This is a genomic window from Paucilactobacillus vaccinostercus DSM 20634, from assembly GCF_001436295.1.
Lineage (GTDB): Bacteria > Bacillota > Bacilli > Lactobacillales > Lactobacillaceae > Paucilactobacillus > Paucilactobacillus vaccinostercus.
On the sequence record NZ_AYYY01000061.1, the window covers coordinates 248,229 to 305,899 of the forward strand.

Below are 57,671 nucleotides of genomic sequence, written 5' to 3' on the forward strand. Positions count from 1 at the left end.
TGATTTCGGCTATTAAAGTTCGGAGACATGAAGAGGCTGGGGGTTCCCCAGCCTCTTCTTTATCGTGTGATGGGCCACTATTCGGGTTGCACGTTGACGTTAATGTCTTCTTGGTAAACTTGAATCCATTTGAGGGTGGTGTTAGCTCGGGCAAGGCGCAATTCGAGTAGTTTATAAGCGTACCGATGACCGCGATGGGAATCGTTTAATAGCGCATGCATTTTGATGTTAATGTCGTTTACAATTTGATGCTGTTCGGCCTGGTATTCGTCTAGTAGTGCGAGTTGGCGACTGGGACTAACATATTGCATGACGTCCAGCTTAATCATAAAAAGATCCTCAGTATGGGCGTTTTCCGGAATGGGTTGTTCCATGAGCTGCTGAAATTGTTTCCGGCCAACTGGCAGAATTTCGTAAACCTTCTTACTATGAATCCCCTGTTCCTTAATCCCGATGTAGTCGGCACGTTGCATTTTATCTAATAGTGGGTAAAGGACGCCGTAGCTGATCTGACGGTGCAAACCTAGTGTGTTTTGGAGATGCGCACGGATTTGATAACCGCTCATAGGGTTGGCCAGTAATTGACCTAAAATAAAGAGTTCGTACATAATTCTCCCCCTGAAATGATGTTTAGCAGTATCGTATATCTAAAAGATACAAAAAGCAATTAAAAAATTTTAAAATAATCTAGGCTTTTAAAAATCGCAGTATGGCAATGATGAAAACGGTTTTAATGATTCTCATAATTACCGGGGATGCCCGTATAATGCAAAAAATTCTGGAATGAATTTGACCGTTTTTTACTATACTGTTAGAATAAATTAATCAGATTTTAATATTTAAAGATCAAAGCCCGAATACATAACTGCGAATTTTAGCTTCATTAAATGTTACACCTAGGGACTTTGCTTCTTACAGGAGGATATGTGTATGGCAAGTTTTAAGGAGAAGATTTTCCGGAAGGAAGATCCGAGTGTCTATGATACCAAAGACGCCCATTTGGTGCGTTCATTGCGGGTGCGTGATTTTCTCGCACTAGGAATTGGGACAATTGTTTCCACTTCTATTTTCACACTGCCAGGGGTTGTGGCCGCACAACATGCTGGTCCAGCCGTTGCTTTGTCATTCTTAGTTGCTGCGATCGTGGCTGGTTTGGTGGCCTTTGCGTACGCTGAAATGTCAGCCGCAATGCCATTTGCCGGTTCAGCTTATTCATGGATTAACGTTATTTTTGGTGAATTCTTCGGTTGGGTCGCTGGTTGGGCCCTTCTTGCCGAATACTTTATTGCCGTGGCCTTTGTTGGGTCTGGATTATCCGCCAACTTTAGAGGATTGATCGCGCCACTTGGGATTACCTTCCCTAAGACCCTTTCAAATGCCTTTGGCGTTGATGGTGGGGTTATCGATATCGTGGCCGCCATTGCGATTATTTTGGTCGCATTGCTCCTTTCACGTGGGGTTACCTCAGCTGCCCGGGTTGAAAACGTCTTGGTTGTGTTAAAGGTGCTCGCCGTTATTGTCTTCTTGATTGTCGGTGCTACTGCTATCAAGGCCAGCAACTACGTTCCATTTATTCCTAAGTATCATGAAACAAGTGCCGGTGCCTTTGGTGGCTGGCAAGGAATCTACGCAGGGGTTTCAGAAATCTTCTTGGCCTATATTGGATTTGATTCAATCGCTGCCAACTCCGCGGAAGCTAAAAATCCGCAAAAGACAATGCCACGTGGGATCTTAGGCTCATTGGTTGTGGCCGTGGTCTTGTTCGTCGGTGTTGCGCTTGTCTTGGTCGGCATGTTCAAGTACTCAGACTACGCTAACAACGCGGAACCTGTTGGTTGGGCCCTTCGTCAGAGTGGTCACGCCGTTGTTGCATCCGTTGTTCAAGCGATTGCCGTTGTCGGAATGTTTACTGCCTTGATCGGGATGACGTTGGCCGGTTCACGGTTGATCTATTCATTCGGTCGTGATGGGTTGCTTCCAAAATGGTTGGGTAAATTGGATGATAAGAAGCGTCCTAACCACGCTTTGACACTTTTGACAGTGATCGCCGTTGTGATTGGGTCTGTCTTCCCATTCGCCTTCTTGGCACAATTGATTTCTGCCGGAACTTTGATCGCCTTTATGTTCGTATCTCTTGGCGTTTATGGCCTCCGTCGTCGTGAAGGGAAAGATATTCAAAATCCAAGTTTCAAGATGCCATTTTACCCCGTATTACCAGCTTTGGGCTTTATTGGTTCATTGATGGTCTTCTGGGGCCTTGGTAACGATGCTAAAATCTATGCCGGCATTTGGTTCATTGTCGGTGTCATTATCTACTTTGCTTATGGTTCTCGTCATTCGTACTTGAATAAAAATAAAAAAGAAGGTAAGTAAAATGGGACAAACCGAAAACGAGCGACTTCTTGCACAGGAAACGCCGGCGTATTCGGATGCTGCGCGGGTCCAGTACTATAAAATTGTCATGAAAAGTGGCAAAGGGGCGACAATTACTGACGCTGATGATCGCACATATATCGATCTGTTGGCCAGTGCGTCGGCCACTAATACTGGGCACAGTCATCCCCATGTGGTGAAAGCCATTCAAGACCAGGCAGCAAAATTAATTGAATATACGCCAGCTTACTTCGCCAACGAACAGGGGGCCAAGCTGGCCCCTCGTTTGACGGCACTCGCCCCCATTAGTGGGGACGTGGAACTGGCCTGGGGCAACTCAGGTTCAGATGCCAACGATGCCATCATCAAGTATTCACGGGCCTATACGGGCCGACAATACGTGGTGAGTTTCACGGGTGCTTATCATGGTTCTACGTACGGATCAATGACCGTTTCCAGCGTTAGCTTGAACATGAGCCGCAAAATGGGCCCGATGTTACCCGGCGTGGTCAAGGTTCCGTATCCAGACCCGTGGCAACGACTGAAGGGGGAAAGCGAAGACGACTTTGTCGAGCGGATGTTTAACGCCTTTAAGTTACCGTTTGAAACGTATCTGCCAGCCGAAGAAACGGCGGTCATTTTGATCGAACCGATCCAAGGAGACGGCGGAATCGTCAAGGCCCCACAGGCCTACATGCAAAAGGTGTATGACTTTGCTCATGAACACGGTATTTTATTTGCCGTCGACGAAGTCAACCAAGGCATGGGGCGGACTGGTAAATGGTGGTCCATCGAAAACTTTGGCTTGGAACCCGACCTAATGTCGGTTGGAAAGTCATTGGCCTCCGGCTTGCCATTGAGTGCCGTGATGGGGCGTGCTGAAATCATGAACTCATTGGGCTCACCCGCTCACGTCTTCACGACGGCCGGGAACCCAGTGAGCTGCGCGTCGGCCAACGCCACGCTGGACGTGATCGAAGACGAGCACCTGCTTGAACGGTCCACGAAATTGGGCAAGCTCGCTGCTGACTTCTTCAATGCGGCCAAGCAACGGTATGCGTTCATTGGTGATGTTCGGATGTATGGTCTGGACGGCGGGATCGATATTATCGATCCTGCAACCGGAAAGGGTGATGATGAAGCGACCACGAAGTTGATCTACCGGGTCTTCGAACTGGGAGCCATTATTATCAGTTTACGGGGCAACGTGCTCCGCTTCCAACCACCGCTGATCATTACCGAAGCACAATTAAATCAAGCATTTAAGATTCTCGATCAAGCTTTTGCAGAGTTGAAGGCTGGCAAACTAAGCCTGCCTGATAACGCTAGTGAAATTGGTTGGGTTAAATAAAACAATTAAAATGCCGCGTTCTAATCCGATGGCTGGATTGGAGCGCGGTATTTTTGTTGTGATTGATGGGTGGATAAAGATCGAAAAGGGCCCATGTCAAAGAGTTTTGCTAGTCAAACTAGCCCGTTGTGGCCTATATTTAAGTCAGAAATGGGGAGGTGGGATTGGTGACAATTAGTGAGCAGTTACGACAGTTACGTCAGCAGCGACAGTGGAATCAAGATACTGTTGCTGAGCGGCTGCATGTTTCACGGCAAACAATTTCCAATTGGGAGAACGATCGTAGTTTACCGGATTTACAAAGTTTACTGTTGTTGGCGGACCTATATCACATTACTTTAGATGATCTCGTACGAGGGGAGTTGAATATGGTGGAATTTAAAAGAACGAAACACCGTTTACTGGGAGATACGTTGGGGACGGTGCTAGCGTTGAGCGTGTTTTTGTTGGCGTCTGTCTTGCAGGAAAGCAATCGGTGGTGGCTGATACTGGGGATACTGGCGTTAATCGTGCAAGGATACTTTGGTTTTCGGAGTCTCCAACTATCACGACGAAAAAACATCTACACTATGGCAGAAATTTTGAACTATCTCAAAACGGGCCAGATCAGGCCTTCCAATCATCGACGGACCCGCATTATTTTGGAAACCGTGGGTGCGCTACTGATTGGAGGCTTGACGGGTGGAATTTTCGCTTGGTTTTGGCTTTAATTTCCTGGGAAATAGTCCTTATTGTAGCTGTTTGATGAGTGCTTGATACTGGTTGTTCATCCACTGGACGTAAGTTTCGTTGGCTGGTTGAGTTTCGGTCACTTTCAGGACGGGAATGTGGTGCTTTTTAGCCATGTGAACGAAGTTAGTGACGGTCGTGCTGGTTACCTGCTTGTTATCGACAAAGAAGCGGATACGCCCCTTTTGAATGCCGGTTTGCATGGCTTCAATTGATTTAACGGAGGGGTCGGTGCCCTTCTCAATGGCATTTTCAAAACCGGGATTGGCGACCTTGAAGCCTATTTTTTGTAACGAATAGTCGAAGATCGGTTCACTGACATAGACTTGTTTGGTCGAACTCTTTTTAGCAATCTGCTGTAACTTAGTAATGTCGTTATCGATGGGTTTCATCGACCGCATATACTTTTGGGCGTTGGCTTCGAAGTATTTTTTGTTTTGTGGTTGCTGTTTGGCGAGTTGCTTGGCAAAGTAGGTCACAAATTTTTTCATCATTGTGGGATTATACCAAATATGAGGATTGACGCCCTTTTTGAGGCCCATCACACGTTCGCCAACCTTGATGTACTGGTGATCATCGGAATTATTGGCGAGTTTATCCATCCACGAATCATAGCCTAAACCGTTGGCGATGATGAAATCAGCACCGCTTACCTTTTTCGCGGTGTTGGTAGTGGGCTCGTAATCGTGAGGATCCATGGAAGGCTTATTAATAATAGAAGTGACGGTGCCCTTGTTACCGACGACCGCTTTAGCAGCCTCACCATAAAAATTAGTGGTGGCCACGATTTTTAATTTACCGTTTTGATGGGTGGCGGTCTGCTGACCGCATCCAGCCAGAACCATCATCAAAATGAGACTGAATAGGAGGGTGATACCACGTTTAAAAAGATGTGTGCGCATAAACTTTGGCCTCTATATCGTAATTATTATCATCTAACCATCGTAACTGATTTTGATGGAATTGTAAATTCAAGAAATTGTTAAACTTTCAGTTGACATAGTTTAAAATGTGCAGTAAATTAGCATTGTATTAAAAAATGATTAGAAAAGCGATGAAGAGCAGGAGTAGGTCAGGTTATCACGACGCAGAGAGTTTTCGGGTGGTGAGAGAAAACGGGTGATGACTGAGCGAAAGTAGGCTTGGAGCTGTAAATGCAATCTGAGTGTTTACTGGGTGCCCCCATTAACAAGGCCAACGACTCCACAGGTGTGGGCTCGTTAAGACTGGCGTTAGCTAGTAAAACCAAGGTGGTACCGTGTATCTCAAGAGATGCGCCCTTCGAAGATGAAAATCTTTGAGGGGCGCTTTTTGGATTCGCTAAAAAAAAGTCCAGATTAGGGTCGGCAATTGCCGCCACAGCACCAATCAATCAGCGCTTTTCGCAAGTTTACCGTGATCGTCAAGAAAGGAAGTTTTATCATGAGTCATTTATTAAACCAATATGCGAGTAACCGTCACTTAATTATGCCAGCCATCGGAGAAGGGATGGCCCTCCGGCTACTAAACCGCAATCAACTAGTCCCCATTTACTTATCGGCGACCTTGGCCACGCAAACGTTGCTCGGAGAAACCAATCAGGGATTACTGACGCTTTCCGAATATGCCAAATTTTTGCGTGACATGCGGTTAACAACGAATTTGCCGTTAATTGCCGACTTACAATCGGGGTTTGGCAACCCACTAAATACATATTATGCCGCCCAAGAGCTAGAGCGTTCCGGCGGGGACGTGTTGTTGCTGAATGATCAGCACTACCCAGCGCACAGTGAGGAACAGCCAGCAACAACGAATTTGGCGGATCTTCTTGGCAAACTACGAGCAGCTCGGGATGCCACCAGCGAAGGAACTGAAATTTGGGTTAAGCTCGAAGGCCTGTGGGAATACGGGCCCACGGATATTTTGAACCGAATGCAGGCCCTCACGAAGGCCGGCGCGGATGCAATCATTATTGATCACTGGCAAGCCGACCAGCTGACCACCATTGCGGCGCAGAAGCGGACGATCCCATTGCTGGCAACGTGGACACCAAGCTGTCAAATGGATGCCCAGATTGATGCCTGGCTGGACACTGGATTATTGATTAGAGAGGCCCAGCGGGCGCAACAAGAAGCCTTAGCCGCATTCATGGGAGGAATCGCTTATGCGCAAAAATGAGTTGATGAGAGAAACGTTCAAAAAAGCCGTGTTTGGGGACCAGATTATTAGAATGGTAGTCGCTCCCGACGCTTTAGCGGCCAAAATTGCGGAAGAAAACGGGGCGGATGCCGTGTTCGCGGCCGGCTATGCCACGAGCGCCTCAACGTTAGCGATGCCGGATCGGGGAATCGCGGACTTCGGTATGATGTTGGAACGGTGTCGTGAAATTATTAATGCCGTTAATATACCGGTGTTTGCGGATGCGGATACTGGCTATGGCGATCTTGAGAACGTTAAGCGAACGGTGCGCAGTTACGAAATGATCGGGGCAGCGGGCATTTTTTTAGAGGATCAGAAGTGGCCGAAGCGGTGTGGGCACATGGCTGGCAAAAGCGTGGAGGCGCCTGAGGTGTTAGAAGCTAAAATTGCTACGGCGGTCGCGACGCGTCAACACGATGATTTTCTGATTATGTCACGGACCGATGCCCGCGCGGTCTACGGGTTGGACGATGCGATTGCCCGTAGCCACCGGTATCAAGACGCGGGGGCCGATATGGTGTTCATTGAAGCCCCCCGCAATCGCGAGGAATTAGTCAGCATTCATGAAGCTTTCCCTACCACGCCGTTAATGGCCAACATGATTGAAGGGGGTGCCACGCCACTGACGCAGACGGCGGACCTGCAACGTCTCGGGTTCCGGATTGTGGTTTACCCAACGGCGATGACGTACGCGCAGACTTATGCGAACGAAGCCTTACTCCAAAGCCTGCAGGAAACCGGCACCACCCAGAAATTTGAAGACCGGATGGTGACATTCTCGCGGTTTAATCATTTTGTGGGCCTAGACGAAGTCAATGCGCGTGAGCAATGCTATACACCCGAAAAGATGAAACAATATCTCTAACTTCCATTAACTGAATTTCGTATTGATTGATCTTCCGTGATAAACCCGATATACTGGCATTTATGAGTTTATTTTAAAAGGGGGGCGCAATTGTGCGTAAAGTAACGAAACGAGCCATCTTGATCTTGGTGTTAAGCGAATTTTTGGTGTGTCTGGGGATTAGTCTGGTTATTCCAGTCATGCCCTTTATCAAAAATGAACTTCACTTAACCGCCACGGATATGGGAATTATGACATCGTTGTTTGCCTTTACACAGTTTGTGGCGTCGCCAATTATTGGGCGGGTGTCGGACCGCCTCGGCCGGAAGCCGGTACTGGTGATTGGGCTGTTCCTATACATGTTGTCGGAATTTCTATTCGCAATCACGAATTACCTCTGGATGTTTAACATTTCGCGGATTGTGGGTGGGCTATCGGCAGCGATGGTTGTGCCAACGGCGATGGCAATGGCGGCGGATATCACGACGCCATTGCAACGGGCCAAAGTTATCGGCTGGTTGTCGGCGGCCTTCAGTGGTGGGCTTATTTTAGGCCCCGGACTGGGGGGCCTGCTAGCTAAAATCGATTACAAGGCGCCGTTTTGGGTGGCCGGAGTAATGGGGCTGCTGAGCATGATTGCGATGGCGATGTTGTTACCGGCCGAAAAAGATCTGGTACACCATCATCAGCAAGATTCGGGGCAACTACCATCCAACTGGCGCGCAGATTTACGCAAAATTTTGACGCGTTCGGCCGTATTGCTCTTCATCATGATTTTAATTTCATCCTTCGGCCTGCAAGGATTTGAAAGCATTTATAGTATTTACGTCAACGAAGTCTTTCAGTTTAGTCTGAATGATATTGCAATTGTCCTGACATTCAACGGGATTATTTCCCTGTTCTTCCAAGTCGTGCTGTTTGACCGACTGGTGATTTGGCTGCAAGAAACGCGGCTAATTCGGTACTGCTTCTTCCTCGGCTTTGCGGGGACGGTTTGGATCATGATGGCACACTCGAAACTCGAGGTCATGATTGCGACCCTAATTGTCTTCACCGCCTTTGATCTACTACGCCCCGCAATTACGACGTTACTCACGAAGATGAGTCCCGACAATCAGGGATTACTGAACGGTCTGAACATGTCTTTGACCAGTGTCGGAAATGTCATTGGGCCAATTATTTCAGGGAGTCTGCTAGATTGGAACTATCACTATCCTTACATGGTGGTGGCCATCTTCTTGCTCCTCTCGTTTGCGACGACGTATAGCATTAAACAACGACGAAATTAAAAAACGATCCCAACAGGGATCGTTTTTTGTATACCCAATATGGGGCCGACTAGCCAAAGACGTGAATGATACGTTCAATGGCAGTCGTCATCTGCGCCGTTTGGGTGGCAAAGTTCAGTCGGAACCAGTGGGCGCCAGCTTCGCCGTATCGCGCACCATCGTTCAATTCTACTTTGGCCTCGTTAACCAACTTATCGGCGATGGTCGCGTCATCTAGGCCGGTGGCGGAAAAGTCGAGCCACATGAGGTAGGTAGCTTGCGGCCACATAGCGGTAATTTTACTCTGCTTGAAGAGGTTGAACGCAGCGTGCCGATTGTGGTCGAGGTAGGTCATCAGGTCATCGTGCCATTGCTCACCGTACGTTAAGGCCGCCGTGGTGGCACGGTAACCAAACGTTGAGACGGTATCATCACCAAATTCGCCACTGATGATGGCTTGAATTTGATCACGCATGGTCGCATCTTTAATCAGCATGTAAGCATTTTTGATGCCGGGCATGTTGAACGTCTTCGTTGCGGCGGTAAGGACGAGTCCGTATTGATCGGCCTCGGGTAAGGTTAGAAATGACGTAAATTCGCGAGGATTATAGACGAGATCTTGGTGAATTTCATCCGCAATGATGCGTGAATTGTAGTGCTTGGCGAGCTCGATGAGGTGGTTCAGGTCCTCTTTAGACCAGACGTGGCCGCTCGGATTTTGCGGGTTACAGATCACCATTAATGGAATCGGTTGGGAATGGAAGACCTTTTCGAGGGCCTCGAAATCAATATGGTACTGGCCATCTTCTTGCAAGCTGAGATCAAACGCCAAGAGGTTACGATGAGCCCCCTTAATGGCGGCGAAGAAGGGATTGTAGACGGGAGTAAATACCAGAACAGATTCTTCGGGCTGGCTCAACGCCCGGATGGCATATGAAAGTCCGGGCAGCACCCCTGTGAGGGGAATGATCTCGTCTTTTTGAAGGGCAATCTGTTGGTGGCGCTGCTGCCAATTAATGATGCTGTTAAAGTAGGCATCGTCGACGGCATCGTAGCCCAGCACGTGGGAGCGGGGGATGAGGTGGTCGAAGATGAAACTGGGCGTTTCGAAATCCATATCCGCAACGGTCATCGCGGTCACGTCATAGTGCTCGGGTTGGTTGGTAATTTGCCATTTAAAACTAGCCGATTGGGCCCGACTAGCGGATCGATCAAAATTAGTCATTTTTATCTGTCTCCTTATTTAGTAAACTGCTTTCATTGAGTATTTATCGTACTACAAAATGGGTGTAGATGCGAAAATTATTCCTCGAAAATCAAAAAACGGCGGTTATCCGAGGTAAGGGGATAACTGCCGTTTCAAATGGGGATAAATTAGAATTTAATGGTTTGGCCCACGTAAATGGTATAAGGACTTGAGATCCCATTTTTAGCAGCTAGGGTTGCCCAACTAAGTCCATGTTGAGCCGCAATCGCTGACAAGGAGTCACCGCTCTTAACCGTGTACGATGATCCCGAAGTGCTCGTCGAAGTCGACGTTTTGACACTACTTGATGATGAGCCGCTGAGCTTAATGGTTTGACCAACGTAGATCGCGTTGGTATTGCTAATGCCATTGGCACTGGCCAGCGCACTTACCGTGGTGCCATATTTCGATGCAATCGCTGAGAGGGTATCACCACTCTTGACGGTGTAAGCCCCACTCGTGCTGGTTGACGTGGTTGTGGTCTTACCAGTTGTCGTTGAGGACGTTGTACTGAGCTTCAGAGTTTGACCGACCAGCAACAGATTAGCGTTACTGAGCTTGTTGATTGAAGTTAAGGTTGCAACGCTCGTCCCATACTTCGACGCAATTGATGACAACGTGTCGCCACTCTTAACGGTGTAAGTCCCCGCATTAGAACTGGTTAACGTGTTAGTCGTTGTGGTTGAGGACGTCGTGGTGCTGCTCAACTTAATGGTTTGACCGACGTAAATTAAGTTGGGATTGCTGAGGTTGTTGATGAAAGTCAACGTGCTCGTCGAGGTCCCGAACTTGTTGGCGATGGATGATAATGAATCACCACTCTTAACGGTGTACGTCGCCGCCGTATTGGTGTTGGTCGTCGTGCTTGTCGTCGTTGACGTTGAAGTCGACGCCTTCAGTTGAAGCACTTGGCCCACCTGAATGAGGTTAGCGTTACTGATTTTGTTGAGCGACGTTAACTGACTGACCGTCGTATTGTGGCTGCTGGCAATGCCAGAGAGAGTATCGCCGCTCTTAACGGTGTAGGTCGTTGCACTGCTGCTTGACGTATTCGTCGAAGTCGATGTATTAGTGTTGGTCGTCGTTGGAGTGGTTGTTGATTTAACCAGTAATTGTTGGCCGACATAAATTTTATTAGGATTACTAATGTTATTCAGTGAGGCAAGCGTTGCCGCCGTTGTGCTGTAACTGGAGGCAATGCCGGAAAGGGTATCACCACTCTTAACAGTGTAGTAAGAAGAACTGCTGGATGAGCCAGTAGTGCCGGTGAACTTGCCGCCACTAGATGACAGGCTGGCTCCCGCAATTGCAATTTGATCTAGCTGCGTCAGGTTGTATGTTTGAATGATATTGTTCAATGAGCTGGCGTAGTGTGGATCAGTTGCGTAACCATCAGCTTGCAAGTCAGCAGTGACGGTGGCGTAGTTTGTGACGCCTAACAGGTTACGATACCGTGAGTTAGAGTATAGGAAGTTACCGTGATCAGCAACACTTTCTGAGTTGTTAGCATAGGCTCTAAATTGCGCGTAAACGGTAATGTAACGACCATTAACGTATTCTTTGGTCGGGTAATTAATGGAATTGCCGTTGTAGGTTCCCTTGATCCCGAAGAGATTGTGGGCCTGAGTTGAAAGAGATGATTTTCCCCAGCCACTTTCGAGAATGGCTTGGGCGACCGTGACGGATGGCAACACGCCATAATTATTCCAACCTTCAATCGCACCCGCTTGGACGCTTTCAATGAATGCTTGAAGCGTGGCGTTCGAACTAAATGTTGGTTGCGCGGCACTGACACTTGCAGCAACGGCAGTAATCGTTTGTGCTTGGCCGGTTTCGGCGTAGACTTGAGCGGCTGCAGATTTAGCCGCTGCAATTACCGTGGCATCTTCGGTCGCTAAGGCATAAACGGTCGCACTTGAGGCAGCCGAACTAGTGGCACTGGCGCTAGTCGCAGCACTTGCAACATCTGATTGTGCGCTTGTGGCTGACGAATCGGCAGCGCTACTGGGTTGTGAAGCAGTGCTCGTCGCTGATGAAGCGATAGTGGCTGAACTGGCGGTTGATTGGCTAGTTTGATTTGTTGCACTAGTGGCGTCACTTGTAGCGCTAGCAGAAGTACTGGTTGAACTTGCAACCTCGCTGGCAGCACTGGCGGTTTCACTGGTTGAACTGGTCAGTGCTGCAGTGGCGGCACTTAATGCAGCATCCGAAACGCTGGTTGCGGTATCACTTGCGGCACTTGAGTCACTCGTGGCACTCGAAGTAGCAACGGTCGTATCGCTCACGGCACTGGAATCAGCGGCACTGGCTACGGTAGACGTGCTAGCACTTAAAACAGCAACGTTACTGTTGTCGGTGGTGTCACTGGTAGTCGACTGAGTGATGTCTGCGGCATCTGATGTTGCTGCGGGGGCATCGTCGGCATGAGCGGCAATCCCAGTGGCCCCTAATCCGATAGAAAAAGCGGCAATACTAGCAAAGACCCACTTGCGGCCTTGTTTATACATTTTGTAATGAAGTTGGTGATCTGTATGATTAGACTGCATTCAATCTCTCTCCTTTTAATGGTAAATCAGCTTAAAATTTTAGCTTTCAATTGATAAGAAAAAATTGCGTTTATTAAGGAATAATTAAGAATTTCAATTAAGTCCTACGATAATCTAAAACGCCTACTGTGTCAACGGTTTGTACAATACAAACACTTGTTTTCATTAAAGTGCTTAAATTCCGTCGAGAGGGTCTTTTGCCCACTAAAAAACGGGAATTCCTGGGAATTCTCGTTTAATTTGTAACTTAATTGTAATAATAAGAATTAAGCGTTTTTCATGAATCTTCTTAGGGCACGAACTTCTTCGTCCGTTGGAGTTGCGGTCATTGCCTTAATGTTGTGGACGCGTTCTACCGAGACCTGACTGCCAAAAGCAACGTCGTTGTCGGCGAGGTGCTTTTTCTTTTCATATTCAATGATTTCTTCAGCTAACTTGCTCAAGTTGTTGTCCAATTCAACCACTCCTTATAAGATATTCTTAAAGTTTGTAAACCTCTGCCACCATTGTAACTTTTTTCGCTAAAATAATCACAGAAATTTCTGTTTTGAAGATTTTATGATGGATTTATGGCATAATTTAGGGAGACATATTAGAGATGGGAGTTAGTGTGATGTTAACAGGTTGGAATTGGATCGGAATCATACTATGGATTATTGCGATTGCGTACTTTGTTTTTGTGATTCACTTTATTCGGGTACGGCAATTAATGTTGATCGTTAAAACTAAAAAAGCATTTGCCTGGAAGAACTTTTTACAGTACGTCGGATTACTGGCAGTTTCGGTAGCAGCCTTTGCAATGATGGCTTATCTGAGCTTTTTCCGTAGTGTTGACTATACGAGTCATCAAGATGTGACGGTTAGCACGACGTACCGGCCACTTGTTTTGACATCGGTGGATAACGATTTTTATTATGCACAGGCACAGCGGCGGACAACGGGGAGCCGTCCCGTGATTTCATATTCGTACTGGGTTAAGGGAAATAAGTACACGGTAAGCGGGCATAATTCCGCGGTGGCCGTTGGCGCTAACCCAATGAGTATGTCGGCTTCGGCTTACCCATGGAGCAAAAAGCAACTTGCCAAGGAAGATAAAGAAAACGGTAAGGCATTCGCAGCCGAAATGACCATTCACTACAAAAAGAGCTTCATTAATGGTCTAGGGGTTCGAAGTGGGCGGGTAGCCGATCAATATACCTTGATTCGGGTACCGGCAGCCAGCTTTGTGGATCAAAAATAAGAAACCAACTGCGTGACACCAGTTAAATTTAAATTAGCTTAAGCAAGCGAGACAAAAACGATCAATTTTGTCTTGCTTGCTTTTTTTGACGGCAAAATTAACAAAAGATAAATAATTTTTGGCTAGAATTGCTAATGCCGATCGGCAGCATTTTTTCTATACTGATGATCAAGTTGTGAGGGACAGGCGGCTGATCAGTACCAATGAATTGACCGGAATTAGCGGGTAAAAGCCGAATTTTAACGGGCTGATGTTATATTTAATAACATATAGAAAGGGGTTTCGCAAACTTTTAGTGGATTTTTTTGAAAAATAGGTTAAAAAGCATTGACACACGATCCATATGATGTTAGATTTTATAACATCAAAGCAAAGGCGTGAGAAAAGGGAGAGGGATATATGAGTTTAGCTAGTACATCGTTCATGATTTTATCTAGTATTTTGGTATTATTTATGACCCCGGGGTTAGCGTTTTTCTATGGTGGTCTGGTATCGAAGCGCAACGTGGTTAACACGATGCTGTCTGTATTCTTTATTTGTGGGTTGGCCGTCTTGCTATGGTTTATGGTGGGCTACTCGTTATCGTTTAGTGGTGATCACTTTGGGGTGATTGGAAATCTCAAGATGGCCTTTCATCAACACTTTGATATGAGTGCAATGACGGCTACCACGACCAAAATTCCGGATGGTCTCTTTTCAATTTTTGAAATGATGTTTGCCATTATTACGCCAGCGCTGTTTGTGGGGGCGATCGTGGGCCGGATGAAATTTAACTTCCTTTTCATTTTCTTGATTATTTGGTCAATTTTAATTTATTATCCCATGGTGCACTTGGTTTGGAGTGCTGGTGGTATTTTTTACAAGATGGGCGCCTTGGATTTTGCGGGTGGAACGGTTGTTCATATTGATGCCGGAATTACAGCCCTAGTTTTGTCAATTTTCCTTGGTCATCGGGTGGACTACAAAGAACCGGAACACTATAACTTGCCATGGGTCATGTTAGGCACCACGATTCTCTGGATTGGCTGGTACGGCTTTAATGCTGGGAGTGCCTTTGGCGTTTCGGGTGTTGCGGTTCAGGCGACATTTACGACGACGATTGCGACAGCCAGCGCCATGATCACTTGGATGCTGATTGATATGGTACGGAAGGGCAAGCCTAGTTTAGTTGGTGTTTGTACCGGGACGCTGTGTGGGTTAGTTGCGATTACCCCAGCGTGTGGGTTTGTGACACTGACAGGTGCCTTTTGGATTGGGATTGCCGGAACCTGCGTGAGCTACTTCTTCGTGAACTTCCTGAAGCCGCGGCTCAAGGTTGACGATACGCTTGATGCGTTTGGTTGCCACGGAGTAAGCGGCATTGTCGGAAGCTTGGCAACGGGGCTCTTCGCAACGAAGTCGGTTAACTCGGCGGTTGCTCATAATGGTTTGTTTTACGGCGGGGGCTTTCACCAGTTCGGGGTTCAGTTAGCCGTTACCGCCTTTACGATCGTGTTTGTGGCGATCATGGTGAGTGTCATTGTTATGATCATGAAGGTCTTCGTACCAATGCGTGTTTCCGAGAAGGAAGAACGGCTGGGCTTGGATCTTGGTGAACACGGTGAAAGTGCCGATTACGTGGTTGCTGACCAATACAATCGAAAAGATGTCGATATCTTCCGAAAAGAATTTGCTGGTCAATTAGCTAACTTGAACAAGCGACCAGATTAGTACAATTGAACGACGAAACCAACAACTCGGTGTGGGCAGCGGTATCTGTAGGTGGATGGATCTAATAATAGAAGAAAACGTGCCTGAGATTGTCGTTTCTTGGGCCTTATAAAAAATAGTGATTAATCCTTGGTTGCGGGTTAATCACTATTTTTCTGTGGATTGAGTAACGGTAAGTTGGCAGGTATTGGTAGTCGTGAAAGGCGAACATTCTGAATGAAGAATGCTCGCTTTTTAAGTAAAATTAAAATTAAATGAAAAAAATCTATCATTGTTGAATAAATATACAAAAGCATTGTATACTAATGAGCGTTGAATTTTTGATGGAGGAATAATGACGATAATGAAGAAATTTTTCAAATTTTGGCTGATCAGCGTTCTGAGTGTCATGCTCGTTTTACCACTCTTTAGTGGGGTTGCGAGCGCTGCAGACCAAACGAGTAGTAGTTCGGTGAGTTCATCATCAAGTAGCACGACTAGCCAATCGAGCAGTACCGCTACAACTAGTGGAACGGATGACTCGCTCGCTAAGATCAAGGCGAAGGGCGAAATTGTGTTGGGGACGAGTCCCGACTACCCACCGTATGAATTCATGTCGAAGGGTAAAGTCGTCGGGATGGATATTCAGATTGCCAAAAAGATCGCCAAAGATATGGGCGTTAAGTTGGTCGTTAAGAAGATGTCCTTTGATTCACTGTTGGTCGCCCTGCAAACGGGGAAGGTCGACATGGTCATCTCAGGTGTTAACCCAACAGCCAAGCGCGCTAAGAGTGTTAATTTCTCGAAGTCATACTACAAAGCCGGTCAATACATTCTGATCAACAAGTCTGATAAGGGTGTTTATACGAGTCGTAAGTCGTTTAACGGCAAGAAGGTTGGTGCGCAAACCGGATCGCTACCTTACAACTTAGCCAAGAAGCAGGTTAAGAATTCGACGACTAAGGGGATGGATCAAGTTTCAGATCTGATCATTGCCTTGAAGTCGCATAAGGTGGACGGGGTCGTGGTGGATGAACCAACGGCTAAAGCTTACGCTGAAAACGATAAGGATATTGTGGCTATTAACGGGAAATTTAACCTCGGCTCGTCACAAACTAATGACGTGGTGGCTTTGCCAAAGGGGGCCACAGCCTTAACTAACCAAGTTAACAAGTCAATTGCTTCGATCAAGTCACAAGGGTTGATTGAGGGGTATCTGAAGAAGGCCGGTTCCTACATGAAGGTGAATACGGTCAATACCTCGATGTGGCACTACTGGAAGTACTTCGCTCTCGGGGTAGAATATACGATCGGGATTAGTGCGGTTTCCGTAGTGGCTGGTTTCTTAATTGGCGTTTTACTGGCCTTTATGCGGTTATCGAAGACCAAGGCCATTCGGGCCTTGGGAACGGCCTACGTCGAATTTGTACGGGGCACGCCATTGATGGTTCAAATCCTGTTTGTTTACTTCGGTCTGGGTGTGATTGTCAACATTCCGGCTGTGGTTTCCGGAATTATTGCGGTGTCACTGAACAGTGGCGCGTACGTCTGCGAGGTTATTCGTGGTGGGATCTTGTCAGTTAACAAGGGACAAAGTGAAGCTGCACGGAGCCTGGGACTTAATGCGCATGACACGATGTATTCAGTTATCTTGCCACAGGCGTTGAAGAACATCTGGCCGGCACTGGGAAATGAATTTGTTTCGTTGATCAAGGAGACCTCGATCGTGTCGATCATCGGGGTATCAGATATGATTTACCAGTTGAAGATCGTGCAAGCCGATACGTATCGGGGTGTGATTCCGATCGTCATTACGATGATTCTGTACTTCATTTTGACGTTTACAATTTCACGGATTTTGAAGCATTACGAAGTTAAAATGAATGCGAAATAATGCTTTAAAAACTAAACAACGCTTGTCATCTGCCCAGCAATGGGGATGACAAGCGTTGTTTTCGTTGTTGGCATGGTGTGCTAAGCGTCGGCGAGAAAGCCGTGCTCTAAAATATCGATGTAGTCTTCTACTTCGTGAATGACGGTGCCCATTTCGCTAATCGTAATATCGGGATTGTTTTGAATCAGGGCCTTGGCATCTTCACCGATGAGCATGGTCATGGCGGTCATTAATTTTTGAACGGTGGCTGGTTTGACCCCCGGCCGCAGGTTGAGCCGATCGATGACGGGATCGATCATCGACGGGACCATGGCTGTCATTTCTGAATTCCAAATGTGGCGCACCTGTTCTTGAACTGTTGGGGGCAGGTGGCCCAGATCTGCATAGGGGGCCATGGAGAGTCCGAACTCGGCCGGATGATCAATTTGCATTTGAATTTTGTACTTGGTTGCACGTAAAATCATGCTTTTGAGATCGGGCGCGTCTTGCCATACGGATAGGTCAGCCATTTCGATTAAGCGATCGTAGCTGGCCTGGACGGCGGTCACGTATAGCTTGGCCTTGCTACCAAAGTAGTGGAATACCAATCCTTTCGAAACGTCAGCCTGTTCAGCAATTTGGTCGGTTTTGGCGTTTTGATAGCCATCCTTTGCAAAATTGGCGATGGCGGCGTCTAAAATGCGTCGTTCTTTTTCGGGATCCTTGGGTCCACTACGTTTTACCATGGTGCGAGCTCCTTTCAAGCGGTGAGACGGGGGTTAATTTGGGCGGCTGACGTGGTGATGCATCCGCCGCACTGGCCCTATTTACAATCTAGTATACCGTTAATTGATTTTCAGATCACGGTGTCGATAGATAATATAGGCAATGATAATGAGAATGAACCCTAAGCCGGTCATCCAGCCCGCCGTTGACCAGTCAATTGTCTTGAGGGGCACCTGGTTAACCCAGCCGTATGGCGATAATTTTTGAGCCCACTCCGGTAAGTTTAATAGTTCGCCGAGGTAAAGGGAGAAAAAACCGTAAACGGGTAGCAACCAGGCGAGGGATTGCAAGCGGGGCACGAGACTGACAATCAGTGCCGTAATGCCGATGATGACGAAAAGGGCGGGCCAATAACCCACAAATCCGCGGAGGTAGCGGGAGAGGTCAATGGGGTGTGCTAACGTGGCGTTACCCGCAATGCCCATGCCAATGATGCCCAGCACGAGGGTTGCAGTACCGACGAGGGTTGCAAATAGCATGTGGGTACCAAAGATCCGCAAGCGAGAAACACCGCGGGCGTGGAGCTGTTCAAGGTAGCCTTTGCGTTCATCGGTGTTGAGTCGCAGGATAGTCATCATAGCCGGAATGGAAGCCACCACGGCAAAGATAATGGTCAGGGTACTGGCAAACGAGAGGACGACGACCCGATTAGCACTTGCCACAGCGGCATGGCCGATGAGTCGGGCCATGGTCGGGTTTGTTTTCATCAGGTCACCCACGTTACCAAAGATGGATCCGTAGCTGGCTCCTAGGAGAAATAGGCCGAGAAGCCAGACAATGGTACTAGTTCGTTCGAGGCGGGCCAGCAGGCTAAAGGGCCCGGCCAAGAAGAGACTGGCGTTACGCCGGCCCCGCGCAGTTGGAAGAATACCACTCCCGACATCACGACGACCAGCAATGAAAAAGGCGAAGGCGCCTACGATAATGGCAAAGCCAAGCATTAGTAGGAGCGGGGCCCAATGATTGTCATGGTAAACATCGAGTTTTTCGATCCATCCAAAAATGGTCCACCAAGTGAGATCGGGATTTTTGACGTCGGTCGCCATGCGGGCCACGTATAAGATACCGAGAACGCCGTAGCTCAGCATGGTGGCACTCCGCGCGCTACTAACGATTTGGGCACACAAGAGACTGATGGCCGCAAACATGATACCAAAGGCGGCAAGCGAGAGTCCAAATAGCCAGCTACCATTGGCCGAGATACCGGTCATTCCGGATGCTTGCAGGCCTAGGGCTTCCACACAGCCGATGATGAGATTAATTAGAATAATTTCGATGGTGGCGGCCAGTAGTTGGCTACCACGACCCACCGCGTGTGCGCTGACTAATTCCGCAACGCCATTATCCTCTTCGTTACGACTGTTTTTGACGGCGAAGTAGATGTTCATCATGGCGGTAAAAAGGCCCATGAAGACCATCATTTCGGCGGCGTAAATAATGGCAGAAGTGTACGGTTTCGCAGCAGTGAACGGACCAAACATCGAAACCATGGCCGGTGACTTTAGCGTTGTACTAATGGAAGCCATCGATTTGGCATCGCCGTACAGGGTATCAAACTTGCCGGCCGCCGCAGCCATTAAACCGGCGAGCCCAATTAGCCAAACCAAAATTTTAAGCCAGTCGCGGCGGAGGTAGAATCGAAGTAATAAGCCTGTTTTTGCAAAGCTATTCTTGCGCATTGCCATCGGCCCCTTCCTGATTGTAGTAACGCATGAAGAGATCTTCGAGCGTTGGTGGTGTACTTTGTAGACTGATGATGTGCTTAGCGCTCAGCGTGGTCATGATGGTTCCGAGCGCTTCTGAATCGACAGCAAAACTGGCCTTATTGGCGATTTTTGCAGCGGCCTGAAACCCGTGAACGGTGGGGAGTTGCGCAATGTCATCTAACGCGTCAGTCGTTTGAACGGTAATATTGGTCCGACTTAGCTTACGCATATCGGCCAACGAACCGGTTTCGACAATTTCACCCGCACGGATAATCCCAATGCGATCACACATCCGTTCTACTTCACTGAGAATGTGACTAGAGAGGAGCACACTCTTGCCGGCTTCCTTCAGTTGAAGGACTTGATGTTGAAAAATTTCTTCCATCAGTGGATCGAGACCACTCGTCGGTTCATCGAAAATATAGAGGTCGGCGGCCGTCGAAAAGGCCGCGATGAGGGCCACTTTTTGCCGGTTCCCCTTAGAATAGCTCCGGCATTTTTTCTTGACGTCGAGATCGAATAATTTGATGAGGGCGTCGGTACGGGCCGAGTGTTTTTGACCGCTTAGCTTTAAGAAAAGATCGATTGCTTCACCGCCGGAAAGGTTGGGCCACAGGTAGACGTCGCCTGGCACATACGCAATTCGTTGATGAATCGCAACCGCATCTTTCCAGACGTCTTGCCCAAAGATGGTCGCTTGGCCACCATTGGTTTTTAAGATCCCCAATAGTGCCCGAATAGTGGTTGATTTACCAGCACCGTTCGGGCCAATGAAGCCGAACACTTCCCCAGAATGAACGTCGAACGTAATATCTTTCAGGGCCTGAAACTTGCCGAAATTTTTTTGTAGGTGTGAAATTTGGACCACTGCTTGTGCCATGATAAACTCCTCCTTCTCATCGGATCACGGTGTAAAAAGGTGACCAATAAGCGCCGATTACAGCTTGTATTAGATTACAGGACCAGTGTAATCTTTGTTGACTGGAAAGTCAATGACTAACTAGTCAACGATTTTGCATTGTCGTGAATCGTTGATATGACAGGTGATTAGGCGAATAATTATCAGTGGCGTGCAGTCAATATTATGTTAACTTGATTGGATTTCTGTGGGTTGACGTAGTCAATCTGGTGGTTGCATTTCGATCCGGATGTGTTAAACTGATATTTTGTTAGATAACTAGCATAATAATTGCTAGTCACCTAGCATTAAATTAAGGGGGATGACGATGATGGCCAACTACGGCAAACAGTTGAAACATGCGACGAACCAAATGAATCGGGCGCTCGATAACTATGCCCGGCAGTATGGGGTAACCGGCGTGCAAATGTCTATTTTAGATTATCTCGGCTCCCATGAACATGTATTACAACATGATATTGAAACTGAGTTTGGCATTCAGCGCTCGACGATGACGGTGACGCTCCAGCGAATGGAAAAAGCGGGCTTGATTTATCGGCAGGAATCGGCGACCGATGCCCGGCAAAAAACAGTCAACATGAGTGCTAAGGCGCGCGAAATCAAAGGATTGGCGACCAGCTACATTGACCAGCAACAACACGCGATGGAAACTCGTTTTTCGCCGGCCGAGCTACAGGTATTTGAAGAGGTACTACAGTACTTTACTGATTTGAATGGACGTGAAAGCTAATATGAGTGAAGAGAAAATTGAAAAAATTGCACCACGGGTAGTGGGTGCGGTCATTGCGACCGGATTGATGTCATTTTGCGGGGTCATTATCGAGACCGCAATGAATATCACGTTTCCAACCTTGATGAAGGAATTTGATGTTACGACGAACCTCGTGCAGTGGATGACCACGATTTACCTCTTGGTGGTGGCTGCCATGGTGCCTTTGTCTGCCACACTCAAACGCCGGTTTAAGATGCGCAGCCTCTTTCTCTGCGCCATTCTTTTATTTATCGTTGGGGTACTGACGGACTACTTTGCGTCGGCCTTCTGGATGTTGCTGCTAGGGCGCGCGATTCAAGGATTTGGAACTGGGATTGCGTTACCGTTGATGTTTAACATTATTTTGGAGCAGGTCCCGATGAGTAAACGCGGAACGATGATGGGCATTGGAACGATGATTACCGGGGTGGCGCCGGCCATTGGCCCCACGTTTGGGGGCCTCGTGGTTTCGACGCTCGGGTGGCGTGATATTTTTGCCTTTCTAATTCCTCTCCTGATTATGTCGTTGGTGCTCGGATTAACGTGTATCCAACAAAAGGTCCCTACGAGCGCTGTGTCAATCGACCAGTGGAGTGTCATCCTAATCGTGATGACATTTTGCGGTTTAATTTTTGGAATTAGCAATTTAGGAAGCAGTGCCTTCCTGAGCTGGTCGGTCGCAGGGGCCCTAGTGATCGGTCTCGTGGCGTTTGTCGGATTTATCATGCGCAGCCAGCGCATTGAGACGCCAATTTTAGATATTAGTCTGTTTAAAAATCGGGGCTTTAGCAGTAATCTCTTGGCGTTTGCGCTGATTCAGACGGCTGCACTGGGACTCTCATTTTTGCTACCGAACTATATCCAATTAGTCAATGGCAATACGGCGCTAACGGCGGGTCTAATTGTGCTGCCGGGGGCGGCCTTGGGCGCTATTGTGGGCCCGTTCAGTGGGCAACTTTACGACAGTGTGGGGGCCAAATTACCATTACGCCTTGGTAGTGTGCTGGTCTTGATTGGGGTACTGGGGATGAGCGTGATGGGGCACACCCTCAGCAACCTCGTAATTTTAGCCTGGTACATCTTCTTCATGGCCGGAATGGGGATTCATTATGGCAACCTGATGACTAACGGTCTGCGGACGATTGATCAAACGGCCAATAGTGACGGTAATGCGATCTTTAACACCACTCAACAATTTATGGCGGCCCTCGGAACGAGTATGTCGGCGGCCATTGTCGCCGCCGCGCAGGCTAAGGCGACGAACCAAGCGGCCGCAACGGCAACCGGTTCCGTTCATGCCTTGCTCGTACTGCTCATCTTACTGGCAATCGAAGTGATTGTGATTTTGGTACTGACACGAACCAAGCGGGACGTCGCTTAGTAGAATATACCGATTATCTTAAATTTTGGTAACGGGGATTTAAATCTGTACCTACATGTTATATAATGAGGCCACTTACAAATGACTCGCCCTCCTCCTCAAGGGCGAGTTTTTTATGAAAACAAAATAGTTGCGTTAGTTGACTATTTCTCTAAAATGAATAACTTTATGTCAAAAGTGACCCGTTATAAATGCCGAAATACCGGCATTTATAAAATAAAAGCAAATAATTTTTAACAAATCGTGTCATTAGTGGTACCCTTATAACATAATGAAAACACAAAGAGAAAAAATGACGGCTGGTGAACCGTACGAGCAGTTTGACCCAGAATTGATTACGCGACGAAAATTAATTCGAGAAAAGCTGTTGACGGTTAACCAACTCGACAACAACGAACAACGAAACCAAAAGATCAAGGATTTGCTGGCCGATACCGGAGATGATTTTTTTGCTGAGGCAGGAATTGAATTCGATTACGGCTTCAATATTCACATTGGTAATCACTTTTATGCGAACTACCATTTGACACTGCTTGATACTTGCCCGATCACGATTGGTGATCACTGCTACATCGGGCCCGACGTCGGCTTCTACACGCCGGTGCACCCGCTATCCGCCAAATTACGTGACGCGGATGTGGAGCTGGGTAAGCCGATTACGGTCGGCAACAGTGTCTGGATGGGCGGCCATGTGACGATTTTACCGGGTGTGACGCTTGGTAATCGCGTCGTGGTGGGTGCCGGTTCGGTAGTCACAAAGTCGTTTGAGGATGATGTGGTGATTGCAGGTAATCCTGCACGCATTATTCATCACCTAGATGAAAACGGGGATGTGATCCCCGGCGATTAATTCAATCTAATATTGAGCGAATTCATGAGTATTTGTATAAGATAGCAAGCTAAAAGCACGCTGTGCAGATATCCCTAGTGGAGAAACTGTATTGGCGTGCTTTTTTTGTCGGGTGTGGCAGAAAACAGGTTCATGGAACCCATTGCGCACACTCAGTGAAGTAAGGAAGACTTCACCATATTGTGAACGAGAAACCTAGGAGGAATTTTTTATTTTAAAAAAGCAAAATATCGACAAGAAGATGTTTGTGCCAACAGTTGCCTTATTTTTGTTAGTGTCAATTGCCCTACTGGCGGGCGGTGCCGGTCTCAAATCAACGCTTAGTTCGTTGATGAACGTGATTAGTGCCAAGCTCGGCTGGCTGTACTTGGGAATTTACATTATCAATTTTATTTTCTTTATGTATATTGCTTTAAGCCATTTTGGCAAAATTAAGCTTGGCAAAAAGGGCGATCGCCCGTTATACAGCAATTTTCAATGGGGAAGCATGGTATTTGCGACCGCGATTGATGCTAGTATTTTAATGTTGAGCATGGTTGATCCACTGCGCTACGTCCAGCAACCTCTGTTTGGGGCGAAGGCGATGTCAGCACAGAACTACCAAAATGCGCACATGCTGGGACAGTTTGACTGGGGCCCGATGGCGTGGATGATGTTTGCATCAGCCGCCGTGATTATTGCCTATGTGATGTATGTCAAAAACGTTCGGGTAATGTGCATTAGCGACGCCATTCCAATGTTGGAAGGCGACCAAACTTATAAAAAAGTATTACGCAAGATTATCGATTTCTTAGTGGTCTTTGGAATTATGGGGGGCATTGGCTCGTCCGTGGGGATGGAAATTCCCGTGCTGTCCAAGATTATTGCCCAATTAACAGGAATTGCAGATACGATTGTTCTAAAGCTAGCGTTGTTTGTTATCCTGTTTGCCATTTTTGCTTTGACGATGTTTAAGGGGATTAAAGGTGGGATCGACCGCTTGAGTTCTGCTCATATTTGGACCGCGATTGGATTCTTACTGATCGTGCTCTTAGTGGGCCCCACCATGTATATTTTGAAGTCTGAAGGAAACAGTCTCGTCCTACTAGTTGAACGATTCGTTTCGATGAGTACTGGAACGGCTTCCGGTGTTGGTCATGCAATCGACCCAGTGAAGTCGGAAACGATCTTTTATTGGGGCTGGTGGTTAACGTACATGCCATTTATGGGACTCTTTATTGCTCGAATTTCGCGTGGCCGGACGATTCGCCAAGTCATTTTAGGAATGCTCGGATACGGCGCCCTCGGGTGTATGAGTTTCTACGCCATTTTAGGGGGCTACTCGCTGTACCTGCAACAAAGTGGGGCGGTTAACCTGATCCACACATTGAATACTCAGGGCCAAGCCATGGCCATTGCGCAGGTCATTTCAACATTGCCATTTAAGTACGTCATGCTGGTGGTTTACGCGGTATCGTGCTTTATTTTCTTAGCAACCACGATTTCGTCGTCGGCCTACATCGTGTCATCCTTTACCAGCACGAAGTTGAAGCCCACACAACAGCCAAGTTTAGTTAACCGCTTGGTCTGGATGGCGATCTTCATGATCTTCTCATTCGGGATTGTCTTTGTTGGTGGCTTTAAGACGATTCAGGCAATCTGTTCGGTGGCGGGATTCCCATTGATCTTCGTGTCGGCACTGCTGATTATTTCGACGTGGCAGTTGTTATCGAAGGACTATTCGGTAGAAATTCCAGACAGTTCAATTGCACGCCTCAATCGCCAAATAAAAAGACACGCCAAAACGCGTGCCGGAGTGTTACATGATATTATTCATAATTAAATAGGTGCTCGGAAAAAGAGTCTAATTTTCATAGGTGCCCATATCATCCGCAACAATCACACGACCAGCATATTGCTGGCCGTTTTTAGTTGTCAGGCCGACTTTGTTAAAGGCAAACGTTACGGTTGAATCCGCCTTCACTGCGACCCCCATGACGGCCCCCGTATCGGTGTTAATTCCGGAAGGCACATCGACGGCAATTACTGGAGCTGCAGCGGTGTTGATTGCTTCGATCGTGGTTGCGTATGAGGCTTTGACCTCGCGATCAATGCCAATGCCGAAGATGGCATCGACGATCAGATCGGCGGTTGCGAGCGACGCTAGGCTGGTCACCTGGGGAATATGGTAGTAGTCACAAATGTGAGCTTGGGCCAGATGCTCTTCGGAACGGTGCGCGGGGTTGCCGACTTCAATAATGGTGACGTGCTTACCCGCGATTTGAAGGAGGCGGCCGAGGCAAAGTCCATCGCCACCGTTATTGCCAGAACCGGTGACAATGCTGATCTGCTGGGCGTCCGGGTAGTCGTGAAGGATCACGTCGCGGACGGCTAGGGAGGCGCGCTCCATCAGCACCAATGACGGAATACCAATGGTTTGAATGGTGAATTGATCGTAATGTTTCATTTCTGCTGCAGTAACTAATTTACTCATCAGGGTCATTCCTTTGCTAAAATAATGGGATTGGTCGAACGGCGCATTAGTTCGGGTAACTTGGCCGTTGTGACTGTGGGGTGCGCAATCCCTTTAAAACGGTAGGCTTGCGCGTCGACGTCGAGGACCCCGTAGTAGTGGGTGTAGTCGTGGTGGTCATTTTGTTTCGGGATCGTCATCGTTTGGAGAAACTTAGTGAGACAGCTTCGGGTGACCAGCGTGTCGGGGCTATCGCGCCACCGCCAAAGGGTGGCTTTGATGAAGCGGTCGGTGGGGATGGTCCGGTTAGGCACATCCCCATGGTACGCTTGCAGTGCAAGCTGGGTGGTCAACCAGCGCCGATCGGAGGGATTCATATGAAGAAACCGGTTGAGATTAGCGGTTTGCTTGGCGAGGTTCGGTGTATTGGTGAGCACGGCCGTCGGATTGCGGGTGATCGTTAAAGTGTGTGTTGTCGGTTCAATGATGTACGTCCCCGTCGCGTCCGCAATCAGCCAGTGAAAGGGATAAATCGCTTCTTGATCGTACCAGGGAACACCAATCAGGGCGATCTCGGGCAGTTGTTGCGCAATTTGAGCGACACTGCTATTTTGACTGAGTAGCCAAGAGGTGAAGTCCTGCGGTGAGAGGCTCAACTTGCCTGAAACGGGCTGGTCGTAGTAGTGGGCTTCGACGGGGAAATAAAGCTCGGCAACCGCTAACCCGGCGCTGTTCACGCCATCACCAATCAGGTAGTGACCGTGGGTGGCGCGCATACCACCGAGCACGGCGTACTGAAAGGTAAACTCGGTGGGTGCGGTGATGGGCTGCCAGTGATAGTCGACGGGAAGGTAGGTTAGTTGCCACGGGGTCTTGGTGGGAAAATCCATCGTTCGACCGAGTAGTAAGTGCGTCGCGGCATCGGTAATTGTGAGGCTCGTGCACATGCGTGTCATCTCCAATGAGTAGTTTGATTGACGACGGTAAGCGAAATCCTGCATATCTACCGCCATCATAGCACGAATTTGAAATGGAATAATAATTTTATGGCTCGTTTAGATGACTTTTTGTAAGAAATCAATTAAGATAAATGGTGAGATAGGCGGTGATCAGATGGACTTGGAAAAGTATGTTGAATATTTCAAGAAAATGCAAAACCGTGAGATCCCGTGGACATCAATGGACGGTGAAGATGGAATCTTGCAAATGGGGTATCCCAAGTATGATGAGCAAATGCTGCAATTTATTCGTGAGTTTAGGGAAAGTTCTGATTTTGATCCGCGGTACAAAAAAACGTTACGGAAGTGGCACATTCGGGTCAAGATGAACCACGTCACGATTGGTCAAGTAATGCTGGCCAAGGACCCCGCACTAAGCTGGGCCATGATGTCCCTGATCGCAACGGCTGAAGAAGTCGATGCTGGTAGTTGGGCACGGGCTTTACAAGAAGGATATTTATACCAAATTTCAAAAGCAATTATTAACACGGAGGCTACTAGCCAACCAAGTTAGTACATGACGAGGATTGAAACCGAGATGATTGGTTTCAATCCTCACTTTGTAGGGGAGAAAAAATGGCAAAAAAAGATAAGTACAAAAAAGATAAGTACGAAGTGCATCGCTATACGGGATTACCGGTCGAAATGGACAACTCGGGCGGCTATGAATTTAAAGTGGATGCGCACGGTGAAGCCAAGGCCCATGCTTGGCGAACGGGAAAGCACACGAAGGGCAAATACCAACGCTTGGGCCAACTGTTACTGACTGAAAATAATTTGTTGGTGGCGATTTTGCAGGTTGAGGAAATGGCGTTCAAAGACCGGCATAGCGAGGTACCATTACAGCGGTTTACGACCGAGTTTATTAGTGATGGCATGGTAGCACAGGGATTGAAGCTACTGAAGTAACGCGGGAATAGGCAAGTTTGCCCCATCCCCCGGAAGAGTGGTATATTCTTAACAACTAATTAAGTGGGGTGGAACAATGTACACAATTTTTACGATGCTTAAAATGATTAGTGTCAATCATCGCCATATCAGTAATGCGCAGGTCGTGGTCACGGATGAAGCGGGGAAACCCAATGGCCTGCTGACAGATCTGTTGCGCGATGTGATTAATAGTATCAATATTTTTGTCGACATTAACGAGACCTATTCCGCCGCGGAACTGGTGGCGGCCATTAGTGACCACACCCCGTTGCCCGACGAAGTTCTGGAAGAATACCGCAAGATTTTGGAACAGGAAATTTCGGGGGTTAACTTTGCGACCCGTAAAGGGCAGATTGAATTAATAATTGAAAGGTGATGTGCATGAAGACGCTCGTAGTGGTTGGTCATCCCCGACGCGAGGATTCCTTCACCCAGCAGTTCTTTAAAGAAGGGCTCGCACAATTTGACCATGTAACATGGATGACGGTTGATGAGCAGCAATCAGTTGCCGAGCAGCGCCAATTGCTGATGGCACACGATCGCATTATTCTACAATTTCCCCTTTACTGGTACAGTGCGCCGGCCGAATTGAAGCAGTGGATTGATACGGTATTTGGGGACACCTTTGCCCTAGCCCCCCGCTATGTTCTCCAAGAAAAGGAGCTGGGACTGGTCGTAACCACGGCCACGGCGGCCACCGATTTTGGCGCTGGCCGAGTAGAACCGTTCACGATGGATGAATTGTTGCGGCCGTTTGAAGCGCTCGCGCACCGTGTGCAAATGACGTACCTACCACCGTTGGCCGTGCACCAATTTGCCTATATGACACCAGATGAGCAGCAACGGTTGTTGGTCAATTATCAACAGTACGTGACGGCCCCCACTTTTCAAACGCTGGCGGGCCGGGGTGCGTGGATACAGGAGCAGTTAGCGCACAAGCTGGCGGGCCTAACCGGCGATGATGCGATTAAGGTTCAAGCATTACTAACGCAGTTGACGGATAACCGGGATGCATTAGACGACTTACAGATGAATCTGCGATTGATGAAGGATGCGGGTGACGACGATGAATGATACCAATTGGATCGTACAGGCCACTGACCAGTTACGCGCTCATGCGACGACGTATCAGGATCAGGCCTTTTACCTCGCGTTGCAAGACCTATTAATCGAACAAACTAAACGACTTGAGCAGGCCCAGGGTGAACTAGATGGGCGTGCTTGGGGATGACAAAAGCGACTAATCTTATAGATTGGCCGTTTTTTAATTGATTGCTGATCGAATTCCTAAGGCGCCATTCCATATCCTATTTGCGTCCCTGCATGGTACAATTAGCTCAACATAATCGAAACCAGAGGGGTGTTTCACGTGAAACGGGGATTGCGAATAATTGGGTTAGTGTTCATGACACTGGTGTTGGGATTAGTCATGACGACGCGGGCGGCACAGGCGCGGGACTATACGATCGATAAATATCGGGTAAACGTGCAGGTGCAACCAAATGGGGATGCAACTGTGGAACAACGCATTACCTATGACTTCGATGGGACCTTCCACGGGGTGTACTACAACCAAGATGTGAACGGGATTCAAGGATTTGCCGATCCCACGGTCAGTGTGGTCAAAAATGGGCAACAGACGCAGCTGACGCAGAGTACTAGCCAGCAGGCAAACACGTTTTTGACAACGAAAAAAGATGATAACTACAAGATGAAGGTGTTTTATCCGGCCAGTGACGAAACCGTGACGTTCATTTACCGGTACCGGCTGCTGGGCGTGATCACCAACTATCAGGATACGGCCGAGATGAACTGGAAGATTATCGGGCAGGCTTGGGATGAACCGCTGCATAACGTCGCAATTAAGGTGCAGTTACCGGCACAAAAAATAGCTCAGCTACAGGCATGGACCCATGGCCCAACCAGTGGTCAGACAACCGTGTCGAAAACCCGTGGAACAGTGGTGATGAAAGTCAAACAGGTGCCGGCCAACGTGGCGGTGGAAAGCCATGTGCTCTTTCCGACTACGGTCACACCAACTAACAGTCGTGTGAAGCAGTCCGATCGGTTGCAGGCAGCGCAGCAACAAGAAGCTAAGCTAGCGAAACAGGCCAATCAGCAACGTTTAATCTGGCGAATCGTGTTACTGGCCCTGTTTGGAGCGTTGTTACTCGTCGGGGTGGGGCATCTATGGATTCAGTACCGCTGGTTTAGTAAGCACCGAGCTGGTCATGTGACCGAGATTCCATTGGTACACCGGTGGGACATTCCTGAAGTGCCTGCCGCAGCCGCCCAGAGCATCTTAACCCGTGATAAGCCCGATAATAAGGCGTTTAGTGCGTGGCTGATGGAACTCGCGGCTCAGGGTGAATTGACGATTACCCCTGAAGCCGGCGTCTTCAAGACGTATCGCCTAACCCAAACGGCGAAGATGACGGATGCGCACCGCCATGACCAGTTGATCCAGTTTATTTTTGAACGGATTGGTCGGCTTGATCAAGAAACACAGCAGCCAACGGTTACGTTGATGGAGATCAAACAGTATCAAGCTCGTGATGACGATGATGACGATCAACTATTAAGTACCCACTTTAGCGATTGGCAGGATGACCAGTTCGAAACCGTTGAAGCGCTCAACTATTTTGACCAACTAAGTCCCAAAATTAAAGCACACGCATGGGGCTTGATCGTGACGAACACGATTTTGGCAGTGGGGATGTTCGTTATTAGTCCGTTCTTACCGGGCAATGGGCTGACCTGGCTTGGGTTTGCTTTGAGCTTGGCCCTGTTAGTGGTGAGCGTCGTGATGGGCGGTCAACGATTACGGCACTTACCCCACTACACCGAAGCGGGTAACCAAGTCGCGATGAGCATTAAAGGCTTTCGCCTGATGCTAAAGGACATGGGACACTTTGAACGGTCACAGGTTGGTGATTTAATTTTGTGGGAGCAAATTTTACCGTATGCGGTGGCATTTGGACTTGCGAAACAAGTCGTGAAGGGCCTCAAAGCCAACTTTACGGATGAAGAATTGGCCGTTGGCTTGCCACTGGTTTATCCGCTGTTCTTTTACGGTGATTTCGGTAATCAGACGTTTGCGACCCAGTTCCATAGCGACTTTGGCTCCGTTGTGAACTCGGAAATGAGTAGTATCGACGGTGGCTCGGGTGGCTTTAGTGCCGGTAGTTCCGGCGGTTTTGGTGGTGGCTCCGGTGGTGGGGCGTTTTAAAATAAAATACAAAAAAGATGATCTCAACCAGTTTTCAACACTTGGTTGGGATCATCTTTTGATTATTACGAATTCTTGTGAATTTGTGGTTGTGCTGATTTGTCGAACAGCTGATGACGGAGCTGTGATTCGGGCATATCGGGGTAGTTTTCAAATCCGGTGAAGGGAGTTGGATTTTTGTGGGCCCGATTTTGGTAACGTGCGCCCATCTGCATTGCCCGTGGAATGAGTGAGCCGTTTTGCATGTGGTCGCACAGCACCGCACTCGGCGTCAGGTTGGTGTTATCAAATCTTGCCTGCATCATTTCTAAAACTTCCTGGTATTCGGGACCCCAGTGAATCGTCGCGCCAAATTCTTGTAACTTATTCAGCAAATCTTGGCCCTCGTCATGGAAGATGGTTTTAACCTTCGGATTCTCTAGCGCCACCGTTTCGTTCATGGTCATGCTCCGCTCAAGATGGGCTTGCATCTGTTCCTTAGTGGTTAATTCATCGGTGAGCAGAAAGTAGGTCATCATCATCCGAATGAACCGAATGGTAGAGGTGCGCACACCAAGGGCGGTCCCCGGATCGAGATCCAGCATGCGAAGTTCAATATAGTCCACGCCCGATGTCAGAGCATCTTCAATTGGGGCACCCGCTTTTTTAAACCGCACGCTACCGTGAAATTCTGCTTCGTTTAGCAGTTCCCCGTTTTGAATACCTTGTTCAATCTTGGCAACGTAGTTTTTGACCGATGAATAGTCGCCCTTAAGTTTATTGCCTAAGCCAAAGTGAGATTCGCGCAGACTACGAACGGGACCGTCTGGTTTTTGATCACCGTCTTCAAAGAAGTTGGCTTCCGCGATCGGGCTACTGCCGAAAAGGTAGGTAATGAGCCATTCGTAGGAGATAATCCCTTGAACAATTTTTTCGTAGAGGTGGTTAATGAAGGCTGCTTTTTGCCAGCCCCGCTGCTCAGCAACCGACCAGAGTGTGTTAACGAGGTTATCGTTTAGGCTAATGTTCAGGTGCACACCGGTCGGAATTCCGGACGCGTAGCCATGAATTTGAGCCCATTTTTCGTAGTAGGCTTTTTTATCGGCAGAGACGTCCGAGATCGGGATCTCCCGTTTATCCTTGGGTAGTGCCGGGGGCATGCTGAGGGGCCACAAGATTTCGTCGGGTGCCAGAGCGTTGCGTAGCGTATCGTTGAGCTGCATCAGGTAGTGCATGGCATCATAGGAATGCGCCGTGGTGGGGGTAATGATTTCAGTTTGCATCTGAAGAAAATCATTTTTTATGTATTTATTTTTACGTTGGTTTCCGATTGCTTTGGGGTAGGGCCGGTTACTTAAATGACCGGTCAGATCAACGCGGTGCATCTCCACTTCGATACCCATGTTGAAATCACTAGCTGTTGCAATGATTTCATTATCAAAGACAATTTTTCCAATTTCATCAAACATCGCGTCACGCTCCTTAGAATTCTGTAAAACTTTAAATGATGATTGCAGGTATTTTACTCTATATTATTGCTGGTGACAATCCAAACATGATATTTCGGTCGGAAAAGGGATCGGATTAATTGGTGCAGATCATCAATTGCAATTGCGATAATTCGTGCTAAAGTTGAAGAAACTACTTATTTAAAAGGACGGAAGCAAATGTCACTCTCATATCAATCCCTATTAACTGCAGTGCCGCTGATTCTGCGAGCTGGTAACGTACCGAACATCGTTGGGGAAGCCGGTATCGGTAAGTCGGCGCTGGTGACGAGCGTTGCCACACAGATGCAGGCCAAGCTATTTACCACCGTTGTGAGTTTGTCCGAAAAGGGCGATTTGGCAATCCCCGTGCCGCCATTAACGTCGGATTCGTTTGTGCAGACGAAAGACTACGGTACATTGGCGAACGTGCAATTTGGATACTCGCAAACATTGGTCGATATTATTCAGTACGCTGAGGCCCATCCCGATCAGGCGATTATTTGGTTTTTAGATGAATTTAACCGGGGAACGCAGGCGGTTCAAAGTGAACTCATGAATCTGGTCTTGCAGCGTGAGATTAATTCGTTGAAGCTCCCCGCGCAAGTCAAGATTGTCATTGCGGAAAACCCTGATAGTACGATGGCGGGATTTGAGACGTCAAACTACGGTGTCACGGCCGGTGATGCGGCCATCAAGGACCGAACCGTACGACTAGTAATGCGTGTCGATGTACCGGACTGGCTTGATTGGGCGGCCCAAACTGGTGTGCACGATCGGCCCAATGTGCATGATTTGGTGCGGCGCTATATTCAAGAACAACCTGAAATGCTACATCCCACGATCCATGGAGAGGATTTATATCCGACGCCTCGGGCTTGGCAACGGGTTTCGGATAATCTCTATGAACTCGATCAATTGGATGAGACAGCACGGGCCATGATTCAGCTCGACCTGTTACAGGGGGATCTTGGTCAAAAGGTGGGAATCGCGTTCAATAGTTTCATTCGGGAACAAAATAATCAGCTAACCGTGGCTGCTTTGTTCGGCACGGCAGATGCTAGTGAAGTCATTCAGGCGTTTGAATCGGCGGATGAACTACGGAAGCAGCACGTGTTAAAACAGTGTCTCGACCAGACAGACCAGTATTCGTTGGCGGATGAACAGACGGCGGGGCGTTTTATTGAGTTGTTGCAAAAACTCAGCGATGACGGCCAGTATGCGATCGTGCAGACGATCGGCCAGATTGAACACCAGCGTGATATTTTAGAACCGATGTACGCCCAGATTCAGGCAACGCAAGACGACGAAACGGCAGTCGCCAGATTGTACCGATACTTGGCGGTGATCGCGACAAGAAATGATAAATAAGGGTGTGGACTGAGACGATTAGATTTCGAGCATTAACGTGATAACCATGATTATTCCTGGGCTTGGAATGATGATGGTTATCGGGTTAAGCACAGGAATTTGTCTCAGGGAACCCAACTAAAAAAGGGTGTGGACTGGAGCGGTAGAAGACGAGCATTAACGTTATTATCACGATTATTCCTGAACTTGGGAATGATTGTGATAATTGGGTTAAGCACAGCCTTCTGCTCCAGGGAACCCAACTAAAAAAGGGTGTGGACTGAGACGATTAGATTTCGAGCAGCCGCAAATAGTCGCCAAGGAGGTTAACAGATGGACAAACAAAAGTTTCAGCAGCTCATGGAGCAGCTGCGCCAAGCAACGGGGGTCAATGCGAATCAGTTAGCCGAAAAATTGGTCAGCGCGGCGGTGATTGATCTTTTACAAAATGAGCGGTTATATGGTGAAGTGCTCTTGCAACTACCACGCGCTTACGATGCGCAATTAACTGGAATTATGGGCCTTCGTTGGCAAGATAATGGCTTGCGATTGACGATTAATCCCCTGCGGCTGGCGAAGCTCCAGTTTAGCGATGAATTGCCAACGTTACTCAAGCATGAAGTACTTCATATTGTGTGGCAACATCCCCTACGGTATCGCCAAACCGCACACCAACATAACGTCGGTATTGCCACTGATGTTGCGGTCAACCAGTATTTATCGGCGGCCCCGGTTGGCACGATGACCTTAGGCAAACTCCAGCCGCTACTTGAGGAATCATTGCCCCCGAAGGATGATTCACAACGCTACCTCGATATTGTGGAACGCAGCGGGTTGAACCCTGATGATCAGCAACCATCGGACGCCAATGCGCAACTGGATCGTGATGTCGATGCCGATCAGTCGCAGGCCGAACCAGGAGATGATACCGGTCAGCAGGCAGATACGCATGAGGGCTGGGAATCCGATCAAGATGGCAATGAGAGTCTGCAAACGGCCAATTTGCAGCAATTATTGACCCATGCATGGCAAAATACACCAGATAAGCAGCGCGGTTTATTACCGGGAGAGGTTTACCAGCAACTGGAAGCAGTCGATGATGAACCACGACTGAATTGGCGACAACTACTGAAAAAATCCCTTGGGAAAATGCCCTTGGGCAAAAAAGACTCCTACGCGCGGTTTAACCGGCGGCAACCGCTCCGAATGGATTTACCGGGGCAGATTACAAACTTGGTGGTTAACGTGGCCGTGTTTGTGGATAATTCGGGGTCGATGGGGGAACGAGAAATCAGTTACCTCCTCACTCAAATTCGCGCAATTATGAAGGTTTATGATGCTAAACTGACGGTGTATAGCTTTGACACGCAGGTTCATGCGCAGGAAGCCTACGAGGTGAAGCAGGCGACTCAAATTCGGTTCGAACGGATCGGTGGTGGGGGCACCCGGTTTCAAAGTATTTTCGATTTTCTCCATCAGCAGCACGCAACGAACAACGATACCCTCGCGGTCATTCTAACGGATGGTTGGGGGGAAGCAAAGTTAGAGTCCTACCGGTTTAGTAATGTGCTGTGGGTGCTGACGACCGAGCGCAGCGAGTTATCCGTCACTAACCTGCAGACTCGCGTGGCTTCGCTGGCGGACGATCCTAATTATCAAAAGATTAAAACTACAAATTAGATTAAAGGAGACCATTATGATGCAGGAATACTTATCGCCAGCTGATATGCAGTCGGTGCTTGTTCATGATGTTTCGTATACCCGAGCGGTACGTCTACTTTCGGAAAACTGGGATACGGAAGACAACCACTTATTTAGTGATCGGATTAAGACCAGTGACATTATTTGGGCCCGTAAGTTACAGCGGGCTGGATTAATTCGTGGCAAGCATGATTTGTCGACGTATGAAGGGGCGCAAAAGTTTATTATTGCCCACGATGACTGGCTGATGCCGGCGGCTAAAAATGAATTATTGAAAGATTTTGATTAGCAGACGCCCTCGAATTGGGAAAATCAATTCGGGGGCGTTTTTTGGCACGGACTTAGTCGATCTGACGGTTTGATCTAAAATGTAAATTTGGATCCGGTTTCAATTACTAAAAGTCAACTTTGAGGGTTTACATTCAATCACGAATATTATAAGATAAATATCGTTCTTTTGTTCGTATATTTATAAAAGAGAGAAATGGGGACTGAAAAGTGTCATCAATCAATAAGTACTTTAAATTAGACGAACTACATACAACGTTCCGTCGGGAATTATTGGCGGGGTTCACAACGTTTATTTCAATGGCCTATATTCTATTCGTTAATCCAAGCGTCCTCGGCGCTGCGGGAATGGATAAGGGCGCGGTCTTTACTGCGACCGCCCTTGCGAGTGCGTTGGGCTGTATCTTGATGGGTGTCTTAGCCCGTTACCCAATCGCAACGGCACCGGCACTGGGGATCAACGCCTTCTTTGCCTACTCCGTTGTGATTGGTATGAAGGTGCCATGGCAAACGGCATTGGCCGGTGTCTTTGTGGCCTCTGTCATTTTCTTATTGATTACCGTTTTTAAACTTCGTGAATTAATTATTGATGCGATTCCGAGTGACTTGAAGTATGCCATTTCAAGTGGGATTGGTCTGTTTATCGCTTTCTTGGGCTTGAACGATGGTGGTTTGATCGTGGCGAACAAGTCAACGGTGGTGGGCCTTGGCTCATTATCGGTCGGCACAACATGGTTAACGATTTTTGGCTTGATTGTTACGGCCATTCTGATGGTTCGAAAAGTGCCCGGTGGCATCTTTATCGGGATGGTTTTGACTTCAATTTTAGGATTGGTGACTGGTTTGATTCAGATGCCAAGCTCAATTATTGCTTCAGCACCAAGCTTGAAACCAACGTTTGCCGTTGGTATTAGCCACATCGGTGAAATTAACACCGTTCAAATGTGGGTGGTGGTTCTAACCTTCTTGCTAGTGACGTTCTTTGACACTGCGGGAACATTGGTGGGACTGGCCCAACAGGCTGGTTTCATGAAGAATAACAAGATGCCTCGTGTGGGGAAAGCCTTGATGTCTGATTCGACAGCCATGTTGGCTGGTTCGATTTTGGGAACTTCACCTGTGGGTGCCTACGTGGAATCATCAGCCGGTATCGCGGTGGGTGGTCGTTCAGGAATTACCGCCATCTTTACGGGAATTCTATTTATCTTGGGGATGTTCTTCTCACCATTACTGACAGTTGTGACGACGCAGGTAACCGCACCAGCGTTGATCATTGTTGGGGTATTGATGGCCCAATCATTGAAGCACATCAACTGGAGTGACATGGAAATTGCGATTCCTTCGTTCCTGATTGTTTTGGGGATGCCATTGACATATAGTATTTCTGATGGGTTGGCACTGGGGGTTATCGTCTACCCAATCACTATGATTGCGGCTAAACGTGGAAAAGAAGTTCATCCAATCATGTATCTCTTGTTCTTTATTTTTATCGGGTTCATGTGGATTTTAAATGTTGAATAATTAGCGTATTGTGACAATATGCGTTTAAAAAATAAAAACGATACTAATTTTGCCTACTGGCGGTTAGTATCGTTTTGACGTATAGAGGCCTACTGGCTGTCTCGGACTGCAGTAACTGAGAATTTTGTCCCTTCGAATGCGGCGTTGAGCCGCTCCTGAGTCAAATCAGTGCCTTCAATGGTGGCCTGTCCAGCTTGTAAATCGACAGTTGCGGCTGACACACCGTCTAAATCAAGGAGGGTATGGGTAACTTTCATTCGACAACGGGCACACCGCATGCCGGCAACGGTTGCAATTTTAGTCATGGTTTCACCGCCTCTCACAGTTTTGATTATTGTACCGCAGAATCCGAATAAATAAAGCCGTCATTTTTTAGGTTGAATTAGCAGTAAATTCCCAGTCGTGAGCGTATAATTGACAATCAAAAGGAACCAAGGAGGATCAATATGGCAATTAATGAAGCGTTAATTAAAGATGATCTATACGAAGCGGTGAATGGTGACTGGATTAAGACCGCCACCATCCCCGATGATAAACCGGCAACGGGGGGCTTTAACGACCTCGTGGATGAAATTGATCAACAGTTGATGGGGGATTTTGACACCCTGAAAGAGCATGCAGAGACTGAATCAGCACCGATGCAGGAATTTTTAAAGTATTATCGACTGGCACTTGATTTTGACCGTCGTGAGCGGGAACAAACAACCCCGTTGAAACAAGTGTTAGCACCACTGACGGCCATGATCTCGTACGCTGATTTTCAGAAAAATTGGGCGGATTGGCTGATTTCAGGGATGCCGAGCCCACTCGGGTTTGATATTGATGCCGACATGAAGAATGCCCAAATCAACGCCCTATTTATCGCTGCACCCAAGTTGATTTTGCCGGATAAAACCTACTATGCCGAGGGAAATCCACAAGCAGACCAACTGCTAAAATTATTTGCGGCCATGATGAAGAAGCTCTTATTGGCACTGGATTATGATGAGATCGCGGCCCAACGGTTGATTGACCAAGCGTTAGCGTTCGATCGGCTATTAGTGCCACACGTTAAGAGTGCCGAAGAATCGGCGGATTATAGCAAGATGTATAATCCACAGACGTTTGCAGAGTTTACCGCCCACAGTCAGCAGTTGGACCTCGGCGCGGTGGTTGAAAGCCTGGTGGGTGCTCAGCCGGAGAAACTCATCATCATGGAACCGAAATTCCTCGATGCCTTTGACGACATCATGAGTGATGAGCACTTTGATGATTTTAAGGGCTGGATGATCGTCAAGACGGTTTACGGGTTGAGCAGTTACCTGACGGATGAACTCCGTATTGTTTCTGGCGAATACAGTCGAGCCTTGTCTGGCAGTAAGGCTGCCAAGAAGCGGCCAAAGTTTGCCTATTATCTGGCGATGGGGATGTTCGGTCAGGTTGTTGGTGACTATTATGGGCGCAAGTACTTTGGGGAAACCGCGAAGGCGGACGTTCACCACATGGTTGAAAAAATGATTAGCGTTTACCAGCACCGACTGGCTAACAATACGTGGCTCAGCCAAGCCACCCGTGATAAGGCGATTTTAAAGCTGAATAAACTGGGAATTCAAGTCGGCTATCCGGATGACCTTGATCCGTTGTATCGAAAATTGCATGTTGATCCAACCCAGTCATTGTTGGTAAACGCCATTAGTATGACCCGGGTGGCGACCGAAGACATGTTCAGCAAGTGGAATCAGCCGGTAGATCGTAATCGGTGGGAAATGAGCGCGGCCACGGTTAACGCGTACTATCATCCGTTCAAAAATATTATCGTATTCCCCGCTGCTATTTTACAGGCGCCCTTCTATAGTCTGAAACAGAGTAGTAGCCAGAACTACGGCGGAATTGGGGCCGTGATCGCCCATGAAATTTCACACGCGTTTGATAACAACGGTGCGTTGTTTGATGAATACGGGAACTTAAATAACTGGTGGACGGATGAAGATTCACAACAGTTCAAACAGTTAGCCGCAAAAATGATTGGCGAGTTTGATGGGTTGGAGTTTGCCGGTCAAAAGGTGAATGGCAAACTAACCGTTTCAGAAAACATTGCCGATGGTGGTGGCTTGAGCTGTGCATTAGAGGCAGCCAAGTCGGAAGAAGACGTCGATATTCGGGCCTTCTTTGTTAACTGGGCTACGATTTGGCGGATGAAGGCTACGACCCAGTACATGCAATTGCTACTGTCGATTGACGTGCATGCTCCCGCAAAATTACGGGCCAACGTGCAGGTACAAAACTTAGCCGACTTTTATACCACGTTTGGGATTCAGTCTGGTGATGCGATGTATCTGGCGCCTGAAGATCGTGTGAATATTTGGTAGGATTTTAAAATGTGGGTTGACGCTTTATCCGAGCGGCAAAATACGGTCTAGTAAGAGACCAACTAGTTTCAAGTAACACAGGGGGAATCAACGTGACATTTTATGCTGCTAGTTATTTTACCCATCAAAATTTTTTTAGTAAGTATCTTGGATTTGGAGTGGCAATTGCACTGGCCGTGCTCTTAGTTTTTTTCTTAGTGCGGTATTTTCAAAATCGAATTACAACTAAGTATCGAGATTTGATTCTGATTGTTGCGTTGTTGATTGTGTTTATTATCGGTACACAAATTGGTAATCTTGAGCAGGTCAAAATGGTGAATAATCAGACAACACAAATGAAGCAGTTTATTGACCGAATACGCGATGATCGCGGAGTTAACAGGCATCAGGTGGCAGTAAGTTCTACCAGTCTGAAGGACGGTATGCTTGTGAAAATCAAACATCAGGTATACCGGGTGCACTTTGATGATTCGTACTTAAGCTACGAATTAACAAAGGTCAATCTGATGAATCACGATGTCCAGTATGTTAAGTAGGTGAGTAACGTGCAAATTTATTATGATGTGGGTTTAAAATTGGCATTGGGTTTTGTATGCCTAATTGCTCAGATAAACTTAACGGGGAAAGGAAATTTAGCACCATCCTCGGCTATGGATTCCGTACAAAATTTTGTTCTAGGTGGCATTATTGGTGGTGCCATGTTTAATAGTGATATTACACTTTTTCAGTTCTTTTTGATTCTAGTTTTGTGGACATTACTGGTTTTAGTTACCAAGTATGCGAAAGAACATAATCGAGTGATTAAACGAATGATCGACGGGCAGCCCCAAACAGTTATTAAAGATGGCGAAATTGCGCTAAAAACGGTTCTTCGTAGCGGTTTGTCAGCGGCCGATCTAATGTTTAAACTTCGACAAAACGGGGTGTATTCAGTGAAAGACGTCAAGCGAGCAGTATTAGAACAAAATGGACAGCTTACAGTAACCGTGTTTGGTGATGATGCCATTAAATTCCCGTTGATTACAGATGGCCAGATAAATCAAGATGTGTTGCCGATAATTAATCATGATGAGGCGTGGTTACTGGCGCAATTGAGACAACAGCGCGTGGTACTCAAGGATGTTTATCTAGCCGAGTACCGTGATGGGCATGTTGAAATCTCTGCCTACCAGTTACCATAATTAGATAGACTAAAAAACCAGAATTGCTTGTGTGTCGGCAATTCTGGTTTTTGTGTGGCATCAAATTTGATGTATTTATTTAGTTTCTCCATTCCCAGCGGTTAAAAATGGCCGGTACACTGGCATCAAGACGTCAGATAGGATGTGGTCGAGGCGTGAACGATCTATCGTTGTATCGTCCGTCGCATAGAAGGCATCCATGAGGACCAATGCTGGGAGGTCGTAAAGGGCCTCGTCAAAGTGCGTGAGATCGACTTCGCCCCGCTCGGAGGCGTGTTCAAAAAATGTCCGCACCATTTGACTGAGGTAGTTTTTACGCGCAAATTTATCGAAATAATCGCGCATCGAGATTCCGCCCAACCGTTCACGCATGAGGCCAATGATATTGGCGTAGTGCATGCTGGTTAGCAGCGTGCCAATCCGATCGAACAAGTCTCGAAGATCGCCTTCCAAAGAGCCGGTATCCGGAGCTTGACTCATTTTTGCGGCTAGGCCAGTTGTTTGCGTGCGCAAAGCGGCCAGCACAATATCGGCCTTCGAGTCCCAACGCCGGTAAAGGACGCTTTTGTTTGTATGGGCGTGCTTAGCGATCATGTCCATCGTGATCGCTTCATATTTTGTTTGTTCGATTAAATTAAGGGTTGAGGCGAGAATATCAGCTTCCAGTTCTTTTCCCCGTCGGCGGTGCTGGGTGGTCGATGCGTTTGATGAACCTTGCTGATCATGAGGGCTGTTTGCCATGAAATGACTTCCTTTCGGACGAAGTTGCTACTAAGCAGTATAGCATGAATTTTTTTTAAAAGGGTGGTTGACAATCGACATCAAAAGATATAGAGTACTTGAGTACCTAAAATTAGAGACTAAAGTTCCTTAAAAATAGTCTAACTCATTATCGGAGGTGTCACAATGGCAACTAACAAAAAAACAGAAAGTGCGTTACCACGCGCGATCGTTAATCAGGCGTGGATCATCGTGCTGGGCGCGATTGCACCCATGCTGGATTCGACAATGGTCAACATTGCCCTCAACAAATTATCTTCAGATTTTAATGAATCATTAAGTACCGTTCAATGGGTGGTCACGGGCTACTTATTGGCGATGGTCGTGGCAGTGCCCTTTACCGGCTGGCTGAATGACAAGATTGGTGGTAAAAAGGTCTTCTTGATTGCCGAAGTGTTGTTCGGCTTGTTTTCACTGGTGGCCGCGATGTCTGGCAATGTCACCATGCTGATTAGTATTCGGTTTGTGCAAGGATTCAGTGCTGGTTTGATTACACCGTTGTTGACAACATTGTTAGTTGATGTGGCGGGAGTCGGATCGATGGGGCGGATCATGGCCATTGTTGGATTACCCATCATGCTAGGCCCGATCTTTGGCCCTGTAATTGGGGGCGTGATCGTCCAGTATCTATCATGGCGCTGGATCTTTTTCGTCAATGTTCCCGTTGTTATCATCGCCACAATTCTCATTTGGGTGAAGTTACCAGCAATTGCCCCTAAGAATCCGACCGCTAAATTTGACTGGCCGGGAGTAAGCTTACTGGCTGGCGGTTCGGCAGCGATTGTTTACGGCATTGTTAAGGCTAGCTCAAAGGCCAGTTTTAACAATAGTACGACGTTAAGCTATGTGGGTGTGGGAATTGCCTTGCTGGTGATTTACGCGATTTACGCTATTTTCCGTAAGAGTCAGGCAGTGGTGCCGTTATTTCTGTTCAAACGACGTAACTTTACCGGTTCAATGATTGGACTAGTTTTGGCGGGGATTGTGAATAACGGACCAATGCTGTTACTGCCACTGTTTTTCCAAAATCTACGTGGTCAAAGTGTTGCTGAAGCGGGATTATCTCTTATTCCACAAGGAATCGGGATGCTGATTGCCCGACCAATCATTGGCCGCTTCATTGATCGAATTGGGGCGCGGTGGGTTCTGATTGTCGGCTTGTTAGTGACCCTAATCGGAACCGTGCCGTTCATGTCCTTTGATCAGCACACTAATTTCTGGTTGCTGATGGGCGTCTTATTTGTCCGGGGAATCGGGGCCGGAGCCATCATCAGTCCGCTCATGACCGATTCGTTTGTCGGCCAAGATTCCAAGTATTCTGGCCAAATTTCGATTGCGGGGCGGATTACACAAAATGTCGGTGGTGCGTTTGGCTCAGCATTGATGGCGACGGTTGCGTCGGCGTATCTCACTAGCCACACGCATGAACTGATGGCTAATCATTTGACCGCTGTGGCGCACGCCTACCAACAGGGATTTATCTGGGCGGTGGCCTGCACTGCCGTCGTGATTATCCCAGCGTTCTTGCTGACTAACAAGCTTGGTCACCAGTCGGACAAGGAGGTTGTACCGGCACCAACAACTGAAAAGTAAAAGAAAGTGGTATGACAGAAATTGTCATACCACTTTTTTGAAATCAGTAAAATGAAGGTTTATCGCCCTGCGTGCCGGGTTGATTAACGCCCAGGCTTTGCCGAGCATATTGCCCAGTTTGATCTTGCAGAATGGCGGTAATGAGTTGGGCCACGGCTTCGCGGCTAACCTCGGTGCCACCAAATGGCTGACCACTCTGGGTCGTTTCGTAGGCTAACTGATGTTGATCGTTGAAGAGCCAGGCTAGTCGTAGGAGGGTGTAGTCCAACGATGATTGGGTGACGACGGCGGCCGTCTGCTTTCGTTTCGCGATGGAACTAGCGATCATCATAGTGTTCCAGTCGCCAAACTTACCGGGGACTTCATCTTCAATGCCGAGAACTGTTGCGGCAATTAGGGACTGAACATGGTGGGCCTCCATTGCCTTAACGACCGTTGTCACGGCAGCTAAATCGCGCATTTCGTTTAGATAGACGGCATCGACATCTGTCAACGCCTGATCAAGGGTGGCCCGATCACTAAAATCACCAGTAATCACGGTCTCGCGTTCTGGATCGGTAACCGTGATGCGCCGGTCTGCCCGTCGAGCCAGCAACTTCAAATGGTAATCAGTTTGTGTCAGTAAGGTTTCGGTGAGGACGGTCGCAATTTGACCAGCAGCACCAAGAATTAAAACAGTTTTCATTTTGAACGCTCCAATCCAATTATTTTGGGATAGTTCGTGTCCACTATAACGCAAATGGCCTGTAACGACACAAATAACCTATTTTAGTAGCTGGCGCAATTCACGAGTTTTACGAAAGGAAACTTTGCAGGTGCTACCGTCGTTGAAGACTAATTGACGACTGGTTCGGTTAAAGCTAGCCATGTGATCGAGGTTGACGAGTGAGCTTTTGTCACAGCGAAAGAAATGGGGATATTCGGTCTCAATGGCGGAGAGGTTACCGGGAAAGGTGGCATGACAACGGTCGGCATATAAAATGACAGTGCCAGGTTGTTGTTTGTTGGTGATGAGCATCGTAATGTCGTTCATCGGCACCGAGAAGTATTGATCGCCAATTTGGTACCGAAAGAGACTTGTGTGGTGAAACAGTTCGGCTTCGTAGACGTGGTAGGCTAGGGAGGTATCGGTGATCAGGCGTTGTTTGATTATGCTTCCGCCCTCGTCTTTGAGAATGTAGTCGAACGGGGCGACCCGCCGTTTGAGGGTGAGAAAGGATAACTCATCGTGGGTCGTGATAAAGACAATTTGTGCAAACGGTACCGTCTCGCGAATTTTGATTGCCAGTTTAAGTCCCGCCTGAATATCGGTTCCAATTTCCATATCGAGCAGAAATAGGCCCTGATTAATATGAGGGAGTTGTTGTTCAAAATCGGCCACGGTGGTACTGGCTGTGATTATCTGCATGGCGTAATGGTTGATCATAATGGTATTTTCGACGGTCTGTTTGTAAAATTGAAGTTGAATGGGATCGTCTTCTAAGAGTAAAACGGGAAACAAGTTAGTCCTCCTTGGTGATCACGAGACTCATTTGGAGATTATCGTGATCGAGTGCGGTATTAAAGTAGAGGTTGGGGAGCTGATAGACGAGATCTTGAACGTTGGCTAGGCCAATGCCATGATGGTCACCCTTGGTTGTGGCACCGAGTGTCAGGAGACGCTCAATGTCTAGATCAGCACTGGCCGGATTTTCAACGATGATTTCAATCGAATGGGGATGGTCGATGAAAGCACAAGTGACATGCTGGTGGCTGTCGGTGGCCGTGACGTGTTCAATTGCATTATCGAGCAGAATTCCAAGAATGCGAACGATGGGAACCACATGGTTGGGGATCGTCAGGTGGTGGCCCATGACTTCAATGGTGAGGGTCACACCAGCGTTGCGTGCCCGAAAGTACTTCTGGATTAATAGGCCGCGAACGGGTTCGTTAGTGATTTGGTCAGCGGCCACAATCATCTGGGCATTATTTTGTTGGGTGACAATTGATTGTTGTCGTAACTCTTGGTAGTATGCACGCAACTGCTGGGAGTCATCGCTATTGATCATAGTTTCTAGCGACAGTAGTAAATTATTATAATCGTGCTTGAAGCGTCGAAACTCGGTGTATTGCTGCTCAATACTCGTCATGTAGCCTTCTAGCTGTTGATTTTGATGGCTCATAGCGGTCACCTTTTGGCGCGCCGCGTAGGCGCGCACAAAAATTACCATTTGATAGACGATAAGGATGGTGATCAGTGAGAAGGTGACAATCAGCACACCTTGGATGATGGCGGCAATGGCGAGTAGTTCGCTGATAATGAGGACGGTTTCGAGTGCAACGAAGATCCCTAACGTCATGAAAAAGATTTGTTTTTCAACTTGTAGATCGGTAATGAGTGTCGTGAGTCGGTTGAGAAATTGCCAGTAGTGGCGAACAAGGGTAACTAAGATGAGCGTTACGCCGATTTCAGCTACCGCAATGATGATAATCAGGGGGTGACTGTACTGCATGGCAGTATGAAGGTTGAAGGAGTGGGTGCGGATAAGGAGAATCAGACGACTCAGATAGGTGGCGATGAAGCCAAAATCGATTTGGACCATGCACGCGATAATTAAGGCGGTTACTGGTATGTAGTTCACGGTTTCAAATCGGTGACTCACTAAGCTAAACATGATGGCACCGGCAAGTACTAGCAGCCAAATGGTATCTTGAATGTAGAGACCGGCAGCAGCAATGCCACTAGCAAGGATGATGTCTCGCAAGAGCACGAATCCCCGATAATGACGATTTACCAAACAATAACTTAACCACAGGGTTGTCCACGCCTGCACAAAAATGACCAATAGGGCCTCAGTCCAATCTACAGATAACAACTAATCACCAACATGACACACTCCTCGAATTAAAAGTTTTTACTATCAACTAATATAAAGGGTCCGAGAGGCGATGGCAATGGTAACGAATAATGGGTCGTGGTGAAATTAGATTCGAAGTATCGAATAATCGTCAAGATAACCGATAGTTAAAACGCGTCACCACGGAAAAGTGACACCGTTGTTAAACGGGACTACGTATAGATTGAATACGAATATAAAGCTCGCTCAGAAATCAAAATTTTTGTAGAATTGATTATTAACATACCATTTCATTCATTGGATCAGCTCCTTTTTTCTTCATTGTGCCATATAATTCAAATTGAAAATCTAAAAAAATATTAACGTCCATTAGCTGTCGATTAACGTCAAACGTTAATTGATGAAAAATGGACGTTAATGATTAATCAGGATGTTTGAAGCACTTGGACTATCGGAAAGTCATGTGCTCATCAATTCAGATAAAGAAACGGAAGAAGCAATCAGTGAGGAGAGATAATTAAATTATGATTAACCTAAAAAAATGATGATTCCATGAGGAGTCACCATTTTTTTGTTTAATTATCCACAACAGTAAACCGTTCGCGCGGATGTGTTGGATGTTCGATTTCGTCTAGTACAGCACTGGCGAGATTGCCAGTGGTGACCGTCGATTGCCCCTCGCTGTTGAACATCACTTGATCCTTGCCAAGGTGGTAACTTGTTTTTGGCCCGGGAACAAAGTCACGTTGGGGTGAAATTGCCGTCCAGTTGACGTTATGAATCCACTGGAGGTATTCATATTCGTGAGCTTGTTGTAGTGGTGTGTCCACCCAAGGCTCATTGGCGGCAGCCTTCAAGATTGATGCGAGCAGCGTAGTGCCATCGGCCTGTTTCAAAGAGGCCGCCCCTAGGATGAAGAAGAGACGTGGTTGGGGCTGGTTGCGCGCCATGGTGACTAATTTAGCAGCGAGGTCGAGGTGTTGATAGCCATCTCCACGCGACGCAAATGCGTTGATGACAACGTCTAAATCCTTTAAATCATCCCAAGTCAGCGCAAAAACGTCTTTTGCCAAAATCGTGGTGGCGGCACTAAATTGTTGTTCGGCTTTGGTACGATTGCGAACGATCGCAGTTACCTCATGACCACGAGCCTGTGCTTCTTGAACAAGTGCGCTACCAGTTCGACCGGTAGCACCAATAATCCCAATTTTCATAATCGCGGACCTTCTTTTCTAATTTAATGGGTTGTCATGATTGTATGCTGTTTTGGAAATTTCGCAAAGGAAAATGAATTTTCAAAAGTAAAAGGAGCGTGATTTTAAATCACACTCCAGAAATTTAGCTTATTTAGCGGCTTTTTTAAATGAATCGTGGTTGAAAATTAAGTTTAATACCACGGCGGTGACGCTACCAACGACCACACCATTACTTAGCATAATTTGCCATTCGTTGGACATGTGTTGGAAAATTTGAGGGTAGACGGTTACGCCAAGTCCTAAACCGATTGACATCGAAGCGACTAGCAGGTTACTGTTTTTACTGAAGTCGACCTTCTTCAAGATTTGAACCCCTTGCACACCGACCATCCCAAACATCACGATCATGGCCCCACCTAGTACGGCAGAGGGAATTGTTGTGGCAACGGCAGCGAATTTTGGCAACAGACCTAAAATGATAAGGAAGAAAGCAGCGTAGTAAACTGGTTTGCGGGTCTTAACCCCGGATAGTTTCAGCACACCGACGTTTTGTGAGAAGGTTGAGTATGGGAAGGTGTTGAAGACGCCCCCGAGCATCGCCGCAATTCCTTCAGCCCGGTAACCGCGCTTCAAATCATTGGTTCCCACTTTTTGACCGGTTACATCGCTCAAAGCGAAGAATACACCGGTTGATTCAATCATGGTGGTGAGCGAGACTAGAATCATGGTAATAATGGAAGATGTATTGAAGGTTGGTACTCCAAAGTAAAATAATTGGGGCAGATGGAACCATGATGCTTGTCCCACTGGATCTAGTGAGATGAGACCAAAGGCACTGGCGATAAAGGAACCGGCAACAATCCCAATTAAAATAGCAATGGATTGAATGAAGCCCTTTGCGAAGGCACTGATGAGCAAAATGATCACAATGGTAATCCCACCAACGGCGAGGTTGGAGAAGCTCCCGAACGACTTTGCCGTTAAATCACCGCCCCCAAGGTTTTGAAAGCCCACAGGAACCAGGGTAAAACCAATGATGGTAATGAGGGATCCGGTAACAACGGGAGGAAAGAGGTTTTTAATGCGGGCGAAAAGGCCGGCGATTAAAAAGACGAAGAACCCAGCACAGATAATTGCCCCGTACATATAGGTAATCCCAAGGGTACCCCCAATTGATTCGAGGGGGGCAACCGCTTGAACGGCACAGCCTAATACGACTGGTAACCCAATCCCAGTCAGGGGAGTTGTTCGAAGTTGTAAGAGGGTGGCAATTCCACACATAAAGATATCGGCGGAAACCAAGTAGGTCATCTGAGCGGCGTTAAAGTGTAAGGCTCCCCCGATGAGCAATGGCACCAAAATATCACCAGAATACATGGCGAGCAAGTGTTGAAGTCCTAGGATGGCGGCCTTCCAGTTTGAGGTTTCCTTGGTCTTGGTATCTTTAGCACTAAGAGTAACTGAAGCTTTCAAAATAATCCTCCTATGTGCAATTGTCTGTAGTATAAGGATGCGGAACAAGGTGATTATTCCTCAGAATCTGCCTTGTGCAGTTTAATTAGTCAAATGAAAGAGTAGCGCGATTCAAGCAACTAAAAAAACTCTATCTGCATAGGCAAATAGAGTCATCCTCAATCTGCTTATAGTCCAAAGTTTACGGCTTTGGGTAGAAACTTACCGCCCGTATTGCGGCATTATATAGGCAACTGCGTTTTAATTTGTAACTGAATATTAACACCAGAAAAATACGTAAACAAGAGAAAAATTCAAATAAAGGGATGTAAACGGTGACAAAATTAGAATAAAATGAGGATAGGACCAAACAAGGTGTTGCGAGATGATTCGCATACCGTGTGACGCCCGCAAAGATTCGGTGATCGACCGGGCCGTGGGGCCTGATCGAACATCGGTTTTCGTTTCAACGAAAACAAGGAGGATGATTGAATGACGATCAGTGTTGTGATGGATGATATTACAGATTGCAAGGTAGATGCAATTGTGAACGCGGCCAATACCACGTTACTTGGTGGTGGCGGTGTGGATGGTGCGATTCACGCGGCGGCAGGTCCAGAACTGTTGGCAGCATGCAAAAAATTACATGGCTGTCCGACTGGAGAAGCTAAAATCACCAAGGGGTATCAATTACCAGCTAAGTACGTGATTCACACTCCCGGACCAATTTGGCACGGGGGAACGCGGCATGAGAAGATATTTTTACAGAATTCGTATCGTAACAGCTTGTTGTTAGCTGAAAAAAATGGGTGTGAAACGGTGGCGTTTCCTTCAATCAGTACCGGCGTTTATAATTATCCGATTAAACAGGCTGCACCGTTGGCCCTCAACGAAATTCATCAGTTTATGGAAACTGCTAAGGTCGTCAAAGATGTCACGATGGTGTGTTTCGATGAGCAGACATTCGCTGCTTACCAAGCTGCACTCGCTAATTTAGACGGGGAGTAAACTGGCCCACTTGTTGGTAGTTGGCGATGGCGGCCATGACGGATGACAAGACGATGCCGTATCGCCGTTCGCGTGGTGCGTTGTTGGTATCTAGCAGCGCCCAAAAAGTACCGCGGGTTGCGAGTGCGATGGCGCGGTCTAAGGGTTCGCGATGAAGCAAAAAGCCGGTTAAGAGGGCCGCAAAAACATCCCCACTGCCAAAGAAGTGACCCGCTAAAATAGGCCGGCCGATGAATTGAACGTGATGGTGGTCATCGAGCCAGACGCATCCTTGTTGGTCTGCGAGGGTGATACCAGTAATGATGGCGTGACCGTCCGGCTGAAGTTGTACCTGGAGGGCATCAAGAATCGGGAGTAATGACTGAAGAGTGTCCGTGGCTGTGACCTGATGGCCAGTCAAAAATTCGGCTTCGGTCAGATTAGGCACGATGACCGATGCGGCATGGACGAGCTGGCGCATGTGGTCTGGATAATCGGCTGGTAGGTCGGGATAAAGTGCTCCTTGATCACCCATGACGGGGTCAATCACGACTAGCTGCTCGTTTTGCCGTTGAATAAATTCAGTCAGCTGATCGACAATTTGATTGCGGCCTAGGTAGCCGGTTAAGACACCATGAGTTTGAATTTGTTGGGCTTGCCAATGAGCGAAGGTGGCTGGCAGCCACGTGGTTAAGTCGGCACTAGCGGGTTGGCCAAAGCCCTCGGTTTGGGTTGAAAGAAGACTTGTGGGTAAAATAGCCAGTTGCTGACCGAAGGCGGTTAGCAGCGGGACGGCGACGCCCATCGAAATAGCGCTCACCGCCGAAAGATCCTGCGCAACGAGGACGGGGGATTGAGTTGGTGCAGAAACGCGGGTCATGCGAGAACCTCCTTAGATAATTAAGTGAAAACTGCGATTGAAAGCGTAGAGATTGGAATGAGGTGGCTGGGAAAAAACTCCCAGCCATTTTTGTATCTCTGAATTTTAATAGCCGAAATCGGGAAAAAAAGGCTGACTTCTCCGCTTAGCTACGAAAACCAAACGATTCAAAGTATGAATCATTCGGTTTCCTAGGCTGCCACTGCAACTTATCGCTTTAGCGATTTTAGTTGCGTGGACAACGGAGTATGCTCGAAGTCAGACCGCCTTTTTTTCCACTCTCCTCGTTTTGTGAATACGAATTAATTTAATTGCATAGTAGACCGTCAAGCACCTAAATTTTGAGGGATTTTTTGAGCCGCAGTGCGATTGGCATTCCGATAATTGCGCCGACGAAGCCTTGAAGAAGGTTGGTTGGAATCCCGATTAGACCGGTTGGCACCTTATATAGGATGCTATCGGTAATGAAGTAGCCCGCAACCATGATTATGACCCCCGCAACGAGGGCGATAATTTGAAGTTTGCGGCTTTTATTATAACCTAACCACCCAAAGATGAGGCCCTCGAACCCGTGAACGATGAGTGAAAAGAACATGTATTGTGCGTAGCCGGAAATTAAGTCCAGTAAGAATCCGGTCAAACCGCCCACAATGAGTCCATCTCGTTTCCCGTACAAGAAGGCCGCAATGATGATACCGGCGTCACACAAGTTGATGTTACCGTGAGTCATTGGAATTGGAATAATAAAGACGCGCGCGATGACGACGGTGACTGCCACAAGCATTGCCGGAATGATGACGCGCTTAACAGAATAACTAGATGCCATAATTGTCTCCCCATTTCTCTCTCTAGATAGTAACTATACTGACCATTATAACCGCAATTAGCAACGAGTAAACGAATAAAATTAGAATTAGATTAAATTATTAGAAGCGGGACCACCGTGAGTTATCAAAAGCGCCATTTTGACGATGATGATCCCATTTTCTTTAGCAATTCAGATAAAAGTTTGTCAAATTGTGAATGGCCCTATCCAGTGGGGGAGTAAATGTAGTAGGATGTTAGAGGAATTAACGGGGGAGGAAAGAAAAATGAACAAATATCGTTTGCAAGTCACCGTGTTTGTTTTGGTGGCTTTTATGTTGGGATGTAATGAATTCATGGTTGTGGGGGTCTTGTCAGACATTGCCCGCCAGTTTTCAGTTTCAATCGCCACGGTGGGTTACCTCGTCACCGTCTTTGCAACGGTATATGCGGTCAGCACGCCATTTATCACGGTGTACACCAGTCAATACAACCGTTTTAAAACGCTGATGGTGCTTATGGCGGTTTTCCTAATTGGAAATACGTTCAGTGGTTTTGCCCCGAATTACCTGTCGCTCATCGTTTCACGGGTGATCACCGCGTCGGTATCGGGGGCGATTATTTCCCTGATCATGACGTTTGCAAGTACGATTGCTCCACGCAATAAGCGGGCCGGATTAGTCTCATGGATTTACTCGGGCTTCAGCATCGCGTCGGTTATTGGGGTGCCGATTGGAACCACTATTAGTACAAGCTACGGCTGGCGTTACACCTTTATCATTATTTCGGTCGTGTCGATCATCACCTATGCGCTGCTGTTTTGGCTACTGCCACACACGGTGCCACAGGTCAAAAGTACGATGATCAAGCAATTGACCCTGATGAAGGATAGCCGGATTTACGTCAGTGTCGTGCTCGTGTTATTATCAGCCGCCACCCTGTACTCGTACTATACTTACATTCGGCCGTTATTGACCGATAGTCTGGGATTTGGTATTCATAACCTGAACTGGCTATTGTTCTTGATCGGTATCATGAATATTGTGGGTAATCAGTTGTCCGGTCGGCTGGCGGATCACCAGGGACTCAAAGCGATCCCACTGATCTATATCAGTGTGGCAATCTTACTCTTTGTTTTCCCATTTACGTTGACGCTCAAATGGCTTGGTTTGATCATTTTGATGGTGCTGTCGACGATGAACACGCTCCTGAGCGCGCCACTGCAAATCCACTTTTTGTCGGTGGCCGAACGGGACTACCCACAGTCGCTGGTTCTTGCCTCGTCACTCAGTTCGATTTTCTTTAACTTTGGAATTTCGCTGGGATCGGCCACGGCTTCTGCCTCGGTCGACTTCACCGGTGTCGGTAAGTTGGCGTATATTTCAGCAATGTATGCGTTAGGAACGCTGGCGTTTGCGCTGTTGCTTAATTTGGTGATTAAACGTCACATGGCAAGGGGGACTTCTCATGAATAAATTTAGGTTGCAATCGATTGTGTTCGTATTGACCGCCTTTATGCTGGGATGCAACGAGTTTATCATGATCGGGATTATTTCCGATATCGCACACCAGTTTAACGTGTCAATTGCGGTGGTCGGCTACCTAGTGACCATCTTCGCGACGGTCTATGCGATTAGCACACCGTTGATCACGATTTTTACGAACCGGTTTAACCGGTTTAAAACGTTAATGGTACTGATGCTGGTTTTCCTGATTGGCAATACAGCGACGGCACTGGCCCCCAACTACTTTATGTTGGTTGTTGCGCGGATGGTAACGGCGGCCGTGGCGGGATCGATCATTTCGTTGATCATGACCTTTGCCAGTAGTGTCGCCCCCATGGATAAGCGGCCGGCGCTGATCTCATGGATTTTTTCCGGTTTCAGCATTGCCTCTGTCTTTGGGGTTCCGATTGGCACGGCGATCAGTACCGCGTACGGGTGGCGCAACGCGTTTTTAATTGTTAGCGTGATTAGTGTGCTCACCCTCGGACTACTATTCTGGCTACTGCCCCGGCAAATTAAGCAGGTGACTAGCTCGCTAGGTAAGCAATTGTCACTGATGAAGGACCTACGGGTGTACGACGGGGTGGTGCTGGTACTGTTCGGCGCCGCTGCGATGTATGGGTATTACACCTATATTCGGCCGCTTTTAACGACTGAACTGGGCTTCAGCTTGTCCTCACTCAATTGGTTACTGTTTTTACTGGGCTTGATGAGTATTTTCAGCAACCAGCTATCTGGTCAACTGGCCTCACATGGTGGGCTGGTACACATGCCTAAGGTGTATATTTTGGAAATTGCATTACTGTTTATCCTACCGCTTACGCTACATCTGGCTATTTTCGGCCTCGTGGTATTACTCGTGTTGAGTTTGATTACCTCGGTCCTCAATTCACCGATTCAACTGCACTTCTTAAACGTGGCAGAGCAAGATTACCCGCAATCGATCGTATTGGCGTCGTCGCTGAACTCGATCTTCTTCAATTTTGGTATTTCACTGGGGTCCGCGACATCATCAACGATGGTCGATGTGGCCGGCGTGCACAATATCAGTTTCGGGGCGGGCGTCTTTGCCTTGATTGCACTCGTAATGGTGGTGCTGCTGAATCGGGCAATTAAACGGTATCAACAGGCTAGTCGGAGTCACGACGTTGAATTTTAAGCTACTAAAAAAACATGACTAGTTACCTAAACCGGATTAAGTTACGGTGGGTGACGGGTCATGTTTTTTTGGTCATATTGGTGAAATAAGGTGGTATCCAGCCGATTGCCCGAATCAACCTGTTGCTGGATCAAGGAGTGCCGACAATGCTGAGCGGATAGATTTCTTTGAGCAAATACACAAGAACCTCGATTTTGTGGTGACTGAACACGCAAAGGTAAAGCCGTGATCACGAATAAGTGAAAAAAGTTTGAACAAGTGAATTAATTGAATTGTTGTACAAACCATTGTACAATGATGATGAAATCAATTAATTTTTGGAGGGATGCGTGATGGATGCAGTTTCATACAGTGGTTTTCGCAAAAATCTGAAAAACTATATGCAGCAAGTCAATGAAGACGCTGAAGCATTGATGGTTACAAGTCAAAGTACGCAAGAAGATATTGTGGTCATGAGTAAGCGTGATTATGATGCGATGCAGGAAACCTTACGAATTTTGTCGAATCGGCCGTTGATGGAAAAAATTCGGCGAGGCGAAGAACAATATCATCACAATCAGACCCACCAACATCCATTGTTAGATGATGATGGTGATCCGGATGATTAAGGCATGGACTGATGATGCATGGAACGATTATTTATATTGGTATGAGCAGGGCAATCGGGCGACGGTCAAAAAAATTAATCGGTTAATTAAAGATATTGATCGTCATCCATTTGAAGGAATTGGGAAACCAGAACCGCTAAAGCACGAGTTACAGGGAAAATGGTCACGTCGAATTACACAAGAAGATCGATTAATTTACGAAATTGATTCGCAAGAAGAGACTGTCGTGATATATTCGGCCAAGGATCATTATTGAGAAGACCTTAAAAGGCGCCTCTTTCACCCAGACAGGGAGTGAAGGAGGCGCCTTTTAAATGAGTGCTTAGATTGATGAATGTTGTAAACCGCTAGTGTGCTTGCTAGTAGTGCTTAGCTTTGCGGCGTATTCAGTTTCTTCCGCGATCACCTTGGCACGGATCTTCTTGTTGTACCATGGTGAAACGGTGAAGGCCAGGACGTCGTTGATCAAGTAAACGGAACTGTTGATAAACATGGCTAACGTGGCCGAACCTTGACGGAATGAGATGAACCAGAGAACCATTTGGGCAACACCGGAGGCAACCCACCAAATGTATTGGTTGTTGAACCGCATGAAGCAAATGACACCGGCTGTTAAGCAGATTGCAAAGCTGATAGCGTCTACCCAAGGACGAGGATCATCAGTGAAGGCCCCGATCAGGTAACCAGAAACAACGTACACGATGGCAGTTGAGACCAGCGCGATGACCCATGTTTTACCAGTAAACTTCCGAATCTTTGAGGCCATGTTGACGTTCCAACTGGCACTTAATAAGACAGGGATGTCCAAAGTAACAACGTATGCCAGTTGTTCACCAATTGAAAGGTAGTTCTTAGCAGCGAATCCGGTAATGATAAAGCAGATAGCTGACAAAATTCCTAACCAACCATTGATTGACTTGGCAGCGTTAATGGCGAGAACACATAAAACACCTAACGTGGTTCCAATAAATGTTATAATCGTTAAAGGTGTGATCTTGGTGCTGACCAATGTCATGATTTGGCACCCAAGACTAAAGTAGAATAAATAGTAGTTTTGTTGTGGCCAACCTTTTAGTTGGTGGCCCAAAAATTTGAAATAATTAACCATAAGTGCAACTCCCTCAACGTTATTAACCACAATATATGGTGTATGTAGTGGCTTTTATTTTATAATGACACAACATGTTGTGTTTACTAATTAGCAACGTTTTCTAGTATAACACGTTATATAAAACCTTCAATGCCAATATTTTTCAATAATCATTCGATAAGGCCGATGAGACGTTGCTACAATAATGAATTTAAGGGAATAAAAAAATTTCTTATTAGCATATTTTGGTAATATTGGTGATTGTTTACTGATCTACTGAACAAAACACTTGAAAGTGTTAACTAGATGATTGCTGTGCGGATTCGGGTACGGACACCCCCGGATGGTGAGAAAGCAACGTGACAATGGAGGAGGAGAAAAGGTGGCAGAAAAAGAACAGTACTGTCCAAATTGTGGGACGAAGTTAACGGGGCACCCCAAATTTTGCCCAAAATGTGGGCTGCAACTGACTCAAAACCAGGATGATGCGGTATCCGGGGAATCGATGGGGACGACGAATCAGGCACCAACCCCGAAACGACCGCACAATAAAAAGAAGCGCGTGATCATCGTGATCTTACTTGCGCTGGTCATTATATTAGTCATTGTGGGTGGGTATCTCATTAAGAAGACGGTTTCCGAGACTAGTGTCGATTCGGACCAGTCGGCACAGTCTAGCCAGTCGGCGACGTATCAGAGTTCTCGTTCACAGCACAGTAGCGCCTCAAGTAGCAGTCAGCAGGAACAGGCTAGTGTTGCCAGCAGTGACTCAATAACTGGCGACGATCAGCTTGTTAAAGCAACGATGACGCCGAATCAAACAGCGGCCGCAATTGCGGTTTACGCGGATCGAGTCAGCATTTGGCCAGCTATCAGTAGTGACGGCATGGCCAGTCATTTGAACGTTGCGATTGAAACGAACAATTTCGATCTTTCATATGAAGGGCAGGATAACGTGCGCTACGACGTTCAAGCAGGTGACAATGGCACCTCGCCAATGCTGTGCTATACGTTGAAGAACGGGACCGTTGCGCTGTACACGGTTTACGGGGATGAAGAGGGTGAAATCTCACCAATGAGTACGACCACCCTCACACAAATTGTGGACTACCTTAACAGCGAAAACGAAGCACAGTCAGTGGAAAACCTCGCGCAAAAAGTAGTGATCAGTGATCAACGTTAGACGGTTACCCGAATAATTTTAACATCATAACGGTCATCGGGAGCGACCACCGTTACGGTCTGACCGCTGGTGTGATTAACCAAAACCCGGCCCAGGGGGGAATCAAAGGATAATTTTTGGTGTTGGATGTCAGCTTCCTGTTTACCAACGATCGTATAAGTTTCTTGAAAGTGATCATCGAGAAACTCGATGGTGACTTGTTTACCAATTTCAATGATCTGATTATCACTTGGTTGAACGATTTGGGCGTATTGGAGTTGCTTATTGAGAAACCGTAACCGGCCCTCTAGTCGACGAAGATCCCGTTTGGCGGCACTATACTCCGCGTTTTCAGAGAGGTCACCAAGTGCGCGGGCCTCCTGTAGCTGTTTGATTTTGGCCGGCCGATCGGCCTTCAGAGCTT

The 57,671-nt window shown here is 47.3% G+C and carries 55 protein-coding genes, 1 riboswitch and 1 other annotated feature (1 of these 57 only partly in view); of the genes, 33 read left to right on the forward strand and 22 right to left on the reverse strand.

Features of this window, described 5'->3' with window-relative positions; translation table 11 throughout:
- Window positions 1-77: 77 nt before the first annotated feature.
- On the reverse strand, window positions 78-608 hold the full coding sequence (locus tag FC26_RS10030) for a PadR family transcriptional regulator (RefSeq protein WP_057780189.1): 531 nt from the start codon (window positions 606-608) through the stop codon (window positions 78-80).
- Window positions 609-930: 322 nt separating this feature from the next.
- Between FC26_RS10030 and FC26_RS10035 the strand changes: the two genes are divergently transcribed.
- From FC26_RS10035 to FC26_RS10050, 3 genes are all read left to right on the forward strand, one after another.
- Window positions 931-2,373: an APC family permease gene (locus FC26_RS10035; RefSeq protein WP_057780191.1), complete on the forward strand. Its 1,443-nt coding sequence runs from the start codon at window positions 931-933 to the stop codon at window positions 2,371-2,373.
- Between the two features lies 1 nt (window position 2,374).
- A complete protein-coding gene (locus tag FC26_RS10040; RefSeq protein ID WP_057780193.1) occupies window positions 2,375-3,724 on the forward strand; it encodes an aspartate aminotransferase family protein in 1,350 nt (449 codons plus the stop codon).
- A gap of 167 nt (window positions 3,725-3,891) precedes the next feature.
- On the forward strand, window positions 3,892-4,434 hold the full coding sequence (locus FC26_RS10050) for a helix-turn-helix transcriptional regulator (protein WP_057780197.1): 543 nt from the start codon (window positions 3,892-3,894) through the stop codon (window positions 4,432-4,434).
- 18 nt (window positions 4,435-4,452) lie between these two features.
- On the opposite strand, the gene FC26_RS10055 is transcribed toward FC26_RS10050, so the two are convergent.
- Complete coding sequence (locus FC26_RS10055; RefSeq protein WP_057780199.1) at window positions 4,453-5,355, reverse strand: metal ABC transporter solute-binding protein; 903 nt, start codon at window positions 5,353-5,355, stop codon at window positions 4,453-4,455.
- Window positions 5,356-5,498: 143 nt separating this feature from the next.
- Window positions 5,499-5,738 (forward strand) — a binding site (T-box leader).
- Window positions 5,739-5,875: 137 nt separating this feature from the next.
- On the opposite strand from FC26_RS10055, the gene FC26_RS10060 reads away from it, so the two are divergent.
- The 3 genes from FC26_RS10060 to FC26_RS10070 all read left to right on the forward strand — a co-directional run bounded on the left by FC26_RS10060 (window position 5,876) and on the right by FC26_RS10070 (window position 8,764).
- Complete coding sequence (locus tag FC26_RS10060; protein ID WP_057780201.1) at window positions 5,876-6,610, forward strand: isocitrate lyase/phosphoenolpyruvate mutase family protein; 735 nt, start codon at window positions 5,876-5,878, stop codon at window positions 6,608-6,610.
- Window positions 6,597-7,496: an isocitrate lyase/PEP mutase family protein gene (locus FC26_RS10065; RefSeq protein WP_057780203.1), complete on the forward strand. Its 900-nt coding sequence runs from the start codon at window positions 6,597-6,599 to the stop codon at window positions 7,494-7,496. Before FC26_RS10060 ends, FC26_RS10065 begins: the two co-directional genes overlap by 14 nt.
- 92 nt (window positions 7,497-7,588) lie before the next feature.
- Window positions 7,589-8,764 (forward strand): MFS transporter, encoded by a 1,176-nt coding sequence (locus FC26_RS10070; protein WP_057780205.1) that lies wholly within the window; start codon window positions 7,589-7,591, stop codon window positions 8,762-8,764.
- Between the two features lie 49 nt (window positions 8,765-8,813).
- Here the strand turns inward: FC26_RS10070 and FC26_RS10075 are convergent, their stop codons facing one another.
- From FC26_RS10075 to FC26_RS10085, 3 genes are all read right to left on the reverse strand, one after another.
- A complete protein-coding gene (locus tag FC26_RS10075) occupies window positions 8,814-9,968 on the reverse strand; it encodes a MalY/PatB family protein (RefSeq protein ID WP_057780207.1) in 1,155 nt (384 codons plus the stop codon).
- 149 nt (window positions 9,969-10,117) lie between these two features.
- Window positions 10,118-12,535, reverse strand: coding sequence for a LysM peptidoglycan-binding domain-containing protein (locus FC26_RS10080; RefSeq protein WP_057780209.1), 2,418 nt, complete (start codon window positions 12,533-12,535; stop codon window positions 10,118-10,120).
- 266 nt (window positions 12,536-12,801) lie between these two features.
- Window positions 12,802-12,990 (reverse strand): LBP_cg2779 family protein, encoded by a 189-nt coding sequence (locus FC26_RS10085; RefSeq protein ID WP_057780211.1) that lies wholly within the window; start codon window positions 12,988-12,990, stop codon window positions 12,802-12,804.
- Window positions 12,991-13,133: 143 nt separating this feature from the next.
- Between FC26_RS10085 and FC26_RS10090 the strand changes: the two genes are divergently transcribed.
- The 3 genes from FC26_RS10090 (at window position 13,134) to FC26_RS10100 (ending at window position 17,358) form a co-directional block, all read left to right on the forward strand.
- Window positions 13,134-13,775 carry an LVIS_2131 family protein gene (locus tag FC26_RS10090; RefSeq protein ID WP_235809505.1) on the forward strand — a complete coding sequence of 214 codons (642 nt, stop codon included), beginning with the start codon at window positions 13,134-13,136 and terminating at the stop codon, window positions 13,773-13,775.
- A 399-nt stretch (window positions 13,776-14,174) separates the two neighbouring features.
- Window positions 14,175-15,485, forward strand: a complete 1,311-nt coding sequence (locus FC26_RS10095) for an ammonium transporter (protein ID WP_057780213.1) — start codon at window positions 14,175-14,177, stop codon at window positions 15,483-15,485.
- 343 nt (window positions 15,486-15,828) lie between these two features.
- Window positions 15,829-17,358: an ABC transporter substrate-binding protein/permease gene (locus FC26_RS10100; RefSeq protein WP_083483822.1), complete on the forward strand. Its 1,530-nt coding sequence runs from the start codon at window positions 15,829-15,831 to the stop codon at window positions 17,356-17,358.
- Window positions 17,359-17,438: 80 nt separating this feature from the next.
- Here FC26_RS10100 and FC26_RS10105 read toward each other — a convergent pair whose 3' ends face one another.
- The 3 genes from FC26_RS10105 to FC26_RS10115 form a co-directional block, all read right to left on the reverse strand.
- Window positions 17,439-18,083 carry a TetR/AcrR family transcriptional regulator gene (locus FC26_RS10105; protein ID WP_057780215.1) on the reverse strand — a complete coding sequence of 215 codons (645 nt, stop codon included), beginning with the start codon at window positions 18,081-18,083 and terminating at the stop codon, window positions 17,439-17,441.
- A gap of 99 nt (window positions 18,084-18,182) precedes the next feature.
- Entirely contained in the window at window positions 18,183-19,808 is a 1,626-nt protein-coding gene (locus tag FC26_RS10110; protein ID WP_235809506.1) for an ABC transporter permease, read from the reverse strand.
- Complete coding sequence (locus FC26_RS10115; RefSeq protein WP_162259983.1) at window positions 19,789-20,712, reverse strand: ABC transporter ATP-binding protein; 924 nt, start codon at window positions 20,710-20,712, stop codon at window positions 19,789-19,791. Before FC26_RS10115 ends, FC26_RS10110 begins: the two co-directional genes overlap by 20 nt.
- A gap of 343 nt (window positions 20,713-21,055) precedes the next feature.
- Here FC26_RS10115 and FC26_RS10120 point away from each other — a divergent pair, with 343 nt between their 5' ends.
- The 4 genes from FC26_RS10120 (at window position 21,056) to FC26_RS10135 (ending at window position 25,552) form a co-directional block, all read left to right on the forward strand.
- Window positions 21,056-21,478 (forward strand): MarR family winged helix-turn-helix transcriptional regulator, encoded by a 423-nt coding sequence (locus tag FC26_RS10120; RefSeq protein ID WP_057780218.1) that lies wholly within the window; start codon window positions 21,056-21,058, stop codon window positions 21,476-21,478.
- A gap of 1 nt (window position 21,479) precedes the next feature.
- Window positions 21,480-22,880 carry an MFS transporter gene (locus tag FC26_RS10125; RefSeq protein WP_057780341.1) on the forward strand — a complete coding sequence of 467 codons (1,401 nt, stop codon included), beginning with the start codon at window positions 21,480-21,482 and terminating at the stop codon, window positions 22,878-22,880.
- Between the two features lie 268 nt (window positions 22,881-23,148).
- Complete coding sequence (locus FC26_RS10130; RefSeq protein WP_057780220.1) at window positions 23,149-23,730, forward strand: sugar O-acetyltransferase; 582 nt, start codon at window positions 23,149-23,151, stop codon at window positions 23,728-23,730.
- A gap of 241 nt (window positions 23,731-23,971) precedes the next feature.
- On the forward strand, window positions 23,972-25,552 hold the full coding sequence (locus FC26_RS10135) for a BCCT family transporter (protein ID WP_057780222.1): 1,581 nt from the start codon (window positions 23,972-23,974) through the stop codon (window positions 25,550-25,552).
- A 21-nt stretch (window positions 25,553-25,573) separates the two neighbouring features.
- On the opposite strand, the gene FC26_RS10140 is transcribed toward FC26_RS10135, so the two are convergent.
- Together FC26_RS10140 and FC26_RS10145 are read right to left on the reverse strand one after the other, a co-directional pair.
- The gene (locus FC26_RS10140; RefSeq protein ID WP_157061191.1) at window positions 25,574-26,206 is read right to left on the reverse strand and encodes an NAD(P)H-hydrate epimerase; all 633 of its coding nucleotides are present in this window, start codon (window positions 26,204-26,206) and stop codon (window positions 25,574-25,576) included.
- Window positions 26,207-26,208: 2 nt separating this feature from the next.
- Window positions 26,209-27,129, reverse strand: coding sequence for a linear amide C-N hydrolase (locus tag FC26_RS10145; protein WP_057780226.1), 921 nt, complete (start codon window positions 27,127-27,129; stop codon window positions 26,209-26,211).
- A 166-nt stretch (window positions 27,130-27,295) separates the two neighbouring features.
- On the opposite strand from FC26_RS10145, the gene FC26_RS10150 reads away from it, so the two are divergent.
- From FC26_RS10150 to FC26_RS10170, 6 genes are all read left to right on the forward strand, one after another.
- Window positions 27,296-27,694, forward strand: a complete 399-nt coding sequence (locus FC26_RS10150) for a hypothetical protein (RefSeq protein WP_057780228.1) — start codon at window positions 27,296-27,298, stop codon at window positions 27,692-27,694.
- Between the two features lie 62 nt (window positions 27,695-27,756).
- Complete coding sequence (locus FC26_RS10155) at window positions 27,757-28,089, forward strand: DUF7671 family protein (RefSeq protein WP_057780230.1); 333 nt, start codon at window positions 27,757-27,759, stop codon at window positions 28,087-28,089.
- 76 nt (window positions 28,090-28,165) lie between these two features.
- Window positions 28,166-28,486, forward strand: a complete 321-nt coding sequence (locus FC26_RS10160) for a hypothetical protein (protein ID WP_057780231.1) — start codon at window positions 28,166-28,168, stop codon at window positions 28,484-28,486.
- A gap of 5 nt (window positions 28,487-28,491) precedes the next feature.
- On the forward strand, window positions 28,492-29,184 hold the full coding sequence (locus FC26_RS10165) for an NAD(P)H-dependent oxidoreductase (RefSeq protein WP_057780233.1): 693 nt from the start codon (window positions 28,492-28,494) through the stop codon (window positions 29,182-29,184).
- On the forward strand, window positions 29,177-29,341 hold the full coding sequence (locus tag FC26_RS12935) for a hypothetical protein (protein WP_164478255.1): 165 nt from the start codon (window positions 29,177-29,179) through the stop codon (window positions 29,339-29,341). Before FC26_RS10165 ends, FC26_RS12935 begins: the two co-directional genes overlap by 8 nt.
- 138 nt (window positions 29,342-29,479) lie before the next feature.
- A complete protein-coding gene (locus FC26_RS10170) occupies window positions 29,480-31,339 on the forward strand; it encodes a DUF2207 domain-containing protein (protein WP_057780235.1) in 1,860 nt (619 codons plus the stop codon).
- Window positions 31,340-31,404: 65 nt separating this feature from the next.
- On the opposite strand, the gene FC26_RS10175 is transcribed toward FC26_RS10170, so the two are convergent.
- Complete coding sequence (locus FC26_RS10175) at window positions 31,405-32,787, reverse strand: glutamate--cysteine ligase (RefSeq protein ID WP_057780237.1); 1,383 nt, start codon at window positions 32,785-32,787, stop codon at window positions 31,405-31,407.
- Window positions 32,788-32,985: 198 nt separating this feature from the next.
- On the opposite strand from FC26_RS10175, the gene FC26_RS10180 reads away from it, so the two are divergent.
- The 4 genes from FC26_RS10180 (at window position 32,986) to FC26_RS10195 (ending at window position 37,665) form a co-directional block, all read left to right on the forward strand.
- On the forward strand, window positions 32,986-34,176 hold the full coding sequence (locus tag FC26_RS10180; RefSeq protein ID WP_057780239.1) for an ATP-binding protein: 1,191 nt from the start codon (window positions 32,986-32,988) through the stop codon (window positions 34,174-34,176).
- A 312-nt stretch (window positions 34,177-34,488) separates the two neighbouring features.
- A complete protein-coding gene (locus FC26_RS10185; RefSeq protein WP_057780241.1) occupies window positions 34,489-35,835 on the forward strand; it encodes a vWA domain-containing protein in 1,347 nt (448 codons plus the stop codon).
- A gap of 16 nt (window positions 35,836-35,851) precedes the next feature.
- Complete coding sequence (locus FC26_RS10190) at window positions 35,852-36,145, forward strand: hypothetical protein (RefSeq protein WP_157061181.1); 294 nt, start codon at window positions 35,852-35,854, stop codon at window positions 36,143-36,145.
- Window positions 36,146-36,354: 209 nt separating this feature from the next.
- On the forward strand, window positions 36,355-37,665 hold the full coding sequence (locus tag FC26_RS10195; protein ID WP_057780246.1) for an NCS2 family permease: 1,311 nt from the start codon (window positions 36,355-36,357) through the stop codon (window positions 37,663-37,665).
- Between the two features lie 89 nt (window positions 37,666-37,754).
- On the opposite strand, the gene FC26_RS10200 is transcribed toward FC26_RS10195, so the two are convergent.
- Window positions 37,755-37,970, reverse strand: coding sequence for a heavy-metal-associated domain-containing protein (locus FC26_RS10200; RefSeq protein WP_057780248.1), 216 nt, complete (start codon window positions 37,968-37,970; stop codon window positions 37,755-37,757).
- Between the two features lie 141 nt (window positions 37,971-38,111).
- On the opposite strand from FC26_RS10200, the gene FC26_RS10205 reads away from it, so the two are divergent.
- The 3 genes from FC26_RS10205 to FC26_RS10215 all read left to right on the forward strand — a co-directional run bounded on the left by FC26_RS10205 (window position 38,112) and on the right by FC26_RS10215 (window position 41,194).
- The gene (locus FC26_RS10205; RefSeq protein WP_057780250.1) at window positions 38,112-40,013 is read left to right on the forward strand and encodes a M13 family metallopeptidase; all 1,902 of its coding nucleotides are present in this window, start codon (window positions 38,112-38,114) and stop codon (window positions 40,011-40,013) included.
- A 92-nt stretch (window positions 40,014-40,105) separates the two neighbouring features.
- Complete coding sequence (locus tag FC26_RS10210) at window positions 40,106-40,549, forward strand: DUF3290 domain-containing protein (protein WP_057780252.1); 444 nt, start codon at window positions 40,106-40,108, stop codon at window positions 40,547-40,549.
- A gap of 9 nt (window positions 40,550-40,558) precedes the next feature.
- Entirely contained in the window at window positions 40,559-41,194 is a 636-nt protein-coding gene (locus FC26_RS10215) for a DUF421 domain-containing protein (RefSeq protein ID WP_057780254.1), read from the forward strand.
- A gap of 75 nt (window positions 41,195-41,269) precedes the next feature.
- On the opposite strand, the gene FC26_RS10220 is transcribed toward FC26_RS10215, so the two are convergent.
- Window positions 41,270-41,935 (reverse strand): TetR/AcrR family transcriptional regulator, encoded by a 666-nt coding sequence (locus FC26_RS10220; protein ID WP_057780255.1) that lies wholly within the window; start codon window positions 41,933-41,935, stop codon window positions 41,270-41,272.
- A 165-nt stretch (window positions 41,936-42,100) separates the two neighbouring features.
- On the opposite strand from FC26_RS10220, the gene FC26_RS10225 reads away from it, so the two are divergent.
- Window positions 42,101-43,567 carry an MDR family MFS transporter gene (locus FC26_RS10225; protein WP_057780257.1) on the forward strand — a complete coding sequence of 489 codons (1,467 nt, stop codon included), beginning with the start codon at window positions 42,101-42,103 and terminating at the stop codon, window positions 43,565-43,567.
- A 43-nt stretch (window positions 43,568-43,610) separates the two neighbouring features.
- On the opposite strand, the gene FC26_RS10230 is transcribed toward FC26_RS10225, so the two are convergent.
- The 5 genes from FC26_RS10230 to FC26_RS10250 all read right to left on the reverse strand — a co-directional run bounded on the left by FC26_RS10230 (window position 43,611) and on the right by FC26_RS10250 (window position 49,004).
- Entirely contained in the window at window positions 43,611-44,252 is a 642-nt protein-coding gene (locus FC26_RS10230; protein ID WP_057780260.1) for an NAD(P)H-binding protein, read from the reverse strand.
- A 78-nt stretch (window positions 44,253-44,330) separates the two neighbouring features.
- Entirely contained in the window at window positions 44,331-45,068 is a 738-nt protein-coding gene (locus FC26_RS10235) for a response regulator transcription factor (protein ID WP_057780261.1), read from the reverse strand.
- 1 nt (window position 45,069) lies between these two features.
- Window positions 45,070-46,422, reverse strand: coding sequence for a sensor histidine kinase (locus FC26_RS10240; RefSeq protein WP_057780263.1), 1,353 nt, complete (start codon window positions 46,420-46,422; stop codon window positions 45,070-45,072).
- Window positions 46,423-46,979: 557 nt separating this feature from the next.
- Window positions 46,980-47,618, reverse strand: a complete 639-nt coding sequence (locus tag FC26_RS10245) for an NAD(P)-dependent oxidoreductase (protein WP_057780266.1) — start codon at window positions 47,616-47,618, stop codon at window positions 46,980-46,982.
- A gap of 129 nt (window positions 47,619-47,747) precedes the next feature.
- Window positions 47,748-49,004 (reverse strand): nucleobase:cation symporter-2 family protein, encoded by a 1,257-nt coding sequence (locus tag FC26_RS10250; RefSeq protein ID WP_420835230.1) that lies wholly within the window; start codon window positions 49,002-49,004, stop codon window positions 47,748-47,750.
- Between the two features lie 219 nt (window positions 49,005-49,223).
- A riboswitch (purine riboswitch) is annotated at window positions 49,224-49,322 on the reverse strand.
- Between the two features lie 222 nt (window positions 49,323-49,544).
- Here FC26_RS10250 and FC26_RS10255 point away from each other — a divergent pair.
- Window positions 49,545-50,060, forward strand: a complete 516-nt coding sequence (locus FC26_RS10255; RefSeq protein ID WP_057780269.1) for an O-acetyl-ADP-ribose deacetylase — start codon at window positions 49,545-49,547, stop codon at window positions 50,058-50,060.
- Here FC26_RS10255 and FC26_RS10260 read toward each other — a convergent pair.
- Both FC26_RS10260 and FC26_RS10265 read right to left on the reverse strand, forming a co-directional pair.
- Window positions 50,041-50,919, reverse strand: coding sequence for a PfkB family carbohydrate kinase (locus tag FC26_RS10260; protein WP_057780271.1), 879 nt, complete (start codon window positions 50,917-50,919; stop codon window positions 50,041-50,043). The two genes, FC26_RS10255 and FC26_RS10260, sit on opposite strands and share 20 nt — an antisense overlap.
- Before the next feature lie 334 nt (window positions 50,920-51,253).
- Window positions 51,254-51,745 (reverse strand): ECF transporter S component, encoded by a 492-nt coding sequence (locus FC26_RS10265; protein WP_057780273.1) that lies wholly within the window; start codon window positions 51,743-51,745, stop codon window positions 51,254-51,256.
- Between the two features lie 265 nt (window positions 51,746-52,010).
- Here FC26_RS10265 and FC26_RS10270 point away from each other — a divergent pair, with 265 nt between their 5' ends.
- The 4 genes from FC26_RS10270 to FC26_RS10285 all read left to right on the forward strand — a co-directional run bounded on the left by FC26_RS10270 (window position 52,011) and on the right by FC26_RS10285 (window position 55,251).
- Window positions 52,011-53,198, forward strand: a complete 1,188-nt coding sequence (locus FC26_RS10270; RefSeq protein ID WP_057780275.1) for an MFS transporter — start codon at window positions 52,011-52,013, stop codon at window positions 53,196-53,198.
- Window positions 53,191-54,387: an MFS transporter gene (locus FC26_RS10275; RefSeq protein WP_057780277.1), complete on the forward strand. Its 1,197-nt coding sequence runs from the start codon at window positions 53,191-53,193 to the stop codon at window positions 54,385-54,387. Before FC26_RS10270 ends, FC26_RS10275 begins: the two co-directional genes overlap by 8 nt.
- A 332-nt stretch (window positions 54,388-54,719) precedes the next feature.
- Window positions 54,720-54,995, forward strand: a complete 276-nt coding sequence (locus FC26_RS10280) for a type II toxin-antitoxin system Phd/YefM family antitoxin (protein ID WP_057780279.1) — start codon at window positions 54,720-54,722, stop codon at window positions 54,993-54,995.
- Window positions 54,988-55,251, forward strand: a complete 264-nt coding sequence (locus FC26_RS10285; RefSeq protein WP_057780281.1) for a Txe/YoeB family addiction module toxin — start codon at window positions 54,988-54,990, stop codon at window positions 55,249-55,251. The genes FC26_RS10280 and FC26_RS10285 overlap by 8 nt, the downstream gene beginning before the upstream one ends.
- A gap of 66 nt (window positions 55,252-55,317) precedes the next feature.
- Here the strand turns inward: FC26_RS10285 and pnuC are convergent, their stop codons facing one another.
- The gene (pnuC, locus tag FC26_RS10290; protein WP_057780283.1) at window positions 55,318-56,103 is read right to left on the reverse strand and encodes a nicotinamide riboside transporter PnuC; all 786 of its coding nucleotides are present in this window, start codon (window positions 56,101-56,103) and stop codon (window positions 55,318-55,320) included.
- A gap of 364 nt (window positions 56,104-56,467) precedes the next feature.
- Here pnuC and FC26_RS10295 point away from each other — a divergent pair, with 364 nt between their 5' ends.
- On the forward strand, window positions 56,468-57,268 hold the full coding sequence (locus FC26_RS10295; protein WP_057780285.1) for a zinc-ribbon domain-containing protein: 801 nt from the start codon (window positions 56,468-56,470) through the stop codon (window positions 57,266-57,268).
- On the opposite strand, the gene greA is transcribed toward FC26_RS10295, so the two are convergent.
- Window positions 57,265-57,671 carry the 3' portion of a transcription elongation factor GreA gene (gene greA, locus FC26_RS10300; RefSeq protein ID WP_057780287.1) on the reverse strand. Its footprint extends 61 nt past the window's final position, so 407 of the gene's 468 nt are visible here — the last part of the coding sequence; the start codon falls outside the window, past its right edge; it ends in the stop codon at window positions 57,265-57,267. The two genes, FC26_RS10295 and greA, sit on opposite strands and share 4 nt — an antisense overlap.

What these genes read in the sequence shown, in the direction of transcription:
- FC26_RS10150 (WP_057780228.1), top strand. Translation starts at nt 27,296, where the DNA reads ATGGACTTGGAAAAGTATGTTGAATATTTCAAGAAAATGCAAAACCGT.
- FC26_RS10285 (WP_057780281.1), top strand. Translation starts at nt 54,988, where the DNA reads ATGATTAAGGCATGGACTGATGATGCATGGAACGATTATTTATATTGG.
- FC26_RS10065 (WP_057780203.1), top strand. Translation starts at nt 6,597, where the DNA reads ATGCGCAAAAATGAGTTGATGAGAGAAACGTTCAAAAAAGCCGTGTTT.
- FC26_RS10110 (WP_235809506.1), bottom strand. Translation starts at nt 19,808, where the DNA reads ATGGCAATGCGCAAGAATAGCTTTGCAAAAACAGGCTTATTACTTCGA.
- FC26_RS10245 (WP_057780266.1), bottom strand. Translation starts at nt 47,618, where the DNA reads ATGAAAATTGGGATTATTGGTGCTACCGGTCGAACTGGTAGCGCACTT.
- FC26_RS10090 (WP_235809505.1), top strand. Translation starts at nt 13,134, where the DNA reads ATGGGAGTTAGTGTGATGTTAACAGGTTGGAATTGGATCGGAATCATA.
- FC26_RS10225 (WP_057780257.1), top strand. Translation starts at nt 42,101, where the DNA reads ATGGCAACTAACAAAAAAACAGAAAGTGCGTTACCACGCGCGATCGTT.
- FC26_RS10035 (WP_057780191.1), top strand. Translation starts at nt 931, where the DNA reads ATGGCAAGTTTTAAGGAGAAGATTTTCCGGAAGGAAGATCCGAGTGTC.
- FC26_RS10165 (WP_057780233.1), top strand. Translation starts at nt 28,492, where the DNA reads ATGAAGACGCTCGTAGTGGTTGGTCATCCCCGACGCGAGGATTCCTTC.
- FC26_RS10185 (WP_057780241.1), top strand. Translation starts at nt 34,489, where the DNA reads ATGGACAAACAAAAGTTTCAGCAGCTCATGGAGCAGCTGCGCCAAGCA.
- FC26_RS10180 (WP_057780239.1), top strand. Translation starts at nt 32,986, where the DNA reads ATGTCACTCTCATATCAATCCCTATTAACTGCAGTGCCGCTGATTCTG.
- FC26_RS10190 (WP_157061181.1), top strand. Translation starts at nt 35,852, where the DNA reads ATGATGCAGGAATACTTATCGCCAGCTGATATGCAGTCGGTGCTTGTT.
- FC26_RS10095 (WP_057780213.1), top strand. Translation starts at nt 14,175, where the DNA reads ATGAGTTTAGCTAGTACATCGTTCATGATTTTATCTAGTATTTTGGTA.
- FC26_RS10175 (WP_057780237.1), bottom strand. Translation starts at nt 32,787, where the DNA reads ATGTTTGATGAAATTGGAAAAATTGTCTTTGATAATGAAATCATTGCA.
- FC26_RS10135 (WP_057780222.1), top strand. Translation starts at nt 23,972, where the DNA reads ATGTTTGTGCCAACAGTTGCCTTATTTTTGTTAGTGTCAATTGCCCTA.
- pnuC (WP_057780283.1), bottom strand. Translation starts at nt 56,103, where the DNA reads ATGGTTAATTATTTCAAATTTTTGGGCCACCAACTAAAAGGTTGGCCA.
- FC26_RS10155 (WP_057780230.1), top strand. Translation starts at nt 27,757, where the DNA reads ATGGCAAAAAAAGATAAGTACAAAAAAGATAAGTACGAAGTGCATCGC.
- FC26_RS10205 (WP_057780250.1), top strand. Translation starts at nt 38,112, where the DNA reads ATGGCAATTAATGAAGCGTTAATTAAAGATGATCTATACGAAGCGGTG.
- FC26_RS10160 (WP_057780231.1), top strand. Translation starts at nt 28,166, where the DNA reads ATGTACACAATTTTTACGATGCTTAAAATGATTAGTGTCAATCATCGC.
- FC26_RS10075 (WP_057780207.1), bottom strand. Translation starts at nt 9,968, where the DNA reads ATGACTAATTTTGATCGATCCGCTAGTCGGGCCCAATCGGCTAGTTTT.
- FC26_RS10260 (WP_057780271.1), bottom strand. Translation starts at nt 50,919, where the DNA reads ATGACCCGCGTTTCTGCACCAACTCAATCCCCCGTCCTCGTTGCGCAG.
- FC26_RS10060 (WP_057780201.1), top strand. Translation starts at nt 5,876, where the DNA reads ATGAGTCATTTATTAAACCAATATGCGAGTAACCGTCACTTAATTATG.
- FC26_RS10230 (WP_057780260.1), bottom strand. Translation starts at nt 44,252, where the DNA reads ATGAAAACTGTTTTAATTCTTGGTGCTGCTGGTCAAATTGCGACCGTC.
- FC26_RS10100 (WP_083483822.1), top strand. Translation starts at nt 15,829, where the DNA reads ATGAAGAAATTTTTCAAATTTTGGCTGATCAGCGTTCTGAGTGTCATG.
- FC26_RS10265 (WP_057780273.1), bottom strand. Translation starts at nt 51,745, where the DNA reads ATGGCATCTAGTTATTCTGTTAAGCGCGTCATCATTCCGGCAATGCTT.
- FC26_RS10270 (WP_057780275.1), top strand. Translation starts at nt 52,011, where the DNA reads ATGAACAAATATCGTTTGCAAGTCACCGTGTTTGTTTTGGTGGCTTTT.
- FC26_RS10030 (WP_057780189.1), bottom strand. Translation starts at nt 608, where the DNA reads ATGTACGAACTCTTTATTTTAGGTCAATTACTGGCCAACCCTATGAGC.
- FC26_RS10120 (WP_057780218.1), top strand. Translation starts at nt 21,056, where the DNA reads ATGATGGCCAACTACGGCAAACAGTTGAAACATGCGACGAACCAAATG.
- FC26_RS10080 (WP_057780209.1), bottom strand. Translation starts at nt 12,535, where the DNA reads ATGCAGTCTAATCATACAGATCACCAACTTCATTACAAAATGTATAAA.
- FC26_RS10200 (WP_057780248.1), bottom strand. Translation starts at nt 37,970, where the DNA reads ATGACTAAAATTGCAACCGTTGCCGGCATGCGGTGTGCCCGTTGTCGA.
- FC26_RS10055 (WP_057780199.1), bottom strand. Translation starts at nt 5,355, where the DNA reads ATGCGCACACATCTTTTTAAACGTGGTATCACCCTCCTATTCAGTCTC.
- FC26_RS10220 (WP_057780255.1), bottom strand. Translation starts at nt 41,935, where the DNA reads ATGGCAAACAGCCCTCATGATCAGCAAGGTTCATCAAACGCATCGACC.
- FC26_RS10275 (WP_057780277.1), top strand. Translation starts at nt 53,191, where the DNA reads ATGAATAAATTTAGGTTGCAATCGATTGTGTTCGTATTGACCGCCTTT.
- FC26_RS10105 (WP_057780215.1), bottom strand. Translation starts at nt 18,083, where the DNA reads ATGGTAAAACGTAGTGGACCCAAGGATCCCGAAAAAGAACGACGCATT.
- FC26_RS10255 (WP_057780269.1), top strand. Translation starts at nt 49,545, where the DNA reads ATGACGATCAGTGTTGTGATGGATGATATTACAGATTGCAAGGTAGAT.
- FC26_RS10040 (WP_057780193.1), top strand. Translation starts at nt 2,375, where the DNA reads ATGGGACAAACCGAAAACGAGCGACTTCTTGCACAGGAAACGCCGGCG.
- FC26_RS12935 (WP_164478255.1), top strand. Translation starts at nt 29,177, where the DNA reads ATGAATGATACCAATTGGATCGTACAGGCCACTGACCAGTTACGCGCT.
- FC26_RS10125 (WP_057780341.1), top strand. Translation starts at nt 21,480, where the DNA reads ATGAGTGAAGAGAAAATTGAAAAAATTGCACCACGGGTAGTGGGTGCG.
- FC26_RS10280 (WP_057780279.1), top strand. Translation starts at nt 54,720, where the DNA reads ATGGATGCAGTTTCATACAGTGGTTTTCGCAAAAATCTGAAAAACTAT.
- FC26_RS10145 (WP_057780226.1), bottom strand. Translation starts at nt 27,129, where the DNA reads ATGTGCACGAGCCTCACAATTACCGATGCCGCGACGCACTTACTACTC.